The 55,609-nt window shown below is 71.4% G+C and carries 53 protein-coding genes (2 of these 53 cut by a window edge); 28 read left to right on the top strand and 25 right to left on the bottom strand.

Annotation, left to right across the window (positions count from 1 at the left end):
* On the bottom strand, window positions 1-968 hold the 5' portion of the coding sequence (locus ACIA5G_RS17720; protein WP_395924933.1) for an MFS transporter. 520 nt of this gene lie to the left of the window's left edge; the window shows 968 of its 1,488 coding nt (coding positions 1-968); the start codon lies at window positions 966-968; the stop codon falls past the left edge of the window.
* Window positions 969-1,082: 114 nt separating this feature from the next.
* On the opposite strand from ACIA5G_RS17720, the gene ACIA5G_RS17725 reads away from it, so the two are divergent.
* The 10 genes from ACIA5G_RS17725 (at window position 1,083) to ACIA5G_RS17770 (ending at window position 9,046) form a co-directional block, all read left to right on the top strand.
* The gene (locus ACIA5G_RS17725; RefSeq protein WP_395924242.1) at window positions 1,083-1,967 is read left to right on the top strand and encodes a LysR family transcriptional regulator; all 885 of its coding nucleotides are present in this window, start codon (window positions 1,083-1,085) and stop codon (window positions 1,965-1,967) included.
* A gap of 238 nt (window positions 1,968-2,205) precedes the next feature.
* The gene (locus tag ACIA5G_RS17730; RefSeq protein ID WP_395924244.1) at window positions 2,206-2,649 is read left to right on the top strand and encodes a helix-turn-helix transcriptional regulator; all 444 of its coding nucleotides are present in this window, start codon (window positions 2,206-2,208) and stop codon (window positions 2,647-2,649) included.
* Between the two features lie 10 nt (window positions 2,650-2,659).
* Entirely contained in the window at window positions 2,660-3,070 is a 411-nt protein-coding gene (locus ACIA5G_RS17735) for a VOC family protein (protein WP_395924246.1), read from the top strand.
* A 16-nt stretch (window positions 3,071-3,086) separates the two neighbouring features.
* Entirely contained in the window at window positions 3,087-3,347 is a 261-nt protein-coding gene (locus tag ACIA5G_RS17740; RefSeq protein ID WP_395924248.1) for an AraC family transcriptional regulator, read from the top strand.
* A 5-nt stretch (window positions 3,348-3,352) separates the two neighbouring features.
* Window positions 3,353-3,763 (top strand): VOC family protein, encoded by a 411-nt coding sequence (locus ACIA5G_RS17745; RefSeq protein WP_395924250.1) that lies wholly within the window; start codon window positions 3,353-3,355, stop codon window positions 3,761-3,763.
* Between the two features lie 26 nt (window positions 3,764-3,789).
* Complete coding sequence (locus tag ACIA5G_RS17750; RefSeq protein ID WP_395924252.1) at window positions 3,790-6,168, top strand: ATP-binding cassette domain-containing protein; 2,379 nt, start codon at window positions 3,790-3,792, stop codon at window positions 6,166-6,168.
* Between the two features lie 98 nt (window positions 6,169-6,266).
* Window positions 6,267-7,286, top strand: coding sequence for a fatty acid desaturase family protein (locus ACIA5G_RS17755; RefSeq protein WP_395924254.1), 1,020 nt, complete (start codon window positions 6,267-6,269; stop codon window positions 7,284-7,286).
* A gap of 10 nt (window positions 7,287-7,296) precedes the next feature.
* Window positions 7,297-8,361, top strand: a complete 1,065-nt coding sequence (locus ACIA5G_RS17760; protein WP_395924256.1) for an MBL fold metallo-hydrolase — start codon at window positions 7,297-7,299, stop codon at window positions 8,359-8,361.
* Window positions 8,358-8,795 (top strand): hypothetical protein, encoded by a 438-nt coding sequence (locus ACIA5G_RS17765; RefSeq protein WP_395924258.1) that lies wholly within the window; start codon window positions 8,358-8,360, stop codon window positions 8,793-8,795. The genes ACIA5G_RS17760 and ACIA5G_RS17765 overlap by 4 nt, the downstream gene beginning before the upstream one ends.
* Window positions 8,792-9,046 (top strand): Smr/MutS family protein, encoded by a 255-nt coding sequence (locus ACIA5G_RS17770; RefSeq protein WP_360679287.1) that lies wholly within the window; start codon window positions 8,792-8,794, stop codon window positions 9,044-9,046. Before ACIA5G_RS17765 ends, ACIA5G_RS17770 begins: the two co-directional genes overlap by 4 nt.
* Here the strand turns inward: ACIA5G_RS17770 and ACIA5G_RS17775 are convergent, their stop codons facing one another.
* The 7 genes from ACIA5G_RS17775 to ACIA5G_RS17805 form a co-directional block, all read right to left on the bottom strand.
* Entirely contained in the window at window positions 9,047-9,646 is a 600-nt protein-coding gene (locus ACIA5G_RS17775; RefSeq protein ID WP_395924260.1) for a hypothetical protein, read from the bottom strand.
* A 123-nt stretch (window positions 9,647-9,769) separates the two neighbouring features.
* The gene (locus ACIA5G_RS17780; RefSeq protein WP_395924262.1) at window positions 9,770-10,828 is read right to left on the bottom strand and encodes a hypothetical protein; all 1,059 of its coding nucleotides are present in this window, start codon (window positions 10,826-10,828) and stop codon (window positions 9,770-9,772) included.
* A gap of 140 nt (window positions 10,829-10,968) precedes the next feature.
* Window positions 10,969-11,508, bottom strand: a complete 540-nt coding sequence (gene hsaB / locus ACIA5G_RS17785) for a 3-hydroxy-9,10-secoandrosta-1,3,5(10)-triene-9,17-dione monooxygenase reductase subunit (RefSeq protein WP_395924264.1) — start codon at window positions 11,506-11,508, stop codon at window positions 10,969-10,971.
* The gene (hsaC, locus tag ACIA5G_RS17790) at window positions 11,505-12,416 is read right to left on the bottom strand and encodes an iron-dependent extradiol dioxygenase HsaC (protein ID WP_395924266.1); all 912 of its coding nucleotides are present in this window, start codon (window positions 12,414-12,416) and stop codon (window positions 11,505-11,507) included. Before hsaC ends, hsaB begins: the two co-directional genes overlap by 4 nt.
* Window positions 12,416-13,261: a 4,5:9,10-diseco-3-hydroxy-5,9,17-trioxoandrosta-1(10),2-diene-4-oate hydrolase gene (gene hsaD, locus ACIA5G_RS17795; protein ID WP_395924268.1), complete on the bottom strand. Its 846-nt coding sequence runs from the start codon at window positions 13,259-13,261 to the stop codon at window positions 12,416-12,418. Before hsaD ends, hsaC begins: the two co-directional genes overlap by 1 nt.
* Window positions 13,261-14,424 (bottom strand): 3-hydroxy-9,10-secoandrosta-1,3,5(10)-triene-9,17-dione monooxygenase oxygenase subunit, encoded by a 1,164-nt coding sequence (gene hsaA / locus ACIA5G_RS17800; RefSeq protein ID WP_395924270.1) that lies wholly within the window; start codon window positions 14,422-14,424, stop codon window positions 13,261-13,263. Before hsaA ends, hsaD begins: the two co-directional genes overlap by 1 nt.
* Window positions 14,425-14,457: 33 nt before the next feature.
* Window positions 14,458-16,059 carry an FAD-binding protein gene (locus ACIA5G_RS17805; RefSeq protein ID WP_395924272.1) on the bottom strand — a complete coding sequence of 534 codons (1,602 nt, stop codon included), beginning with the start codon at window positions 16,057-16,059 and terminating at the stop codon, window positions 14,458-14,460.
* Window positions 16,060-16,260: 201 nt separating this feature from the next.
* On the opposite strand from ACIA5G_RS17805, the gene kstD reads away from it, so the two are divergent.
* The 6 genes from kstD to ACIA5G_RS17835 are packed head-to-tail and all read left to right on the top strand — an operon-like array spanning window position 16,261 to window position 21,682.
* Window positions 16,261-17,925, top strand: coding sequence for a 3-oxosteroid 1-dehydrogenase (gene kstD, locus ACIA5G_RS17810; protein ID WP_395924274.1), 1,665 nt, complete (start codon window positions 16,261-16,263; stop codon window positions 17,923-17,925).
* The gene (locus tag ACIA5G_RS17815) at window positions 17,922-19,058 is read left to right on the top strand and encodes a Rieske 2Fe-2S domain-containing protein (protein ID WP_395924276.1); all 1,137 of its coding nucleotides are present in this window, start codon (window positions 17,922-17,924) and stop codon (window positions 19,056-19,058) included. Before kstD ends, ACIA5G_RS17815 begins: the two co-directional genes overlap by 4 nt.
* Window positions 19,055-19,312, top strand: a complete 258-nt coding sequence (locus ACIA5G_RS17820) for a hypothetical protein (RefSeq protein ID WP_395924278.1) — start codon at window positions 19,055-19,057, stop codon at window positions 19,310-19,312. The genes ACIA5G_RS17815 and ACIA5G_RS17820 overlap by 4 nt, the downstream gene beginning before the upstream one ends.
* Window positions 19,305-20,336, top strand: coding sequence for a 2Fe-2S iron-sulfur cluster-binding protein (locus ACIA5G_RS17825; protein WP_395924280.1), 1,032 nt, complete (start codon window positions 19,305-19,307; stop codon window positions 20,334-20,336). The genes ACIA5G_RS17820 and ACIA5G_RS17825 overlap by 8 nt, the downstream gene beginning before the upstream one ends.
* Window positions 20,337-20,345: 9 nt before the next feature.
* The gene (locus tag ACIA5G_RS17830; RefSeq protein ID WP_395924282.1) at window positions 20,346-21,191 is read left to right on the top strand and encodes a MaoC/PaaZ C-terminal domain-containing protein; all 846 of its coding nucleotides are present in this window, start codon (window positions 20,346-20,348) and stop codon (window positions 21,189-21,191) included.
* A 32-nt stretch (window positions 21,192-21,223) separates the two neighbouring features.
* Window positions 21,224-21,682 carry a riboflavin kinase gene (locus ACIA5G_RS17835; RefSeq protein WP_395924284.1) on the top strand — a complete coding sequence of 153 codons (459 nt, stop codon included), beginning with the start codon at window positions 21,224-21,226 and terminating at the stop codon, window positions 21,680-21,682.
* 101 nt (window positions 21,683-21,783) lie between these two features.
* On the opposite strand, the gene ACIA5G_RS17840 is transcribed toward ACIA5G_RS17835, so the two are convergent.
* The 7 genes from ACIA5G_RS17840 to ACIA5G_RS17870 all read right to left on the bottom strand — a co-directional run bounded on the left by ACIA5G_RS17840 (window position 21,784) and on the right by ACIA5G_RS17870 (window position 27,326).
* Window positions 21,784-22,332: a DUF5134 domain-containing protein gene (locus ACIA5G_RS17840; RefSeq protein WP_395924286.1), complete on the bottom strand. Its 549-nt coding sequence runs from the start codon at window positions 22,330-22,332 to the stop codon at window positions 21,784-21,786.
* A gap of 2 nt (window positions 22,333-22,334) precedes the next feature.
* Window positions 22,335-22,544 carry a hypothetical protein gene (locus ACIA5G_RS17845; RefSeq protein WP_395924288.1) on the bottom strand — a complete coding sequence of 70 codons (210 nt, stop codon included), beginning with the start codon at window positions 22,542-22,544 and terminating at the stop codon, window positions 22,335-22,337.
* Between the two features lie 109 nt (window positions 22,545-22,653).
* Window positions 22,654-23,826: a lipid-transfer protein gene (locus ACIA5G_RS17850; protein ID WP_395924290.1), complete on the bottom strand. Its 1,173-nt coding sequence runs from the start codon at window positions 23,824-23,826 to the stop codon at window positions 22,654-22,656.
* Window positions 23,823-24,209: a MaoC family dehydratase gene (locus tag ACIA5G_RS17855; protein WP_395924292.1), complete on the bottom strand. Its 387-nt coding sequence runs from the start codon at window positions 24,207-24,209 to the stop codon at window positions 23,823-23,825. The genes ACIA5G_RS17850 and ACIA5G_RS17855 overlap by 4 nt, the downstream gene beginning before the upstream one ends.
* Window positions 24,206-25,120, bottom strand: a complete 915-nt coding sequence (locus ACIA5G_RS17860; protein WP_395924294.1) for a bifunctional MaoC family dehydratase N-terminal/OB-fold nucleic acid binding domain-containing protein — start codon at window positions 25,118-25,120, stop codon at window positions 24,206-24,208. The genes ACIA5G_RS17855 and ACIA5G_RS17860 overlap by 4 nt, the downstream gene beginning before the upstream one ends.
* Entirely contained in the window at window positions 25,117-26,271 is a 1,155-nt protein-coding gene (locus ACIA5G_RS17865) for an acyl-CoA dehydrogenase family protein (RefSeq protein WP_395924296.1), read from the bottom strand. Before ACIA5G_RS17865 ends, ACIA5G_RS17860 begins: the two co-directional genes overlap by 4 nt.
* A 5-nt stretch (window positions 26,272-26,276) precedes the next feature.
* Window positions 26,277-27,326, bottom strand: a complete 1,050-nt coding sequence (locus ACIA5G_RS17870) for an acyl-CoA dehydrogenase family protein (RefSeq protein WP_395924298.1) — start codon at window positions 27,324-27,326, stop codon at window positions 26,277-26,279.
* Between the two features lie 87 nt (window positions 27,327-27,413).
* Between ACIA5G_RS17870 and ACIA5G_RS17875 the strand changes: the two genes are divergently transcribed.
* A complete protein-coding gene (locus ACIA5G_RS17875) occupies window positions 27,414-28,289 on the top strand; it encodes an alpha/beta fold hydrolase (RefSeq protein WP_395924300.1) in 876 nt (291 codons plus the stop codon).
* 13 nt (window positions 28,290-28,302) lie between these two features.
* Window positions 28,303-28,797 carry a nitroreductase family deazaflavin-dependent oxidoreductase gene (locus ACIA5G_RS17880; protein ID WP_395924302.1) on the top strand — a complete coding sequence of 165 codons (495 nt, stop codon included), beginning with the start codon at window positions 28,303-28,305 and terminating at the stop codon, window positions 28,795-28,797.
* Here ACIA5G_RS17880 and ACIA5G_RS17885 read toward each other — a convergent pair.
* Window positions 28,784-30,178 carry a wax ester/triacylglycerol synthase family O-acyltransferase gene (locus ACIA5G_RS17885; protein ID WP_395924304.1) on the bottom strand — a complete coding sequence of 465 codons (1,395 nt, stop codon included), beginning with the start codon at window positions 30,176-30,178 and terminating at the stop codon, window positions 28,784-28,786. The two genes, ACIA5G_RS17880 and ACIA5G_RS17885, sit on opposite strands and share 14 nt — an antisense overlap.
* A gap of 65 nt (window positions 30,179-30,243) precedes the next feature.
* Between ACIA5G_RS17885 and ACIA5G_RS17890 the strand changes: the two genes are divergently transcribed.
* Complete coding sequence (locus ACIA5G_RS17890; RefSeq protein WP_395924306.1) at window positions 30,244-31,479, top strand: alpha/beta hydrolase; 1,236 nt, start codon at window positions 30,244-30,246, stop codon at window positions 31,477-31,479.
* A gap of 386 nt (window positions 31,480-31,865) precedes the next feature.
* On the opposite strand, the gene ACIA5G_RS17895 is transcribed toward ACIA5G_RS17890, so the two are convergent.
* The 3 genes from ACIA5G_RS17895 to ACIA5G_RS17905 all read right to left on the bottom strand — a co-directional run bounded on the left by ACIA5G_RS17895 (window position 31,866) and on the right by ACIA5G_RS17905 (window position 38,389).
* Entirely contained in the window at window positions 31,866-33,026 is a 1,161-nt protein-coding gene (locus ACIA5G_RS17895) for an SWIM zinc finger family protein (protein WP_395924308.1), read from the bottom strand.
* Window positions 33,026-36,040, bottom strand: coding sequence for a DEAD/DEAH box helicase (locus tag ACIA5G_RS17900; RefSeq protein WP_395924310.1), 3,015 nt, complete (start codon window positions 36,038-36,040; stop codon window positions 33,026-33,028). Before ACIA5G_RS17900 ends, ACIA5G_RS17895 begins: the two co-directional genes overlap by 1 nt.
* A gap of 291 nt (window positions 36,041-36,331) precedes the next feature.
* A complete protein-coding gene (locus ACIA5G_RS17905) occupies window positions 36,332-38,389 on the bottom strand; it encodes an acyl-CoA dehydrogenase family protein (protein WP_395924312.1) in 2,058 nt (685 codons plus the stop codon).
* A 140-nt stretch (window positions 38,390-38,529) separates the two neighbouring features.
* Here ACIA5G_RS17905 and kstR point away from each other — a divergent pair, with 140 nt between their 5' ends.
* The gene (gene kstR, locus ACIA5G_RS17910; RefSeq protein WP_395924314.1) at window positions 38,530-39,168 is read left to right on the top strand and encodes a cholesterol catabolism transcriptional regulator KstR; all 639 of its coding nucleotides are present in this window, start codon (window positions 38,530-38,532) and stop codon (window positions 39,166-39,168) included.
* Window positions 39,165-39,860, top strand: coding sequence for a maleylpyruvate isomerase family mycothiol-dependent enzyme (locus tag ACIA5G_RS17915; protein ID WP_395924316.1), 696 nt, complete (start codon window positions 39,165-39,167; stop codon window positions 39,858-39,860). Before kstR ends, ACIA5G_RS17915 begins: the two co-directional genes overlap by 4 nt.
* Here the strand turns inward: ACIA5G_RS17915 and ACIA5G_RS17920 are convergent.
* Window positions 39,814-40,644 (bottom strand): LLM class F420-dependent oxidoreductase, encoded by an 831-nt coding sequence (locus ACIA5G_RS17920; RefSeq protein WP_395924318.1) that lies wholly within the window; start codon window positions 40,642-40,644, stop codon window positions 39,814-39,816. The genes ACIA5G_RS17915 and ACIA5G_RS17920 overlap by 47 nt on opposite strands.
* A gap of 106 nt (window positions 40,645-40,750) precedes the next feature.
* Here ACIA5G_RS17920 and ACIA5G_RS17925 point away from each other — a divergent pair, with 106 nt between their 5' ends.
* Window positions 40,751-41,455 (top strand): class I SAM-dependent methyltransferase, encoded by a 705-nt coding sequence (locus ACIA5G_RS17925; RefSeq protein WP_395924320.1) that lies wholly within the window; start codon window positions 40,751-40,753, stop codon window positions 41,453-41,455.
* Entirely contained in the window at window positions 41,452-42,243 is a 792-nt protein-coding gene (locus tag ACIA5G_RS17930) for a hypothetical protein (protein WP_395924322.1), read from the top strand. Before ACIA5G_RS17925 ends, ACIA5G_RS17930 begins: the two co-directional genes overlap by 4 nt.
* Here the strand turns inward: ACIA5G_RS17930 and icmF are convergent.
* Window positions 42,240-45,473, bottom strand: a complete 3,234-nt coding sequence (gene icmF, locus ACIA5G_RS17935) for a fused isobutyryl-CoA mutase/GTPase IcmF (protein ID WP_395924324.1) — start codon at window positions 45,471-45,473, stop codon at window positions 42,240-42,242. The genes ACIA5G_RS17930 and icmF overlap by 4 nt on opposite strands.
* A gap of 138 nt (window positions 45,474-45,611) precedes the next feature.
* Between icmF and ACIA5G_RS17940 the strand changes: the two genes are divergently transcribed.
* The 3 genes from ACIA5G_RS17940 to ACIA5G_RS17950 are packed head-to-tail and all read left to right on the top strand — an operon-like array spanning window position 45,612 to window position 47,069.
* Window positions 45,612-45,965: an ArsR/SmtB family transcription factor gene (locus ACIA5G_RS17940; protein ID WP_395924326.1), complete on the top strand. Its 354-nt coding sequence runs from the start codon at window positions 45,612-45,614 to the stop codon at window positions 45,963-45,965.
* Window positions 45,958-46,410, top strand: coding sequence for an SRPBCC domain-containing protein (locus tag ACIA5G_RS17945; protein ID WP_395924328.1), 453 nt, complete (start codon window positions 45,958-45,960; stop codon window positions 46,408-46,410). Before ACIA5G_RS17940 ends, ACIA5G_RS17945 begins: the two co-directional genes overlap by 8 nt.
* Complete coding sequence (locus tag ACIA5G_RS17950) at window positions 46,407-47,069, top strand: DUF899 domain-containing protein (protein WP_395924330.1); 663 nt, start codon at window positions 46,407-46,409, stop codon at window positions 47,067-47,069. The genes ACIA5G_RS17945 and ACIA5G_RS17950 overlap by 4 nt, the downstream gene beginning before the upstream one ends.
* A 121-nt stretch (window positions 47,070-47,190) precedes the next feature.
* Here the strand turns inward: ACIA5G_RS17950 and ACIA5G_RS17955 are convergent, their stop codons facing one another.
* Genes ACIA5G_RS17955 through ACIA5G_RS17970 form a run of 4 tightly spaced genes read right to left on the bottom strand, consistent with a single transcriptional unit; the run spans window position 47,191 to window position 53,176 of the window.
* A complete protein-coding gene (locus ACIA5G_RS17955; protein ID WP_155542172.1) occupies window positions 47,191-47,754 on the bottom strand; it encodes an ATP/GTP-binding protein in 564 nt (187 codons plus the stop codon).
* A gap of 28 nt (window positions 47,755-47,782) precedes the next feature.
* Window positions 47,783-48,499, bottom strand: a complete 717-nt coding sequence (locus tag ACIA5G_RS17960; protein ID WP_395924332.1) for a DUF742 domain-containing protein — start codon at window positions 48,497-48,499, stop codon at window positions 47,783-47,785.
* A gap of 7 nt (window positions 48,500-48,506) precedes the next feature.
* A complete protein-coding gene (locus tag ACIA5G_RS17965; protein ID WP_395924334.1) occupies window positions 48,507-48,959 on the bottom strand; it encodes a roadblock/LC7 domain-containing protein in 453 nt (150 codons plus the stop codon).
* Entirely contained in the window at window positions 48,956-53,176 is a 4,221-nt protein-coding gene (locus tag ACIA5G_RS17970) for a nitrate- and nitrite sensing domain-containing protein (RefSeq protein WP_395924935.1), read from the bottom strand. The genes ACIA5G_RS17965 and ACIA5G_RS17970 overlap by 4 nt, the downstream gene beginning before the upstream one ends.
* Window positions 53,177-54,187: 1,011 nt before the next feature.
* Here ACIA5G_RS17970 and ACIA5G_RS17975 point away from each other — a divergent pair.
* Together ACIA5G_RS17975 and ACIA5G_RS17980 are read left to right on the top strand one after the other, a co-directional pair.
* Entirely contained in the window at window positions 54,188-54,625 is a 438-nt protein-coding gene (locus ACIA5G_RS17975) for a DUF485 domain-containing protein (RefSeq protein ID WP_395924937.1), read from the top strand.
* Window positions 54,622-55,609 carry the 5' portion of a cation acetate symporter gene (locus ACIA5G_RS17980; RefSeq protein WP_395924336.1) on the top strand. The gene runs 605 nt beyond the window's last position, so only the first 988 of its 1,593 coding nucleotides appear in the window; its start codon is at window positions 54,622-54,624; its stop codon lies beyond the right edge, outside the window. Before ACIA5G_RS17975 ends, ACIA5G_RS17980 begins: the two co-directional genes overlap by 4 nt.

Here is a 55,609-nt window from a genome sequence, read left to right on the forward strand (position 1 = left end):
AAGGCGAATGCGAGCGCGATGGTGGGGTCGAGGCCGATGCGCCGGGTCAGGAGTGCGACGTGCCGGCCGCCGAGGATGATCGGGACGGTCAGCGGGATGATCCCGAGCCCGGTGCCCAGCACGCCGAACCCCTTGGCGTACTGGAGGAACGACGCGTTGACGTAGAACAGCGCGAACATGCCGAAGAAGATCGCCGTCAGCCCGAGGCAGGCGCTGCGCAGGCCCGCGATCCGGAACAGCCGCGGGTCCAGCAGCGGGTGCGCGGCCCTCAGCTCGACGAACGTCCAGGCCGCGAACAGCACGGCGGCGCCGGCGAACCCGGTCACGACGACCGCGCTCCCCCAGCCCGCCTCCGGGCCCTGGACGATGCCGACCAGCAACGCGACCGAGGCGCCGACGAGCAGCACCGCGGCGAGCGGGTCGATCCGCCGGTCGTGGCGCGACGACACCGGCGCGATCCGGGCCACCAGCGCGGCTCCGGCCAGGGCGGCGGGCACCGCGGCGGCGAACAGCCAGCGCCACGAGCCGCCGGCCAGCACCAGCCCGCCGCCGACGTTGCCGAGCACTCCCCCGATGCCGGTCATCGACGCCCAGGTGGCGATCGTCGCGGGCTTGCGCGCGGCCGGCACGGCGTGCAGCAGGACGGCGAGCGAGTTGGGCAGCACCGCGGCGGCGCCGACGCCGGTGAGCGCGCGGCCGGCGAGCAGCACGACGACGTCCGGCGCCAGCGCCGACACCAGCGCCCCCGCCGCGAACAGCCCCAGCCCGGCCAGCAGCACACCCTTGCGGCCGAACCGGTCACCCGCGGCGCCGCCGGGGATCACCAGGCAGGCGAACACGATCACGTAGGTGTCCACGATCCAGACCAGCGCAGACGCGGACGGGTGCAGGGCGCTCGCGGCCAGCATCGGGACGGCCAGGTTGATCGCCGCGACCATCCCGACGACGAGCACCACGCAGGCGCACATGACCGTGAGCAGGCCGGTCTTCCGATCCTCGATGTCCATGAGCCCGACGGTAAGGACGGCTTGGTGCTCCGCGCCACGCAACTTTGGCAAGAGATCTTTGCGTAGGATGCAACCATGGCGGACCAGCTCGACCTGAACCTCCTGCGTGTGTTCGACGCACTCCTGCAGGAAGGCAGCGTGACCGGGGCGGCCGAGCGCCTCCACCTGTCGATCCCGGCGGCCAGCCGCGCGCTGGGCCGGCTGCGGCGCGCGATGGGCGACCCGATCCTGGTGCGCGCCGGCCGCGGGATGGCGCCCACGCCGTTCGCGCTCCGCACCGCCCCGCGGGTGCGCTCGCTGCTGGACGAAGCGGCAGCCCTGGTCAACAGCGAGTTCTCGCTCGCCGACCTCAAGCGCACGTTCACGATCCGCATCAACGACGGTGTCGCGGCGACCCTGGCGACGGCGGCGGTCGAGGCCGCGGCGGCGGCCGCCCCGGGCGTGACGCTGCGCTTCGTCGCGGAAGGCAGCGAAAGCACGGAGGCGCTTCGCGACGGCTCGGTCGACCTGGACATCGGGGCGGGCGACGTCACGGCGCCGGACATGCGCACGGCGGTGCTGTACCGCGAACGCCTGGTCGGCCTGGTCCGCGCGGACAGCCCGCTGGGCCGGCGCCCGACGCTGGCCCAGCTGTGCCGGCACCCGCACGTCTCGGCGTCCCGCCGAGGACGGGCGCGGGGGCCGCTGGACGACGCGCTCGAGGCAGCGGGCCTGCAGCGGCACGTGGCGGCGGTGGTGCCGACGTTCGCCGTGGCGGCCCTGCTGGTCGCGTCGAGCCGGTACGTGGGGCTCGTGCCGCAGCGGCTGGCCGAGCAGCACGGGCCGGCGCTCGGCGTGCGCTGGTTCCCGGTGCCGGCGGAGCTGCCGGAAATGGACGTCCGGCTGTGCTGGCACGTCCGCCTCGACGCCGACCCGGCACAACGCTGGCTGCGCGACACGATCCGCGACGCGCTCCGCTGACCCCGGCGGCTGCGCCGCGCCGAAGGGCTCCGCTCTGCCCGGACCCCGGACCCCGGGCCCTGGCCTGCGCCGGACCGCAGTGGAGCCCGAGGAGCGCCCCAAGGCGGCCTTCGGTGCGTCCCACGCACCCAAGGCGGCCTTCGGTGCGCAAGACGCAACCAAGGCCGCCTTGGGGCGCTCGGGATCGACCATCGTCCAAGGGCTCCGCCGGTGCCGTCCGGTGTGGCACGATTCAAGCGTGACCAGCACCGCCGCCACGGCGCAGTACCTGCGTGACCTCGCGCTGCTGCGCCGCGTCCGCGACCGGATCGACCGGGAGTACGCCCAGCCCCTCGACGTCGAGGCCCTCGCGCGCGGCGTCAACATGTCCGCCGGGCACCTCAGCCGGCAGTTCCGCCGCGCCTACGGGGAGTCACCGTATTCGTACCTGATGACCCGGCGGATCGAACGCGCGATGGCGCTGCTGCGGAAAGGCGAGCTGAGCGTCACCGAGGTCTGCTTCACCGTCGGCTTCTCGTCGCTGGGCACCTTCAGCACCCGGTTCGCCGAGCTGGTGGGCGTGCCGCCGAGCGTCTACCGCGAGCAGGAGGCCGAGGCGACCGTGGGCATGCCGGCGTGCGTGGCCAAACAGGTCACCAGACCGATCAGGAATCGAGAAGCGCGGCCGCCGGCGCACACATAGTGTGACTGCCATGGACGTCACCATTCACTCGAGCTTCCTCCCCCACAACGACCCGGAAGCCGCGCTCGGCTTCTACCGCGACCTGCTCGGCTTCGAGGTCCGGATGAACGTCAAGTACGGCGAAATGAGCTGGATCACCGTCGGGCCGCCGAACCAGCCCGACACGGCCATCGTGCTGACGCCGGTGGCCGCGACCCCGGGCCTCACCGACGACGAGCGCCGCACCATCAACGAAATGATGGCCAAGGGCACCTACGCCGGGGTCAACCTCGCCACCAAGGACCTCGACGCCCTCTTCGCGAAGCTTCAGGCGGGCAACGCCGAGGTCGTCCAGGAGCCGGTCGAGCAGCCCTACGGCGTCCGCGACTGCTCCTTCCGCGACCCCGCCGGAAACCTGCTCCGCATCCAGGAGCTGCGCTGACCGACGGGAGACGACCATGTGCCTGAGCCTGACGGTCGCCGCCCGGCAGCACCTGGGTGAACTGGTGCTGCTGCGCCGCGTCCGCGACCGGATCGACCGCGAGGAATCCCTGGACGTCGAGGCGCTCGCCCTCGGCCTCGGCCTGACCGCCGGCGACTTCGCCCGCCGGTTCCGGCTCGCCTACGGCCAGTCCCCGCACGGTTACCAGCGGGCCGCCCGAGCGGTCAGGGCGGTCAGGAATCGAGAAGCACCTGCCGTCGCGCCGAAAGTAGCGTGACCGCCATGGACCTCACCATCCACCAGACCTTCCTGCCGCACCTGGACCACGAGGCTTCGCTGGACTTCTACCGCGACACCCTCGGCTTCGAAGTCCGCAACGACGTCGAGTACAACGGCCTGCACTGGCTCACCGTCGGCCCCGCCGGGCAGCCCGACACCTCGATCGTGCTCACCCCGGCGGCCGCGATGCCGGGACTGGACGAGGAAGAACGCCGTACCATCACCGAGATGATGGCCAAGGGCACCTACGCGGCGGTCAACCTGGCCACAAAGGACCTCGACGGCGCCTTCGAACGGGTCCAGGCCGGCGACGCCGAGGTCGTCCAGGAACCGACCGAACAGCCCTACGGGATCCGCGACTGCGCCTTCCGCGACCCCGCCGGCAACCTCGTCCGCATCCAAGAACTGCGCTGACCTCCGCCACCCGACCGGGAGACACGATGACCAAGCCCACGAGGAAGCCCGCGCCGAACGTCGCCGACAGCCACGACCTGATCCGCGTCCACGGCGCGCGCGTGAACAACCTCAAGGACGTCAGCGTCGAGCTGCCGAAGCGGCGGCTGACGGTGTTCACCGGTGTCTCCGGGTCCGGGAAGAGCTCGCTGGTGTTCAGCACGATCGCCGCGGAGTCGCAGCGGCTGATCAACGAGACCTACAGCACCTTCGTGCAGGGGTTCATGCCGACGCTGGCCCGGCCCGACGTCGACGTGCTCGACGGGATCACCACCGCGATCATCGTCGACCAGGAGCGGATGGGCGCCAACCCGCACTCCACGGTCGGCACCGCCACCGACGCCAACGCGATGCTGCGGATCCTCTTCAGCCGGCTCGGGCAGCCGCACATCGGCTCGCCCCAGGCGTTCTCGTTCAACGTCGCCTCGATCAGCGGCGCGGGCGCGGTCACCATCGAGAAGGCCGGCCGGCAGATCAAGGAGCGGCGCAGCTTCAGCATCACCGGCGGCATGTGCCCGCGCTGCGAGGGCCGCGGCAAGGTCAACGACATCGACCTGACCGCGCTGTTCGACGAGGAAAAGTCGCTCAACGAAGGCGCGATCACCATCCCGGGTTACAGCATGGAGGGCTGGTACGGCCGCATCTTCCGCGGCTCCGGCTTCTTCGACCCGGACAAGCCGATCAAGAAGTTCACCAAGAAGCAGTTCAACGACCTGGTGTACAAGGAGCCGACCAAGATCAAGGTCGAGGGCATCAACCTGACCTACTCGGGGCTGGTCCCGGCGATCCAGAAGTCCTTCCTGGCCAAGGACGTCGACTCGATGCAGCCGCACATCCGCGCGTTCGTCGAGCGGGCGGTCACGTTCACCACGTGCCCCGACTGCGAAGGCACCCGGCTGTCCGAAGAGGCCCGGTCGTCGAAGATCGACGGGATCAGCATCGCCGACGCGTGCTCGATGCAGATCAGCGACCTCGCGGCCTGGGTGGGCAAGCTGGCCGAACCGTCGGTCGCGCCGCTGCTGGACGCGCTGAAGCGCACCCTCGACTCGTTCGTCGAGATCGGGCTCGGTTACCTCTCGCTCGAGCGGCCGTCGGGCACGCTCTCGGGCGGGGAAGCCCAGCGCACCAAGATGATCCGCCACCTCGGGTCGTCGCTCACCGACGTCACCTACGTCTTCGACGAGCCGACGATCGGCCTGCACCCGCATGACATCCAGCGCATGAACGAGCTGCTGCTGCAGCTTCGGGACAAGGGCAACACCGTGCTGGTCGTCGAGCACAAACCCGAGGCGATCGCGATCGCCGACCACGTGGTCGACCTCGGGCCGCACGCCGGCGCCGGGGGCGGCGAGGTGGTGTTCGAGGGCACTGTGGACGGTCTGCGGAAGAGCAAGACGCTGACCGGCCGGCACCTGGACGACCGCGCGTCGCTGAAGGAGTCCGTGCGGACGTCGTCGGAGACGCTGGAGATCCGGGGCGCTTCGACGCACAACCTGCAGGACGTCGACGTCGACATCCCGCTCGGGGTGCTGGTGGTCGTGACCGGTGTGGCGGGCTCGGGCAAGAGCTCGCTGATCCACGGCTCGGTCGCCGGCCACGAGGGTGTGGTGGCGATCGACCAGACCGGCATCCGCGGGTCCCGCCGGAGCAACCCGGCGACCTACACCGGCCTGCTCGAGCCGATCCGCAAGGCGTTCGCCAAGGCCAACGGCGTCAAGCCGGCGCTGTTCAGCGCGAACTCCGAAGGCGCCTGCCCCAACTGCAACGGCGCCGGCGTCATCTACACCGACCTGGGCATCATGGCCGGCACCGCCACCCCGTGCGAGGTGTGCGACGGCAAGCGGTTCTCCGCCGACGTGCTGGAGTACACCTTCGGCGGCCGCGACATCAGCGAAGTGCTCGGGATGTCGGTGACCGAAGCCGAGGAGTTCTTCGCCGACGGCGACGCGAAAACCCCGGCGGCGCACAAGATCCTGACCAACCTCGCCGAGGTCGGGCTCGGTTACCTCACCCTCGGCCAGCCGCTGACCACGCTGTCCGGCGGCGAGCGCCAGCGGATCAAGCTGGCGACGCGCATGGCCGAGAAGGGCGGCGTGTACGTCCTCGACGAGCCGACCGCCGGTCTGCACCTCGCCGACGTCGAGCAGCTGCTGGGCCTGCTCGACCGGCTCGTCGACTCGGGCAAGTCGGTGATCGTCATCGAGCACCACCAGGCGGTGATGGCCCACGCGGACTGGATCATCGACCTCGGCCCGGGCGCCGGCCACGACGGCGGCCGGATCGTCTTCGAGGGCACCCCGGCGGAGCTGGTGAAGTCCCGGAAGAAGACGCTGACCGGCAAGTATCTCGCGGAGTACGTCGGCTGACCACGCCCATACCAGCACGACGGGTAGGGCTGGCCCCCGCAAAGGGCCGGGAGCCCACCGCATTCCGGTGACGCCCGCCGCCGCGAAGACTAGGGAGCGTGACCACAGACAATCTCGTGCACACCGGCAGCGACTTCGCCCGGCTGAGCCACCGCGTCTCCGCCGCCGGCCTGATGCAGCGCCGTCCCGGCTACTACACCGCCCGGATCGCCGTCGTGACCGGGCTGTTCGCCGCCGGCTGGGTCGCGTTCGCCTTCCTCGGGAACTCGTGGTGGCAGCTCGCCGTCGCCGCGTTCCTGGCCGTCATGTTCGGGCAGATCGCGCTGCTCTCGCACGACCTCGCGCACAAGCAGGTGTTCCGTCGCCGCCGGCCGACCGAGATCGCCGGGATGCTCGCCGGGAACCTCGGCATCGGGATGAGCTACGGCTGGTGGATGGACAAGCACACGCGCCACCACGCCAATCCGAACCACGAGGAGCTCGACCCCGACGTCGACCCGGACATCCTGGTCTGGTCGAAGGACCAGGCCCGCGCCAGCCGCGGCGTCCCCCGTTTCATCGGGCGGTACCAGGCTTTCCTGTTCTTCCCGCTGCTCACCCTCGAAGGCCTGAATCTGCACTGGTCGGGCATCCGCGCGGTGCGCAAGCCGGGGCTGCGCCGGCGTGGCCTCGAAGCCGCGTTGCTCGCCACGCACTTCGTCCTGTACTTCAGCGCGCTGCTCACCGTGCTGTCCCCTGGCATGGCGCTGCTGTTCTTCGCCGTCCACCAAGGACTTTGGGGTGTCTACATGGGATCGATCTTCGCGCCCAACCACAAGGGCATGCCGACGCTGACCGGGCGCCCGGAGCTCGACTTCCTCCGCAAGCAGGTGCTGACGTCCCGCAACGTCCGCGGCGGCCTGGTGACCGACGTCGCCCTCGGCGGCCTCAACTACCAGATCGAGCACCACCTGTTCCCCAGCATGCCGTCGCCGCATCTGCGGCGGGCGCAGCCGATCGTCCGGGCGTACTGCGCCGAGCTGGGTGTCCCGTACGTGGAGACGAGCCTGGTCGACTCCTACCGGCAGGCACTCACCCACCTGCATGAAGCTGGGGCGCCTCTCAGGAACCGTTCGTAGACTCGGGACCATGAGGAAGACGATCGCGGCCCTGCGGGACCTGCCGGCGGCGCTCGGCGCGAAGGCCACCGGGGCGCGGGCCGAGCGGGTCCGCTCCTCGCCGCAGTTCGACGGCAAGGTGTTCCGCAACGCCGCGCCGCGGCACCCGATGACCGCGGCGTCGATGCGGGACATCTTCCGGCAGATGTTCTTCGGCGAGCACCGCGAACTGCGCAAACCGGGCGGCTCGGTGCCACTGGTCCGATCCGCCCCGGTGGAGACGGCCGAAGGTGTGCACCTGACCTGGTACGGCCACGCGTCCACGCTGGTGGAGCTCGACGGCGCGCGCGTGCTGCTCGACCCGGTGTGGAGCGACCGGGTGTCCCCGGCCGCGTTCGCCGGACCGCGACGGCTGCACGAGCCGCCGGTGCCGCTGTCCGGGCTCGGCCGGGTCGACGCCGTGGTGATTTCGCACGACCACTACGACCACCTGGACCTGGCCACGATCCGGTCGCTGGTGTCTGCCACCGAGGCGCCGTTCCTGGTCCCGCTCGGGGTCGGCGCGCACCTGGAGCGCTGGCACGTCCCGGCCGACCGCATCATCGAGCTCGACTGGCACGAAGAAGCGACAGTGGCAGGCGTCCGGTTCATCGCAACGCCGGCCCAGCACTTCTCCGGCCGCGGCATCACGAACGACGACACGCTGTGGACGTCCTGGGCCTTGCTGGGCCCCACCCACCGGGTGTTCTACAGCGGCGACACCGGCTACTTCGACGGCTTCGCGACGATCGGCGCGGAACACGGCCCGTTCGACGCGGCCCTGATCCAGATCGGCGCGTACGCCCCGCAGTGGCCGGACATCCACATGACCCCGGAGGAAGGCGTCGCGGCAGGCATCGACGTCCGCGCGAAGCTGCTGGTCCCGGTCCACTGGGCGACGTTCCAGCTGGCCATGCACCCGTGGGGCGAGCCGGCCGACCGCGTGTGGCGCGAAGCGAAGGCGGCGGACCTGGCGCTGGCGATCCCCCGCCCGGGCGAGCGCATCAACGTCACCGCGCCCCCGCAGGTCGACGGCTGGTGGCAGGCCCTGTCGTGATCGACGAACACCAGCGGTACGCCCACTACCTGCTGGAGTTCGCCAATGTCACCGACGCCGGCGAGCCGGAACTGGTCCGCGCGGTGCTCACCGACCCGGACCGGGTGATGGCCGAGTCGGCGGTCGTCCGGCACCTCGACCTGCGAGCGGCGGCGCTGCTGGCCGATCCCGGCTTCCCGGTGTGGGCGACCTGGATGGGCTCCCTGGTCGACGACCACCGGTTCCCGGCCCGGCGGCTGCGGGAGTGGGTGTTGCTGCGGGCCTTCGTCCTGGACGAGGATTGGCGCGAAGAGGACCTGACGAGCGCGTCCGACTGGCTCCAGCGCCGCGCGTGCGCCGAACCCGCCGCCCCGGCCGCGCTCGCGGTGCCGGCCGAGCGGGGCCGCACCCGCCGCGTGCGGGCCGCGGCCCTTCGAGCACGGGAGCGTGCGTGAAGCTGAAGCTGGACCTCCACGACATCTACAACCGCGGCGGCGAGATCGACCGAGCTCTCAAGGGGATCATCGACGAGGCCGTCGCCAAGAAGGCGCCGCTCGTCGAGATCATTCCCGGCAAGGGTTCCGGGCAGCTGAAGAAGCACGTTCTGCGGTTCCTCGAGCGCAAGGACATCAAGGCGCTCTACCACCGCATCGAGAAGGACAAGGACAACTTCGGCCGGGTTTTTGTGCACTTCCGGTGGAAGTGATCAGAACCGGCTGTCGTGCCGCGCTTCGGCCCAGGCGCGGTCCCACGCCGCCGAGTGGAGGCGGCTCACCGCGAACCGGCCGATTCCGTAGAGCCCGGCCAGCGCGCCCGTGATCGCGACCCACAGCAGGATCGCCGCGAAGACGCCGTCGGCCGCCGAGGTGGCCGGGGTCAGGGGCTCGGACGCCAGCTCGCCGCGCTGGTCGAGCCACACGGACAGGTGGGTGCCCGCCGGGCTTCCCGCGTCGGCGAGGACGTCGCCGGTGTGGCGGGCGCCGCGGGAATCGAACCAGGCGGCCGGGACCGTCGTCTGGTCGGCCGGGGCGCCGGCGCCGTCGGCGCTGTAGGCCTGGCTGGACGCCGCGGCCAGCGAGACCGCCGTCGCCGGGTGGCGGGTGGTGCGCTCCTGCTCGGCCCGCGCGGTCTGCGCGGCGTAGGTCTCGGAGCCGAACGACCCCGCGAACGGCAGGGCCAGCAGCGCGCCGGCGATCATCAGCAGCAGCAGAGCCGCCTCGACGCGGTCACCGAACCGCGTCAACGGGTTGCGGCCGGGGTGCAACCGGCGCCGGAACCGGGTGATCCGTCCGCTGGGCCCACGCATGCGCGACTCACTCTCCCCACCGAAAGACATCTTCTCGGTAACAGTGTGCGCGCCGGGGCTGGACTTTCTCTCGTGAATGGGATGCGGCCCACCTGTGAAACCCTGCACAACCACCCGGTCGTGCTAACTCGCCGCGATCGCCGACTGCAGGGCGTGAGCGACCTCCGCCCCGTGGACGTCCGGGTGGCCGGGCACGAACCGGTCGGCCAGGAGGTTGTGCGGCACACCCGGACGCCAGTCGTAACGCCCGCCGACCGGCAGCAGCTCCGCGGTGACGGCTTCGGTGGTCCGCCGCGCGCCGTTGCGCGCGATGCTGCCGTGCGGGCCGACCACCAGCATTTCCGCGATCGCGTACGGGACTTCGGCGGCGACGTCGTTGACGGTGTGGGTCACCACGATCGGCCCCGTGACCACACGCTCGCCGAGGACACGACGGAATTCGCCGGGCTGCCCGTCGTCCCAGTCCGCGGAGAAGCCGTACTGCGAGACCATCGCCTGCAGCAGGGTCAGGGTGGCCAGCGAGCCGGCCGGACGGGTGTTCGCCGCCGCCGTCACCAGACGGCCGCCGAAGCCGTGCCCGGCGAGGTGGATCCGCAGGTCCGGCCGCGTGAGCGCGTCGAGCAGCGGGCCCAGGCCGCGCTCCCCCACCGTGCCCGCGCGGGCCTTGAGCTCGTAGTGCACCAGGTAGTCGAGCAGGTGCTCGGCCGCCGGTTTGGCGAGCCGGTCCATGACCGTGCCGCCGGGCATCGAGAACAGCTGGGCCGACGCGTCTTCGCGGTCTTCGGCGCCTCGCGTGGTCACCGAGAGCAACGCCGCCGCGAAGGCCGTGCGCGCGGTCGCGCGGGCGGTCAGCGCCGGCACGAGGTCGGCCGCGGCGTTGATGGTGAGCCGCTCCGCGGGCAGGAGCTCCCGCAGCTGGTCCAATTGCTCCGGAAGGGTGACGGCGGGCGCCTCCGGTGACGGCCATCGCACGCAGGCGAGCGCGATCCTGCGGTCGGGCAAGGTCACCGAGCGCAGCGACTTGGCCAGCGCCGCATACAGCCGGTGACTCCAGCCGTGGCAGAGCACCAGCAGGTCGGTGGCTCCGGCCGCGAGCCGGCCGACCGCGGCACCCTCGTCGCCGGTCAGCCGCCCCGCCCGGTCGAACTCGACCTCGGCGGCCGGGAAACCGGACAGCTCCACGGGGTCCTCCTCGGGCGACGACTCCCCGGGATGTCGCCCGCGCCCCGGCCGCTGTTACCGATCCGGCCAGAAGCAGGCCGCCCCGCGCGGCACGTAACCGTTGCCACGAAGCCATTCGGCCGTGGCTTGAGTACCGACGCTCACAGCCAGTCGTCCGGCCGCGGCCACGGCATCAGCGCCGCGAGGGCGTCCCGCGCCGGCTCGGTCACCGCGTACCGGCCGCGGTGGAACAGCAACGGCCGCGCGTCCGACGGTGTGCCCAGCGCGGTCACCCGGCCGATGACGACGTAGTGGTCACCGGCCTCGTGGACGGCGTCCAGGGTGCAGTCGATCCAGGTGAGCGCGCCGTCCAGCAGCGGCGCCCCGGACGGCGCGGGTGTCCAGCCGACCCGCGCGAACTTGTCCGGACCGCGCGCACCGAACACCGCGCTGACCTCCTGCTGGTCCTCGGCCAGCACGTTGACCGCGAACCGGCCGGCCGCGGCGAGCACCGGCCAGGTGCGCGACGTGCGAGCCGGGCAGAACAGCACGAGCGGCGGGTCGAGCGACAGCGCCGCGAACGACTGGCAGGCGAACCCGGCGAGGGTGTCGCCGTCCCGGCCGGTGACCACGGTGACGCCCGTGCAGAAGTGCCCGAGCACACTGCGGAACTCGGTCTGGTCGACCGCCACCGAGGTCATGCGCCCGGGGGCCGCGCGCCGACCGAGAAGTCGTGGCCCCACAGGGAAACCGCGGTGCTCTCGCGGGCGATCCAGTTTTCGTCGTCGACCTGCCGGCCTTCACAGCCGAACTCGACGTCGAAACCGCCGGGAGTCTTCATGTAGAACGACAGCATCAGGTCGTTGACGTGCCGGCCGAGCGTGGCCGACATCGGCACCTTCCGCCGGATCGCGCGGTCGAGGCACAGCCCGACGTCGTCGGTGTTCTCCACCTCGACCATCAGGTGCACGATCCCGCTCGGCGTCGGCATCGGCAGGAACGCCAGGCTGTGGTGCCGCGGGTTGCAGCCGAAGAAGCGCAGCCACGCGGGCGGCCCGTCGGCGGGCCGCCCGACCATCTGCGGCGGCAGGCGCATCGAGTCGCGCAGCCGGAAGCCCAGGACGTCGCGGTAGAACCGCAACGACGCCTCGTCGTCCTTTGTAGACAAAACGACGTGGCCGAGCCCCTGCTCACCAGTGACGAACTTGTGGCCGTACGGGCTGACGACGCGCCGGTGCTGCAGCGCAACCCCGTGGAACACCTCCTGGGTGTTGCCGGACGGGTCGTCGAAGCTGATCAGCTCGTCGACGCGCCGGTCGGCCAGCTCCTCCGGCGTGCCCTCCTTGTAGGGCACCGAGGCACTGTCCAACCGCGACCGGATCTCGGCGAGCTCGCCGGCGTTCGCGGCCTCCCAGCCGGTGGTCGCCAGCCGGTCCGCGTCGCCGGGCGAGATGACCAGGCGCGCCGGGAAGTCGTCCATCCGCAGGTAGAGCGAATCCGGATCACCGCCCTTGCCTTCGACCATGCCGAGCACCTTGAGCCCGTACTCGCGCCACGCGGCCATGTCGGTGGCCTCGATCCGGAGGTAGCCCAGTGACCGGATGCCCATCAGGAACTCCCGAGGAAGTCGAGGGCCAGCCGGTTGAACTCGTCGAACTTCTCCAGCTGAGCCCAGTGCCCGCAGCCGCCGAAGACGTGCAGCTGCGCGCGCGGAATCGTCTTGAGCGCCACGAGTGCCCCGTCGAGGGGGTTGACGCGGTCCTCGCGGCCCCAGATCAGGAGCACGCGCTGGCGCAGGCGGTGGGCCTCGCGCCAGAGCATGCCTTCTTCGTAGGTGTCGGGCCGGGCGAACGACATGCCCATCGCGCGCATCGCGGCGAGCGACTCGGGCGTGTTGGCCGCGGCGAAGCGGTCGTCGATCAGCTCGTCGGTGATCAGCCCTTGGTCGTGGACCATGATGCGCAGGAACGCTTCCATGCGCTCACGGCTGGGTTTTGCGGCGAACTTCCCGAGGTTCTTGACCCCTTCGGTGGGATCGGGCGCAAAGACGTTGACACTCAGCCCGCCCGGCCCCATCAGGATCAGGCGCCCGGCGCGCTTGCCGTGGTTCAGCGCCAACCGCACGGCCGCCCCGCCACCCAGGGAATTGCCGATGAAGTGTGCGGTCTCGATCTCCAGCGCATCCATCAGGCCGACCACGGCGTCGGCGCTGTGCCGGAAGTACTGCGGGTGCTCGGTCGGCTTGTCGGAGCGCCCGAAGCCGGGCTGGTCGACCGCGATCGTCCGGTAGTGCTTGGCGAACTCCGGCAGGTTGCGCCCGAAGTTGCTCCACGCCGACGCGCCGGGGCCGCCGCCGTGCAGCAGGATCACCGTCTCGGCGTGCTCGGCGCCGGCCTCGTGGTAGTGCAGCTTGAGGTCGCCCGCCTGGACGTACTTTCCTTCCGGACCGGCCATCAGTACATCGCGTTCTCGACGGGGAGCCCGAAGACCCCGGTGCCGTACATGACGTAGGCGCGCTCGGCGTCGTTGGCCGCGTGAACCCGGCCGGCGTGCGCGTCGCGCCAGAAGCGCTGGATCGGCGTGCCACGCTGGATCGCGCGGCCGCCGGAGTTTTCGAAGAGCCGGTCGATCGCGGAGATCGCGCGTTCCGTGCCGCGCACCTGGTCACGCCGGACGCGCAGGCGCAGATCGCTGGGCAGCCGTTCCTCGCGCTTGGCCAGCTCGTACAGCTCGTCGATGTTGCGGGTCAGCTGCAGCCAGGCGGCGTCGATCTCGCTGGCCGCCTCGGCGATCCGCACCTTGGCGAACGGGTCCTCTTTGGACTGCTCACCGGCGTACGCGGCGCGCACGCGCTTGCGCTGGTGCTCGACGTGCGCGTCGTAGGCGCCCTGAGCCATGCCGATGATCGGCGCGGTGATCGTGGACGGGTGCACCGAACCGTACGGCAGCCGGTACAGCGGCCCCGGGTTCACGGCCTGGCCCGGCACCTTGCACTTCGACGTCGCGATGAAGCTCAGCGCGCGGTGCTGCGGGATGAAGACGTCCTCGACGACGATGTCGTTCGAGCCGGTGCCGCGCAGGCCCACGGTGTCCCAGACGTCCACAATGGAGTAGTCGGCGATCGGCAGCAGGTAGGTGCAGAAGTCGACCGGCTTGCCGTCCTTGAACGCCGGCCCGCCGAGCAGCACCCACGTGCAGTGGTCGCAGCCGGAGGAGAAGCTCCACCGGCCCGACAGCCGGTAGCCGCCCTCGACGACCTCCGCCTTGCCCATCGGCGCGTACGACGAGGAGATCCGCACGTCCTCGTCCTCACCCCAGACCTCCTGCTGGGCCTGCGCGTCGAACAGCGCCACGTGCCACGGGTGGACGCCGAGGATGGAGGCGACCCAGCCGGTGGACCCGCACGCGCTCGCAATCAGCTTGACCGCGGTGTAGAAGCTCACCGGGTCGGCTTCGAAACCGCCGTAGGGCTTCGGTTGCAGCAACTTGAAGAACCCGGTCTCCTGCAGGGCCTTGACGGACTCCGCGGGGACGCTCCGCGCGTCCTCGGTGTCCTGGGCCCGTTCCCGCAGGACCGGCAGGAGGTCCCGGACCCCGGCGATCACCTGCTCGCTCATGCGCAGTCCTCTCTCGCGTTCACTCCCGCAAGACTAGAACACGTTCTCGTTTTTGTCGAGAACACCCTGCGCCAGCGCGCTGTTGATCCCCGCCCTGCGGCCGGAAAACACGCAGTCGGCCAGCGAGAGCCCGCTGACGTACGACCTGGAACAGATTCCCACCGCGGTGCGCCCGGCGGCGTACAACCCGGCGATCGGCTCCCCCGCCGCGCTCCGCACCGCGCCGGTGTCCTCGTCGACCAGCAGGCCGCCGAGGGTGAGCATCGGCGTGGGATAGCCCAGGTTGGGCCGCACGGAGATGTCGATGAGCGAGTACGGCGGGTTCTCCAGCCGCCGCGCGAACTCGGCGGGCTTGCCCATCGGGTCGGCGTCGCCGTGGTACGCCTCGACACTCGCGCGCAGGCCCTCGGCGTTGATCCCGGCCTTGCGCGCGACCTCGTCGAGCGTCGTACCGAGCACCCGCCCGCGGCGCAGCAGGTACCGCAGCTGGAGCCATTGGAACCACTGGCTTTGGGCGCGACCGTCCCGGCGCGCTTCCGCCACGATCGGCGCGTCGACGAGCAGCCAGCCCTTGCTCCCGTGCTCCTCGATGAGCTTCTCGCCGACCGCTGCGCCGTACCGGGACTCGTCGATGACCCGCTTCCCCTCGGCGTCGACGATGATCCCGCCGAGGAACGCGCTGGGCGGCGTGACGAACCGCCATGCGGAGATCCGGCCCAGTTCCCCAGTCGCCGCCCCGGCCTCGACCCCGAGCCGGATGCCCGAGCCGTTGTCGGCGGACGTGCCGAGCGGGAGCCCGCCGCGGTAGGCCGGCGCGTGCTCGCGCACCATCTCGCGGTCGGCGATGAACCCGCCCGCGGCGAGCACCACCCCGCGGCGCGCGACTATCCGCAGCTCACGGCCGTGACTGCGTTCGAAGCGCTCGACCCGCCGATGCAGCGACTTGCGCAGCGCGGGCACGTAGATCCCGGGCTTCGCGGCGTACTGCGCGAACCGCTGGTGCCGCGCGCGCACCCACGCGGGCGCGTCCCGCAGCGTGTCGACCACGAGCCCGGTGACGCGGCCTTCGTCGTCACGGACCAGGTTCCGCGCGGTCGTCTGGGTCAGCACCCGGATCCCGCGCTTCGCGACGGCCTCCTTGAGGCGCGTCATCAGCATCTTCCCCGAGGTCCCGGGCCCCTTGACGCGGTGGCCGCGCGGGGCGGGCTTCGCGGCGTCGCGGAAGCCACCGGCCGCCTCGCTGCCGGAGTAGTAGAGGTAGTACTTGTCGCTGGGGTACGACGTCTTGTGCGGGCAGAGGCTGCCTTCGAACGGCACGCCGTTGCCCTCCAGCCAGGTGATCATCTCGCGGCTGCCTTCGCAGAACTGCCGCAATGTCTTCTCGGCGACGACGTCCCCGGCTTCCAGCCGCAGGTAGTGGTACATCGCGTCGACGGAGTCGTCGACGCGAGCGTCGAGCTGCTGGGCGGTGCCACCGCCCGCGTAGACCACGCCTCCGCTGACCGCGCTGGCGCCACCACCGGCAAACCGCTCGACGATGACGACATCGGCGCCCGCATCGGCCGCTTCCAGGGCGGCGCAGGCGCCGGCCGCCCCGAACCCCACGATCACCACGTCCGCGACGAGTTCGTCCATGGGCACCACCCTAGAACTGGAACACGTTCTCGTCTATGGTGAGCTAAAGCGGCTCCCAACTGGATACTTGTCGAGTGGAACACGTTACCGATCTGGCCGAAAAGCAGGCGGACACGGACCGGCGGCGACCCGCTCACCGGCAGCCTTTCCGCCGTGGCTGTCGGCCGGATCGGTAACCATCGATACAGCAGGTGAGGTGGCATGACGGAGCAGTTCGACGTTGTCGTCGTCGGCAGTGGCGCCGCCGGGATGACCGCCGCGCTGGCTGCGGCCCGCAACGGCTTGAGCGTCGTCGTCCTCGAAAAGGCGGCCTGCTTCGGTGGCTCGACCGCCCGCTCCGGCGGCGGGGTCTGGCTGCCGGGCAACCACGCGCTGAAGGCCGCCGGGATCGACGAACCACCCGAGCGGGCACGCGAGTACCTGGCTTCGATCGTCGGTGACGTCGTCCCGGCCGTCCGCCGAAACACGTTCCTCGACCACGGCCCCGAGGTGCTGAAGTTCGTCTGCGACCACACGCCGCTGAAGTTCCGCTGGGTCCGCGACTACAGCGACTACCACCCCGAAGCCCCGGGCGGGCGGCCCGGCGGCCGGTCGGTCGAGCCGGTCGCCTTCGACGGCAAGCTGCTCGGTGACGACCTGGCCCACCTCGAACCGCCGTACAGCGCTCCCCCGCTCGGCGTGCCGATCACCCAGGCGGACTACCGCTGGCTGAGCCTCCTGGCAAGGCACCCCCGCGGTGCCGTCCGGATGCTGTCGCTCGGTGTGCAGTGGCTGGTCGGCCGGGTGCGCGGGCAGCGCCTGATGAGCATGGGGCAAGCGCTTGCGGGCGGGCTGCGGGTGGGCCTGACCAGGGCCGGCGTCGAAGTCCGACTCAACACTCCGATGGTCGACCTGCAGGTCGACGGGGACCGCGTCACCGGGGTCGTCACCGAGCAGGGAGTTGTCGGAGCCCGCCGCGGGGTCATCCTCGCCAGCGGCGGCTTCGAGCAGAACCTCGAGATGCGCGAGAAGTACCAGCGCGCGCCGATCGGCACCGACTGGACCGTCGGCGCGGCCGCCAACACCGGCGACGGCATCACCGCCGGCCTCAAGCTGGGCGCGGCCCTCGACCTGATGGACGACGCCTGGTGGGGCCCGACACTGCCGCTCACCGGCGGCCCGTGGTTCGCGCTGGCCGAGCGATCGCGGCCGCGCTGCATCATGGTCGACGCCCGCGGCGAGCGGTTCGTCAACGAGTCGGCGCCCTACGTCGAGGCCGTGCACGCGATGTACGGCTCCGGCGACGGGCCGGGTGAGCACATCCCGACCTGGCTGGTGTTCGACCAGCGCTACAAGGACCGCTACATGTTCACCGGCGTCGGGCCGCGCCAGCCGCTGCCCGGACGCTGGTTCAAGGCGGGGATCGCGGTGAAGTCGGGCTCGCTGGCCGGACTGGCCGCGAAGATGGACGTCCCGCCGGAAGGCCTCGAAGCGACTGTCGAGCGCTTCAACGGCTTCGCGCGCAAGGGCGTCGACGAAGACTTCCACCGCGGGGTCAGCAAGTACGACCACTACTACGGCGACCCGCGCAACAAGCCCAACCCCAGCCTCGGCCCCCTGGACAAAGCGCCGTACTACGCGGTGAAGATCGTCCCGGGCGACCTGGGCACCAAGGGCGGCCTGCGCACCGACGAACACGCGCAGGTCCTGCGTGAAGACGGCACGGTGGTGCCCGGGCTGTACGCCGCGGGCAACACCAGCGCGGCCGTGATGGGCGGCACGTACGCCGGCCCGGGCGCGACCATCGGCCCAGCCATGGTGTTCGGCTACCTTGCGGCGACGCGGCTGGCGCACGAAGATCAAGGGACCACGGGAGGCGAGCGATGACAGAGGATTCGGTACGCACCATCTACGCGGGTGAGCCACCGGCCCGGTTCGCGCGCGGCTGGCACTGCCTCGGCCTGGCGGAGGACTTCCGCGACGGGAAACCCCACGCGGTCACGGCGTTCGGCACGAAACTCGTCGTGTTCGCCGACTCGAAAGGCGAGCTGAACGTCCTCGACGGCTACTGCCGGCACATGGGCGGCGACCTCACCCAGGGCACCGTCAAAGGTGACGAGGTCGCGTGCCCGTTCCACGACTGGCGCTGGAACGGCAAGGGCAAATGCGTCTCGATCCCCTACGCCAAGCGGGTTCCGCTGCGCGCGCGGACGCGGTCGTGGACGGCGCTGGAGCAGAACGGGCAGCTGCTGGTCTGGCACGACCCCGAGGGCAACCCGCCGGCCGACGAGCTGGCGATCCCGCACATCGAGGCGGCCGACAGTCCCGAGTGGAGCAACTGGACCTGGGACTCGATCTACATCGACGGCTCCAACTGCCGCGAGATCATCGACAACGTCGTCGACATGGCGCACTTCTTCTACATCCACTACGCCTACCCGACGTACTTCAAGAACGTGTTCGAGGGCCACATCGCCACGCAGTACCTCAACACCAAGGGCCGCCCGGACATGGGCATGGCGTCCAACTACGGCGGTGAGGACAACCTGCTGCGGTCGGAGGCGTCGTACTTCGGGCCGTCGTACATGATCAACAAGCTGGTGAACTCGTTCCAGGGTTACGAGATCGAGAGTGTGCTCATCAACTGCCACTACCCGGTGTCGCCCACGGCGTTCGTGCTGCAGTACGGCATGAAGGTCAAGAAGCAGCACGGGCTCACCGACGAGCACGCGGACAAGATCGCGGCGAAGCTGGCGAAGGGCATCGGCGCGGGCTTCTTGCAGGACGTCGAGATCTGGAAGCACAAGACCCAGATCGACAACCCGCTGCTGTGCGAAGAGGACGGTCCGGTCTACCAGCTCCGCCGCTGGTACCAGCAGTTCTACGTCGACGCCGCCGACGTCACCGAGGACATGACCCGGCGGTTCGAGTTCGAAGTGGACACTTCGAAGGCCAACGAGGCGTGGGCGGCCGAGGTGGCGGAGAACCTGGCCCGCCAGAAGACCGAGGCGGAAGTGTGACCACCGCCGAGACCGTCGAGTTCCTCACCGGCGGGCTGCGGCCGCACGAGTGCCGCAGCTGCGGGACGTGCGTGCTGGTGAAGAAGAACAGCATCCAGCACACGAGCATCCAGTGGACGTCTTCGCCGGCGGAAACGTGCCCGGTGTTCGCCGACGCCGACGGGCCGTCCGCGCTGCTCGACACGTGCCCGAAGCTGGCGGACAGCATCGGCGACGCGGTGCGCGAGGGTTCGCTGGCGGTGGCCGATGGGTGAGCGGGTCTACACGCTGACGGTCGCCGACGTCGTCGTCGAGACGCCGGACGCGCGGTCGGTGGTCTTCGAGATCCCCGCGGAGCACACAGCGGCCTTCGAGTACACGGCCGGGCAGTTCCTGACCCTGCGGATCCCCAGTGACCGGACCGGTTCCGTGGCGCGGTGTTATTCGCTGTCGAGCGCGCCGCACGAGAACCGCGTGCAGGTGACGGTCAAGCGGACCGACGGCGGGTACGGCTCGAGCTGGGTCTGCTCCTCGCTTCGCCCGGGGATGACGGTGGAGGTGCTCGCGCCGGCGGGCGTGTTCTGCCCGACGTCGGTGGACGAGGACTTCCTGCTGTTCGCCGGTGGTAGCGGCATCACACCGGTGATGGCGATCCTGAAAACGGCGCTGGAGCAGGGTTCCGGCCGGGTCGTGCTGGTCTACGCGAACCGCGACGAGAACTCGGTGATCTTCGCGGGTGAGCTGGCTTCGCTGGCGAAGCGCTACGGCGACCGGCTGGTGGTCGTGCACTGGCTGGAGAGCGTCCAGGGGCTCCCGGACGTCTCACAGCTGCGCGGGCTGGCTTCGGTGTACACGGCGTACGAAGCGTTTCTCTGCGGTCCGGCGCCGTTCATGGCGGCCGCGCGGGAAGCGCTCGGGCAGCTCGGGGTGCCGCGGGACCGGGTGCACGTCGAGAAGTTCACGTCGCTCACTGGTAACCCGTTCGAAGACGTTGTTGCCGAGGAGGAGCCGGCTTCGGACGAGGCTCCCGCGTCGCTGACGGTGACCTTGGACGGCACGACGCGGTCGATGGCCTGGCCTCGGCAGCGGAAGCTGCTCGACCACCTGCTGGACGCGGGCATGGACGCGCCGTACTCGTGCCGTGAGGGACAATGCAGTGCGTGCGCGTGCCGGGTCGTGTCGGGTGAGGTGAAGATGCTGCACAACGAGGTCCTGGACGCCGAAGACATCGCCGACGGCATCGTGCTGGGCTGCCAGTCGCTGCCGGTCACCGACGACGTCGCGATCAGCTACGAATAGGAGTTCCGCGTGCCCATCGATCCCGCGGTCGCCATCGGCGCCGAGATCGGCGAGGTGAGCTTCGCCTGGACGTCGTCGGACGTGCTGCTGTACCACCTGGCGCTGGGCGCGGGGCCGGACGAGCTGCGGTACACCTACGAGCAGGACCTGGTGGTGCTGCCGACGTTCGCGACGGTCGCGGCCAACCTGCGCGTGTTCGAGCCGCCGGCGCTGTCGTTCCCCGGCGTGGAGATCGACCTGGCGAAGGTGCTGCACGGCAAGCAGGAGATCACCCTGCACCAGCCGATCCCGACGGCGGGCAAGGCGGTGGCCCGGTCGCGGATCGCGGACGTCTTCGACAAGGGGAAGGCGGCGGTGATCGTCCAGGAGGTCGCGGTGACCTCGTCCGCCGGGGATCCACTGTGGACGGCCCGGTCGAGCATCTTCGCCCGCGGTGAAGGCGGTTTCGGCGGCTCGCGGGGCCCGTCGGACAAGATCGAGTGGCCGGCGCGCGAGCCGGACGTCGTCTTGGAGACGCCGACCTTGCCGCAGCAGGCGTTGCTGTACCGACTGTGCGGCGACCGGAACCCGCTGCACGCCGACCCCGCGTTCGCCTCGGCGGCCGGGTTTCCGAAGCCGATCCTGCACGGGCTGTGCACGTACGGGATCGTCGCGCGGGTGCTGGTCAACGAGTTCCTCGACGGTGATCCGGCCCGGGTGGGGTCGTTCGCCACGAAGTTCGCCGGGGTGGTGTTCCCCGGCGAGACACTGCGCACGCGGGTCTGGCGCGAGGCCGGCCGGCTGCTGGTGACGACGTCGGCCGCCGACCGGGACGACGCGCCGGTGCTGGCGGACACGGTGCTGTCCACGATCTGATCTCCCCGCCGGGCGCCCGCTACCGTGGAGGGGTGACTTCGGAATACTTCGTGGTGCGGGGAACGGTCGAGCCGGGCGACCAGCGCGGCCGCGAACTGGGTTTCCCGACGGCCAACATCGCACTGAGTGACCAATCGGGCTCGGTCGGCGACGGAGTGTGGGCAGGCTGGGTCCGCCGAGCCGACGGCACCCACGTCCCGGCCGCGATCTCGGTCGGCCGCCGCCCCACGTACTACGGCGCGGACGGGTACCGCCTGCTGGAGGCCCACCTCCTGGAGTTCAGCGGCGACCTGTACGGCGAGACGCTGGTGGTGTGGCTCGGGTCCCACCTGCGGGAGCAGAAGGCGTACTCCTCGGCGGAGGACCTGATCACGGCGCTGAAGAACGACATCGCGGCGGCAACCCGGTGGACGACGGACCACCCGGCGGCGGGGCTGCCGGAGGTGGAAGAGAGCACGCTGGGAGCGGTTCGGCGCTTCACGGCCGGATAAGGACTACCCGCCAGGCTTCGGATGGCATGAACGACTCGTTCATGTCGTCCGGCGCCATGAACGAGTCGTTGATGCCATCCGGCGCAGCTCGGCCACCGCCGTCACAGGGCCGAGGCCAGCAGCAGGTAGCCCATCCCCGCCCCCATGACCACCCGGCAGATCGCCCGCGAAGCCTGCCCGGACGTCTCGGTGACCGGCTGCGGCCCCCGCAGCGCGAGCACCCCCGTCCACGCGGCGTCGACCACGAAATACCCGGCCGCCGCCACGGCCACCAGCGGCAGCGCCAGCCGGGCCGACGAATCCACCGTGGACATCGTCAACCAGGGCCCGTGCGCCGTTCCGCCGTGGGGCATCGCCGTCACCATGTACAACATCGCCGCCGCCGACAGGGCGTGGTGGGCGCACCCCGCGCCCCGCCACCAGGCGATCGCGAACCAGCCCGCCGTCAGGACCAGCACCGCCTGCCAGCCGGCCGCCGGGATCGGGCCGCCCACCGGGGACAGCATCGCCACCATCGCGACCACCAGCAGCAGCTCGGCCAGGTCGCCGTGCCGGACGCCGGCGCCCAGCCGCGTGTAGTCGAGGCGGATCAGCCGCAGCACGCAGGGCAGCGCCAGCAGGGCGAACGCCGCCGTCAGCGCCCAATCCATCCCTACGAGGCGAACAGTTTGTCGAGCGCGCCTTCCTTGACGTCGGAGACCAGGTCGTGCAGCTGCGCCAGGCTCATCTGGATCCGCGCGCCGAAGTCGTCGGTGATCACCACGCGACGCTCCTCGTCGGCGTCGTGGTCCAGGAACAGCTCCGGGCAGCCGCAGTTGCACTGACCGCAGAAGGTGACGATGTGTTCGAGCGGCTCGCGCATGTCGGCCTCACTGTGCGTCGTGGATGGTGCCACCACCGTGACACCCCGCCCGGCCGCACACCAGCCGTCAATGAGGTGAAGCCCGTTGACCCACAAGGGCGACGACCGGCTACCCGCCGCTCGTCAAGACGAGCCCACTGGTCGGAACGCCGGTGCCCGCGGTGACCAGCACCTTGGCCGCGCCCTCGACCTGGTTGGCCGCCGTGCCCCGGAGCTGCCGGACGCCTTCCGCGATGCCGTTCATCCCGTGGATGTAGGCCTCGCCCAGCTGGCCGCCGTGCGGGTTGAGCGGCAGCGCGCCGTCGAGCTCCAGCGCGCCGTCGGCGATGAAGTCCTTCGCCTCGCCGCGGCCGCAGAACCCGAGCTCCTCCAGCTGCATCAGCACGTACGGGGTGAAGTGGTCGTACAGCACCGCGACGTCCACATCGGACGGTCCGAGCCCGGACTGGCCCCACAGCTGCCGCCCCACGACGCCCATCTCCGGCAGCGCGGCCAGGTCGTCGCGGTAGTAGCTGGTCATCACGTACTGGTCGGGCCCGCTCCCCTGCGCCGCCGCCGCGATCACCGCGGGCGACTGCGCCAGATCGCGGGCCCGTTCGACACTCGTGACGACCAGCGCAACCCCGCCGTCACTCTCCTGGCAGCAGTCGAGCAAGTGCAGCGGCTCGGCCACCCAGCGCGACGACTGGTGCTCCTCGAGGGTGATCGGCCGCCCGTGGAACCACGCGTTCGGGTTGGTCGCGGCGTGCTTGCGGTCGACGACGGCGACCCGGCCGAAGTCCTCGCTCGTCGCGCCGTAGTCGTGGAGGTACCGCTGCGCGACCATGGCCACCGTCGCCGCCGGGGTCGCGATGCCCATCGGGTAGTGGAACGCGTTGTCCACCCCGGACGAGTTGACCTGGCCGGCCGCGGCCGAGGACACCTGGCCGAAGCGCATCCCCGAGCGTTCGTTGAACGCGCGGTAGGCGACCACGACGTCCGCGACACCGGTCGCCACCGCCATCGCGGCCTGCTGCACGGTCGCCGCCGCGGCACCGCCGCCGTAGTGGATGCGGCTGAAGAACTTCAGCTCCGGGATGCCCAGCTCGCGCGCCACCGCGATCTCCGCGTTGCCGTCCATGGTGAACGACACGAGCCCGTCCACATCGGACGGTGAGAGTCCCGCGTCGGCCAGCGCGTGGGAGATGCATTCCGCCGCCAGCCGCAGTTCGCTGCGTCCCGAGTCCTTCGAGAACTCCGTCGCGCCGATCCCGGCGATGGCCGCCTTGCCCGAGAGTGTCATGGCAGGGTCACCTCCACGGTCCCGGCGACGTGCTCACCGAGCGAGTCCACCCCGGACACCGACACGACGACGTCCGGGCCGTCGGCCGAGACGACCCGGCCGGTGAACGTCAGGGTGTCGTAGGCGTAACACGGCACGCCGAGCCGGATCTTGATCGACCGGATCAGCGCCTCCGGCCCGGCCCATTCCGAAACGAACCGCTGCACCAGGCCGGTGTCGGTGAGGATGTTGAGGAAGATGTCCTTCGAGCCACGCTCGACCGCGGAGTCGCGGTCGTGGTGCACGTCCTGGAAGTCGCGGGTGGCCAGGGCCGTGCTGACCACGAACGTCGGGGTCGCCTCGATGGTCAGCGGCGGCAGTTCGGTTCCCTCGGTGACGGTCATCGGGCCACCTTCCACGCGGGCAGCGTCAGGTCGTCGTCGACCCGGACGAACGCCGCCACCACCGGAAGTCCGATGTGGACCTCCGCCGGCGCGGCGTCGAGCAGCTCGGCCATGACGCGGACCCCTTCTTCCAGCTCCACCAGGGCCACGACGAACGGCAGGTCCTTGCCCGGCACGGGCGGGTGGTGGTGCACGACGTACGAGAACACGGTGCCCCGGCCGCTCGCCACGACGTAGTCGGGCTTCGCGTCCAGGTCGCCGTCCGGTGGCATCGGACCGGGCGGGTGACGCAGCGTCTCACCCCAGCGCTGGATCCGCAGTTCGCTTTCCTTGAGGCCGTCCCAGAAGAACTCGGTGTCCTTGCTGATCACCGGCCGCAGCACCGGCGCCGCCGGCGGCTTCGGCGCGGGCGGGCGGAACTTCAGCACCCGGAACATCATCTCGGCAACCGGTTCACCCTCGACGTACCAGGTCATCCGCGTGGTGACGAACCAGCCTTCACCCAGCGCGGTCTTCTTCGGCCCGACCACACTCTCGAGCTTCGTCCGCGCTTCGACCTGTTCACCGGGGCGCAGATAGCGGTGGTAGGTCTGTTCGGAGTTCGTCGCGACGACCGAGGTGAACCCGGCTTCGTCGAGCAGCTCCATCATCAGGCCGAGCGGGTCGTCGGACCCGCGCGGGACGTTCAGCCCGCCCATCGTCCACACCTGCGCCATCGCGGGTGGCGCCACGAGTCCCTTGTGGACGCTCTTCGCGGCGAACTCCGGGTCGGTGTACACCGGGTTCGTGTCGCCGATGGCCTCGGTCCAGTTGTTGACCATGGCCTGGTTGACCGGGTCGCGCGCCAGGCGCGGCGCGCACTCCCCGCGCGCGGCGATCTCTTCGGCGGCTTCGGTGATCTTGTCGGTCATCGTGGCACCCTCGGCAGTCCCAGGCCGATCGACGCGATCAGCTCCCGTTGGATCTCGCTCACCCCGCCGCCGAACGTCAGCACGATGTTGCGTTTCGCCTGCAGGTCAAGCCATTCCGCCAGCTCCGCGGTGTCCGGATCGGCCAGATCGCCGTGGCGTCCGACGAGTTCTTCCATCAGCCGGCCGATCCGCTGGATGACCTCGGAGCTGAACACCTTCGTCGCGGACGCGTCGGCGACGACCACCGGCGCGCTCGCCGCGGAGACGGCGACCTGCCAGTTCAGCAGCTCGTTGACCCGCGTCACCGCGAACGCCTCGGCCAGCACGGACCGCACGTCGGCGAGGTCCAGCAGGCCGTGGGCCGACGCCCAGGCGTGGAGCCGGTCGTACAGGCCGCCGATGCGGCCGGCCGGGCCGAGCATGACACGCTCGTGGTTGAGCTGCGTCGTGATCAGCCGCCAGCCCTCGTTCTCCTTGCCCACCAACCGGTTCACCGGCACCCGGACGTCCGAATAGTACGTCGCGTTGACGTGGTGGGCGCCGTCGCAGGTGATGATCGGCGTCCACGAGTACCCGGGGTCGCTCGTGTCCATGATCAGGATCGAGATGCCCTTGTGCCTCGGCGCGTCGGGCGCGGTCCGCACGGCCAACCAGATGTAGTCCGCGTCGTGGCCGCCGGTGGTGAAGATCTTCTGACCGTTGACGACGTACTCGTCGCCGTCGCGCACCGCCGTCGTGCGCAGCGCCGCGAGGTCGGTGCCGGCCTCCGGTTCGGTGTAGCCGATCGCGAAGTGGATCTCGCCGGCCAGGATCTTGGGCAGGAAGAAGGACTTCTGCTCGTCCGTGCCGTACTGCTGCAGTGTCGGCCCGACCGTCTGCAGGGTCACCGACGGCAGCTGGACGTCGGCGCGCGAAGCCTCGTCGACGAACAGGTGCTGCTCGATCCCGCCGAAGCCCTGCCCGCCGTACTCGACCGGCCAGCCGACACCGAGCCGGCCGTCGCGGCCCATCCGGCGGACGATCTCGCGGAACACCGGCCCGTGCCGTTCGCGCCGCATCGCCTGGCGTTCCTCCGGGCTGATCAGCCCGGCGAAGTACTCGCGCAGCTCGGTGCGTAGTTCTTGTTGCGCCGCGGTCAGTTCGACGTGCATCACGCTCACCCCGCCACTCGTTCGCCGAGCCGGCCGAGCCGGTGCGCGGCGCCGCCGAGCGCCCGGCCGAGATCCTTCACCGCGGACGAATACCGGTGCAGCGGATAGGTTTTGTCCACCCCGACACCGCCGTGGAGGTGGTGGCAGGTCGCCAGCGCGACCGGCGCCTGCTCGGCGAGCCAGTAGGCGGCGACGTCCAGTTCGGCGTCCGCGCCGAGCCCCGAAGCCAGCCGCCACACCGCCGACGTCACGGCGAGGTGCACGGTCCGCGCGGCGACGTAGACGTCGGCGATCTGGCCCGCGACCGCTTGGAAGGTCGCGAGTGGACGGCCGAACTGCGTGCGCTCGCCGACGTGCTTGACGGTCAGCGCCAGCGCGCCGGCCAGGAGGCCGTCCCCCAGCGCGAGGGATCCGGCCAGGGCGAACCGGTGCAGCGCCGCGATCGCGCCGTGGTCCGCGAGCAGGTCGGACTCTTCGACGGCGACGTCGTCGAGCCGCACGGTGCACTCCGGTGTCCCGGCCGAGTTGCGGGCCGGGACGAGCGTGACGCCGTCGGCGTGCGGGTCGACCAGGTAGACGGCGGTGCCGTGCGGGGTGGACACCGGCGTGAGGATCCGGGTGGCTTCCGCGGCGTACGGAACCGCGGTCTTCACCCCGGTGAGCAGCCACTTCCCGTCGCCCGCCCGGGCGGTCGCCGCGGGCTCGGCGGTGAGCGGCGCGGACGGCTCGTGCAGCGCCGCGGTGAGCAGGGCTTCCCCTGCCGCGACCGGCGGCAGGAGCTCCGCGCGTTGCCGGGGTGTGCCGAGGGTTTCCACCGGCAGGACGCCCAGGGCGAGCGCGGCGTAGGCCGGCACCGGCGCGGCGGCGCGGCCGACCTCGGTCAGCACCTGGGCCACTTCGGCCACACCGAGGCCGTCCCCCTCCAGGTCCGGGGGCAGCGCGAGCGCCAGCAGGCCCGCGTCGGTGAGCGCGCGCCAGGGGTCGTCGACCGCGCCGAGCACCTTCGCGGTGAGTGCGGCGATCTCCGTCTGCGTATCGTCAAGGGCGAAGTCCACGCCTGTCCTCCGGATCGGCGCAATACTGAAACCTGTTCTAGTCTTAACCGGAAAAGGCCAGCACGGCAACCCCCGCGGAGGAGTGGGATGGCGGTGACCGACCCGGGCGGCGCCGGGTGGCGCGCGACCCGGCGGCTGATCACCGCGCCCCCGACCGCCGGTGTGCCCGACCCGGTGCCGCTGGAGCTGCCCGGCCGCGGGCGGACCGTGGTGACCGACGTCGGCCCGCGGGACGCGCCCGCGCTCGTTCTGCTGCATTCGGTGGCCTGCACCGGCTTGCTGACCTGGTACCCGGCGCTCACGCGGCTCGCGCGGCACCACCGCGTCGTCGTGTTCGACCAGCGGTGGCACGGCCAGGGTTTCCGCTCGCCGGAGTTCCGGCTGGCCGACTGCGCCGAGGACGTCACCGCCGTCGCCGACGCGCTGGGGGTCGGCGAGTTCGCGATCGCCGGGTACTCGATGGGCGGGCTGGTCGGCCAGCTCGTCGCCCGCGCCGAACCAGAACGTGTTACCGGATTGGTGCTCTGCTCGACCGCGAGCAACTTCGGGCGCGGGCTGCGCCAGCGGGTCGCCCTCGACGTCTTCGGCCGCACGCTGCGGCAGCTTCGCGAGCGCGTGAAGCTGCCGCCGGCGGCCGAAGCACTCCCCCGCGCCCGCCTCGAGGACCACCGGTGGGCGCTGCGGGAGTTCCGGTCGACCACGCCGTGGGAGATCGCGGTCGCGGTCGACGAGATCGGCCGGTTCGACTCGACCCGCTGGCTGCACACGCTGCGGCTGCCCACCGCCGTCGTCGTGACCACGCGGGACCGGTTCATCGCGCCCGACCACCAGCGGTCACTGGCCCGCCGGATCCCCGGCGCGGCGACCTACGAAGTCGCGGCCGGGCACGCGGCCTGCGTGCTGGCCGCCGACCGCTGGGTGCCCGCCCTGCTGGCCGCGGTCGCGTCGGTGCACACCCCTTGAGAAGGAGTTCACGATGGGACGTTTCAGCTTGCCCGAAGAGAAGCCCGGCGGTCTCGACTCGCCCGTGACGGCCAAGGTCATGAAGTACGGGGCGAAGGTCCAGGCGAAGGTCTTCAAGCTGACCGGCGGGCGGGTCGGCAGCACGTGGCGGGTGGGCGCGGGCTTCCGCAAACCCGTGCCGACGCTGCTGCTCGAACACCACGGCCGCAAGTCGGGGCGGCTGTTCACCACCCCGCTGCTGTACCTGCAATCCGGCGAGGACGTCGTGATCGTCGGGTCCCAGGGCGGGCTGCCGAAGCACCCGCAGTGGTATTTCAACCTGCTGGCGCACCCCGAGACCCGGGTCCACCTCAAGGGCCGTCGCGACGTCGCCGTCATGGCCCGGGTGGCCGGGCCGGAGGAGCGCGCCGAACTCTGGCCGCGGCTGGTCGAGTTGTACGCCGACTTCGCGAAGTACCAGGCCTGGACCGACCGGGAGATCCCGGTCGTGGTGCTCAGCCCGCGGTAGGCGCGGCCTTCAGCAGCTCCGCCAGGGCCTCCGGGAGCGCGTCGGCGAGCGGCCAGAGGTCCTTGACCAGCTCCCGCGCGCCGAGCAGGCCGATGTGCACCTTGCCCGCGTTGGACAGCACGGTGACGTTCAGCCCGGCGCCGTGGAAGACCGGGCCGAGCGGGTAGAGGCCGGTGATCCGCGCGCCGAGCAGGTACAGCGGCATCGGCGGGCCGGGCACGTTCGAGACGACCAGGTTGTGCACGACCGGGTGCTTCTCGGCCAGCCGCAGCGCGGAGTACGCGCGCACCGCCATGCCGAACGCCGTCGCGGCGGAGAACTGCGCCCAGTCCTGCAGCATGTCGGCGTCGATGTCGTAGTGGTGGTCCTTCGACAGCCGGTTGGCCTCGGCGAGGAAGAACACCCGCGCGGCCGGGTCGGCCAGGTGCGTCGGCAGCGAGGCGAAGAACGCCGAAACCTTGTTGCTGCCGTGCTCGCGTTCGGTCCGGTCGTGCACCGACACCGGCACGGTCGCGACCAACGGGTCGTCCGGCAGCTCACCGCGCGCGCCGAGGAACTGCCGCAGGGCGCCGGCGACGAGCGCGAGCACCACGTCGTTCACCGTGACCCCGAAGGCGTTCTTCACGTCCTTGACCTCGTCGAGGTCGAGCTGGGCGAACGCGACGCTGCGGTGCCCGGTGATCGTGCCGTTCAGCGACGTCCGCGGCGCGGTGAACGGGACCGGCATCCCCTTGCCGCGCACCGCCCGCCCGAGCCAGCGCGGGACGAGCTCAAGCAGGTCCGGCAGCAGCCGCGCGACCTCCAGCGGCCGCTTGGCGAAGGTCTCGACGCCGGTGCGGAGCAGGTGCAGCGGTGACGGGATCGCGGAGTTGTGGCGCTCCTCGACCTCCGGCATCGGCGCGTCCGGCTCCAGCCCGGCCAGGTAGGTGATCAGGCTGGCGCCGCTCACGCCGTCGACGCTCGCGTGGTGCATCTTCAGCAGCACGGCGATCTGGCCGTCGGCCAGGCCTTCGATGACGTAGAGCTGCCACAGCGGCTGCGCGCGGTCGAGCTGCTGCCCGGCGATGTGCGCGCACAGCTCGGCCAGCTCCGCGCGGTCGCCGGGGGCCGGCACGCCGATGCGGTGCACGTGGTGGTCGAGGTCGAAGTCGTCGTCCTCGATCCACACGGGGTGGCTGAGGTTCCAGAGTGGATTGTGCAGTTTGCGGCGGAATGCCGGGATCACCCCGACCCGTTCTTCCAGCCGCGCCTTGAGCTTCGCGAAGGTGTAGCCGCCGGGCACGGTCGAGCCGTCGAGGGTCATCAGACCGCAGACGTGCAGCACCTGGGACGGCGTCTCGAGGTAGAGGAAGCTCGCGTCGAGGCCGCTCAGTCTCTGCATGACGATCAGCGTAAGCCACTTCCGGCGGGCGGCGCGTCACCCTACTCGCCGGTACCATCACGCTGGTGCAGCCGAATTTCCTGATCCGTCGCGCGGTCCAGCTCGGCCTCACCGCGAACGCGCTCCGCCCGCTGCGGGCCCGGTCCACGACGATCCCGGTGTTCTTCGCCGGGTGGCTGACGGGCGAGCTCGCGCCCCAGCTCCTGACCCTGACGGCAGCGGACTCGCTGGTCCATGCGGCCCGTCACGGTGTCCGCGACCGGTCGACGCAGGCCGGGCTCGCGATGGCCGCCGCGTCCGCCGCCGGGCTCGCCGCGCTGATCCGGACGGGCCACGGCGCCCGCGACGAGATCGAAAAGGCGCTGAAGTCTGCGTTGGGCGAGGACTACGCGGCCGAGCTGGGCCGTTCCGACCTGGGTCTGCCGTGGGGCGAGCTGGCGCTGCCGTTCCGGATGGGCGCACCGGACGTCCGCGTCGACCGCAACATCGCCTACGCCCCGGGCGGCAAGCGCTTCCTGCTGGACGTGTATCGCCCTTCTTCGCCGGTTTCCGGCGCGCCGGTCTTGCTGCAGGTCCACGGCGGCGCGTGGGTGATCGGCAACAAGGAGGAGCAGGGCCGGCCGCTGATGCGCTACCTGGCCCGGCGTGGCTGGGTGTGCGTCGCGATCAACTACCCGCTGTCCCCCACGCATCGCTGGCCCGCACACATCGTCGCGGCGAAGCAGTCGCTGGCATGGATCCGCTCGCAGATCGCTTCGTACGGCGGCGACCCACGGTTTGTGGCGGTGACAGGCGGTTCGGCGGGCGGCCACCTGTCGGCGCTGCTGGCGTTGTCGCAGAACGACCCGGCGCTGCAGCCGGAGTTCGAGGACGCGGACACGAGCGTCCAGGCGTGCGTCCCGCATTACGGGGTGTACGACTTCGCGGCGACTTCCGGGTCCCGCGCCAGTCAGTACCGGTTGGAGAGCTTGATCGCCCGGCGGGTGTTCGCGGCTGATCGTGATCCGGTGAACCACCTGGATGACTACGTTGCCGCTTCGCCGTTGGACCGGATCAGTTCGGAGGCTCCGCCGTTCTTCGTGATCCACGGCCGGGACGATTCACTGGTCCCGGTGCGGGAGGCGCGCGAGTTCGTGCGGCGGCTGCGGGAGAAGTCGCGGCATCCGGTGGCTTACGCGGAGCTGGCGGGGGCGCAGCATGCGTTCGACGTGTTCACTTCGGTGCGGAGTGCGCATGTGGTTCGCGGGGTGGCTCGGTTTCTTGACCACACTTACCACGCCTGGAAGGCGGAGAACGGGTAGTCGCAGGACGCTCGAGCGGCTCGGGCTTGCGCCCGAATGTGGCGTTGGGTGCGCCTGACGCACCCAATGTGGCGTTCGGTGCATCCCACGGAACCAACGCCACATTGGGTCGCTGGGGTCGCGCCGATCTGCCGGGTCCTCGCGCGGTTGCCGGGCCCAACCCGGCGGGGCTTCGGTCAGTAGGCGCGGTCCACTGGGCTTGCCCCCGGTCGGTCGGCCGAGTCCACCGGGCTGCCCGGTCAGTAGGCCAGGTCCAAGGGACTTGCCCCCGGTCGGTGGGCCGGGCCCGCCGGGCTGCCCGGTCCGCAGGCGAGGTCCACCGGCGGCTTCGTCCAGGCTCACCAGGCTTGCCCGATCAGCAGGCCAGATCGACCGGCGTCGTCCGGTCAGTAGGCCAGGTCCACCGGGCTTGCCGAGGGTGGGCCGTCCAGGCGCCACTCCGTGCCTGACCGCACGAACCGGTACCAGCGGGCGTCCCGGCCGTAGCGGAGCTGCAGCTCCCCCTGGGTGAGGCGGTTGCGCCAGGCTCGGGGTGCGCCCGAGAACCCGGCGTCGGCCAGCACGGCCTGGGCTTCCGCCAGAGGGCCGGGGCCGGGCTGCCATGTGTCCCGCAGCGCTGCCAGGCCGCCGCGTCCGGCTTCTCGCCAGGCCTCTGCCCACCGGACGAGGTCGCGCGGTGGCACTCCGGCGGCCGTGGCCAGTGCCGCGATGTCCGCGCCGGAACGTCCCGCCGCGCGGCGGGCGAGGTCTTCCTCGAACGTCAGCTCCGCGGCCGCCACCCCGCTGACCAGCAGGTCTCGGGCCAGGGCCGCCGCGTCGGCGGCGAGGCTGGACAGCGCTGCCGCCGTCCAGCCGGTGCTGGCCGGCGGGTCGAGGTCCAGCACAGCCGGCGAGCCGGCGACCCGTGGCGGCGACGGCAGCTCCGGGATCGCGCCCAGGCGCCGCGTATAGGCGGTTTTCGGGGAGAGCCCCTCGTCCACGGGCTTCGGCAGCTTCGGTTTCTCGCCGCGCGCCGGTGTGCGGCGGGCGCGCAGCTCGGTCAGCACGTCCGTCCGCGGGCGTCCGCGCAGCAGGAACAGCGTGAACGGGTCGCGGTCGACCTCGTCGGCGACCAGGTAGTACACCGCCGCGACGTGCTTGCACGGGTTCGCCGAATCCGGGCACGAACACCGCGGCCGCAGGTCGCCCGGCCCCGGCAGCAGGTCGGCGCCCGCCTCGCGGGCCTGCTCGGCGAGCGCGCCCGGCAGCTCGCCGTCGAGCAGGGCCGCCGCGTGCCCGAGCTGGGTGCCGACCACGCCGAGCAGCGTGTCCCACTCGCCGTCGGTGAAGGTGCGCATGGTGATGGTGACCTGGTACGGCTGCGGACGGCTGCCGCGCACCCGCGCGCTGACCGCCCCGGCGGCGACGTGCAGCTCGCTGACCGTGTCTTTGCGCGCGTACGTCCGCCCGCGGGGCAGCCGGTTCGGGTCGAGCTTCGCGCGCTGCTCCAGCGCGTCGACCCAGGCCCGGCCCCACCAGGTGGTGCCGAAGTTCCGCCGTGGGGCCATCACCCGCTCCCGAGGCGCACCAGGTCGGCGAGCGCGTCGTCGGACAGTTCGGTGATCCAGTCTTCCCCCGCGCCGACGATCGACTCGGCGAGCCCGCGTTTCTTCTCGAGCACCTGCGCGATCCGCTCTTCGAGGGTGCCCTCGGCGATCAGCCGGTGCACCTGGACCGGCCGGTCCTGGCCGATGCGGTACGCGCGGTCGGTGGCCTGGTCCTCCACCGCCGGGTTCCACCAGCGATCGTAGTGGATCACGTGGGTCGCGCGGGTCAGGTTGAGCCCGACGCCGCCGGCCTTCAGCGACAGCAGGAACACCGGGATCTCGCCGGCCTGGAAGCGATCGACCATGTCCTGCCGCTTCGCCGGCGAGCTGTCGCCCGAGAGCAGCTCGGTGGGCAGCCCGCGTTCGGTCAGCCGGCGTTCGAGCAGCCGGCAGAGCTGGACGTACTGGCTGAACACGAGGACGCTCTCGCCCTCGTCGAGGATCACGTCCAGCAGCTCCTCGAACGCCGCGAGCTTGCCGGACCGCCCGGTGAGCGCGCCGTGTGGTTCCTTGAGGAACTGCGCGGGGTGGTTGCAGATCTGCTTGAGCTCGGTGAGCAGCTGCAGCACCTGCCCGCGCCGCTTGATGCCCTGCGTCTCCCGGATTTCGGCCAGGTTCTCCCGCACCACGGCTTCGTAGAGGGTGGTCTGCTCGGCGGTGAGCGGGACGAACCGGTCGGTCTCGGTCTTGGGCGGCAGCTCAGGCGCGATGTCCGGGTCGGACTTGCGGCGCCGCAACAGGAACGGCCGCACGGTGGCGGCCAGCCGTTCGGTGACGGCCTTGTCCCGATCACGCTCGATCGGCCGCGCGACGGTGCGGCGGAAGCGGTCGAGCGGGCCGAGCAGGCCGGGCGTGGTCCAGTCCACAATGGACCACAGCTCGGTGAGCCGGTTCTCGACCGGGGTGCCGGTGAGCGCGACCTTCGCTCGCGCCGGAACCTTGCGAAGTTCCTTCGCGGTGGCCGACAAGGGGTTCTTGACGTGCTGCGCTTCGTCCGCCGCGACGAGGCCCCAGTCCACTTCGGACAGCGTTTCACGGTCACGGCGGAGCACGCCGTAGGTGGCGAGGACCACTTCGTCCGGGGCGAGGTCGTCGAGGTGACGGCCGCCGCCGTGGAACCGGCGGACCGGGATGTGAGGGGCGAAGCGGGCGAACTCGCGCTCCCAGTTGCCCAGGAGGGAGGTCGGACAGAGAACGAGAGTCGGTCCGGCGCCGAGTGGTGCGAGATCGGCGGTGGGGTCGGCCGATGGTTCGGTGGCGGGGACGGCGGCCAACCGCGCGGGATCGGTTGGCAAGCCGCCGAGCGAGGTTCGCTCGGCGGCGAGCGGTGGGAGTTCCGCGGCGGGGTCGGCCGCCGCGGCCGAGCGCGCAGGATCGGTCGGCGGCCCGCCGAGCGATCCCGCACCCGGCCGCGTGGGTTCGCCGGGCAGAACGCCGACCGAGGGCGACCCGACTGGCGCCTGATCCGCCGGGCCGGGCACCGGCAAGGCGAGGCCGCGCCGGTGCAGGTGGAGGGCGATCAGCTGGATCGTCTTACCCAGCCCCATGTCGTCGGCCAGGCACGCACCCAAGCCCAGCCCCGTCATCGTGGCCAGCCAGGCCAAGCCCGCCTGCTGGTACGGCCGCAGCGTCGCCTGCAAACCCGCGGGCACCGGCACCTCCGCGCCCGCCCGGTCGCGAATTCGCTCCGCCAGGCCTCCCAGCACCGGCGGGGCCGCGAACTCCACCCGTTCGCCGTCCAGTTCCAGTTCGCCGGTGAGGGCTGCAGCCAGGGCCTCGCCCGCGTCGAGCTTGCGGGTTCGGCCGCGCACGCGGGCGAGCAGCTGCGGGTCGACGCGGACCCACTGGCCGCGCAGCCTGACCAGGGGCCGCTTCGCTTCGGCGAGGGCCGCGACCTCGGCTTCGGTCAGCTGCTCGCCGCCCAGGCTGAGCTGCCAGCGGAACTCCAGGACGCTCCGCAGCGCGAAGTCAGGCCCGGTGACGCTCGCCGGGGCCTGGGTTGCGCTCGCCTTCGCCTTCACCTCGCCCGCGAACAGCCCCTTCGCCCAGAGCACCTCGATGCCGGCGCCGCCGAGGTCGCGGCTGCCGTCGGTGAGCAGGTCGACCACGTCGTCGTCCGACAGCGGCAGCTCCGCGGGTGCGGCTTCGGCCAGCGCACGGCCGAGGGGCGCCCAGGCTCGCGCGCCACGGCGCAGGCCGAGCAGCAGCTGCGTCTCCACCTGGTCGCCGAGGCGGTTCAGCACCGCGTCCGGCGCGTCCCACAGCGTCGACGCCTCCACCACCAGGCTCGGCTCCGCCATGCTGCGCACCGCCAGCACCCCGGCGAACGAGTCGTCGTCGCGGCCCTCGACCCGCAGCAGCACCTGGACGCCGCGGGGTTCCCGCGCCTCCAGCTCGGCCAGCCAGGCGGCGGCGTCCGGGCCGAGCAGCGCCGGTTCGCGCGCCGCGAACGCGGGGTCACCGGCCCCGACCTGCGCCGCGGGGCTGCGCACCAGCAGGTCGGCGGTCGCGTCCCAGAGCGCACGCACCAGGGAGTCCGGCGAGTGCAGGCGGATGCGTTTCAGCCCGGTCAGCGGCAGCGCGTACGCCTCCGGAGGCAACGCGCCGGCCAGGCCGCGCAGCAGTTCTTCGTCGGCGGCGTCGAGCGGGCCGATCCGCCAGGCCGCCGCCCCGCCCGGCGACGCCGCGGGCCGCAGGCGGCCCCGGGCGACGAGGTTCACCCCGGCGTTGACGGCCGCCGACCACGCCGCGACAGCCGGGCTCGCCCCCTCCCCCACCGCGAGGAGCCGGGGCAGGGCGCGTTCGAGCGGGACGAGCTCGGCGTCGACCTTCGTCCGCGCGAACTTCGCACCCCGGGGCAGCACGAGCTCGATCGTGGTCCCGCCGGCCACGTCGTCGCCCCACAACGCCAGCACGCCTTCCCGCGGCGGGTCCGCGGGAAGGTAGGTGGCCTGGGTGTCTGCGCTGAACTCCACAACCGCAACGCTAGAACACGCCCCCGACAGTTTCGGCCCGGGCGGCACGAACGGTCCTTTCGCGCCGCCCCCGAACCCGCCACGCCCGTGATCCGAACCGGAACTCGCGTGATCGAAACCGGAACTCACGTGATTGGAGCCGGAACTCACGTGATTGAGCGCGTATCTCGCGTGATTGGACGGGCATCACGCGTGATTGGACGGGCATCACGCGTGACTGGGCGGGCATCACGCGTGACTGGGCGGGCATCTCGCGTGATTGGACGGGCATCACACGTGATTGGGCGGGCATCAGTCGCGGGGCAGGCCCAGGAGGCGTTCCGCCGTCAACGAACGCAGCACCTGCGTCGTGCCGCCCGCGATCGACAAGCAGCGGGTCAGGAGAAACTCGTGCTGACGCGCGTCGCCCGCGACGAGCGCGCCGGCACCCGCCAGCTCCAGCGCGAACTCCGCGACCTCCTGCCGGTGCTGCACGCCGAGCAGCTTCCGCACGCTCGACTCCGCACCCGGGTCCTGGCCCTCCAACCGCCGCAACGCCGCCCGCAGGTCCAGCACCGAACCGGCCACCCCGAACGCCACCAGCTCGCCGAGCCGGTCCAGCGCCACCTCGCCCAGCGCCGCGGCGTCCACTGTGGACACCAGATCCTGCACGCTCTCACCGACCGCAGACCCGCTCCCGATGGCCACCCGCTCGTTGGCCAACGTCGTGCGCGCGAGCCGCCAGCCGCCGCCGGGTGCGCCGACGACGTCGTCGTCCGGCACGAACACGTCGTCGAGGAACACCTCGTTGAACACGGCGTCGCCGGTGATCTCCCGCAGCGGCCGCGTGGTGATGCCGTCGGCGCGCATGTCGACCAGGAAGTAGGTGATCCCCTTGTGCTTCGGCGCGTCCGGATCGGTGCGGGCCAGGCAGATCCCCCAGTCGGCTTCGCGGGCGAGTGACGTCCACACCTTCTGCCCGGTCAGCCCCCAGCCGCCGTCGACGCGCCGCGCCGCCGTCCGGAGCGCGGCCAGGTCGGACCCGGCGCCGGGCTCGCTGAACAGCTGGCACCACGTGATCTCACCCCGCAGGGTGGGCCGGGCGAACCGGAGCCGCTGCTCGTCGTCGCCGTGTTCGAGGATCGTCGGCACCGCCCACGCGCCGATCACCAGGTCGGGACGCCGGACCCCGGCGGCCGCCAGCGCGGCGTCGATCCGCAGCTGCTCGGCGGCGTCGGCACCACGCCCGAACGGCGCCGGCCAATGGGGAGTCAGCAAGCCCGCGTCAGCCAGCGCGACGCGTTGGGAAGCCGCAGGCAGCGCGGCTATCCGCGCCACCTCCTCCCGCAACGCCGGATCGTCCCCGACGTCGACTCCGAGCGTGCGTTCGGTCCCGGCGAGAGCCAGCGAAGCCGCCTGCCGCCGCCACCCCGCCGGCCCGCCGAGCCACTGCCGCAGCGCGACGGCCCGGCGCAGGTAGAGGTGTGCGTCGTGCTCCCAGGTGAACCCGATCCCGCCCAGCACCTGGACGCAGTCCTTCGCGTTGGCGACGGCCGCGTCGAGGGCGACGACGGCCGCGCTCGCCACCGACAGCGGGTGCCGCCCGGACGCCGCGTCCCAGGCCAGCGCTTCGGCGGCTTCGGCGCGGCAGAGCATTTCGGCGCACAGGTGCTTGATCGCCTGGAACGCGCCGATCGGCTTGCCGAACTGCTCGCGGACCTTGGCGTACTCGACGGCGACGGTCAGGCACCGCCGGGCCACCCCGGCGGCTTCGGCCGCGGCCAGCGTCGCCGCGAGCTCGGCCACCGGCGGCAGGGTGAGGACCTCGTCGAGGTCGACGCCGCTGAGGCGGACGCGCGCGAGCGGACGCGAGAAGTCGAACGCCGCCAGCGGCTCGATCTCCACTCCAGGCGTCCCGGGGGCGAGCAGGACGTGCCCGCCGTCGACCGGCACCAGCAGCCAGGTTCCGGCGTCGACCCCGGGCACCGGCCCGGAGACGCCGTCGACGAGCTCGTCCAGCAGCACAGCGATCGTCGCCTCACCCTCGGCGAGGGCCGGGAGCAGCTCCTTGGCTTCGGGCACGGAGGCGAGCAGGAGCCCGCCGAGCGCGGTGCCGAGCACCGGTCCCGGAACCAGTTCTTCCGCCGCCGCCGCGAGCCCGGCGGCGAGATCGGCGATACTTCCTTCGGCTCCCCCGGACGCGGCGGGCAGCGCGACGCCGAACAGGCCGAGCCCGGCGAAGCCGGCCGGAATACTTGCGGCAGCACCGGTTTCCGCCGCCCGCACCGCCTCGCGCGGGTGGTGCGCGGCGGACCAGGCGTGGATCGCCTCGGCCAGCGCGGCCTGTTCCTCGGTGAGCGCGACCGGCATGGACCCTCCTCGCGGTACGGGACACTACTCGCGAGTGTAGAACGTGTTACAGTTTTTCGGCCAGTGGGTCATTGGTTGAACGTTTCGCCAGGCGAGGTACGCTACGTCGTGAACTGGAACAAGTTCCGAAGGACGGGGGAATGCCGATGCCCGGCAAAGCCAAGACGCCGGCGAAGGCACGCGGGAACGGCCTGAGCGCGATCGGCGCGGACGAGCTCGGCTCGGCCGCCCAGCGCGACCGCCGCCGCCGGATCATCGACGCAACCCTCGCGCTGGCCTCGAAGGGCGGTTACGACGCCGTCCAGATGCGGGCCGTCGCCGAGAAGGCGGACGTCGCCCTCGGCACGCTGTACCGGTACTTCCCGTCGAAGATCCACCTGCTCGTCTCCGGGCTGGCACGCGAGTTCGAGCGGGCGCAGGAGAAGCTGGAACGCCAGGCCATCCCCGGTGAGACGCCGGCCGAACGGCTGATGTTCGTGCTCGGCCGCAACACCCGGCTCATGCAGCGCGACCCGCACCTGACCGAGGCGATGGTGCGCGCCTTCATGTTCGCCGACACCTCCGCCGCCGCCGAGGTCGAGCAGGTCGGCCTGCTGATGGAGAACATGTTCGCCCAGGCGATGGGCATCTCCGACCCGACCGAGGCCGACCGCGACATCTTCCACGTCGTCGCGGACGTCTGGATGGCGAACCTGGTGGCCTGGGTGACCCGCCGCGCGTCGGCCGCCGACGTCGCGAACCGCCTCGAACTGTCGGTCCACCTGCTGCTGGACAAGTGATCCCGGCGGCCGCGGTCGCCGACGCCCACAGCCGGCTGCACCGCGCGCTGGAGCCGCTGACCGACAACCAGGTCGCCGAGCCGTCACCGCTGCCCGGCTGGACGCGCGGCCACGTGCTGGCCCACGTCACCGACGCCGGGCGCGCGCTGGCCGACCTGGTCGAGAACGCCGTGCGCGGGGTGCTCGTCCCGCTCTACGACCCGAAGACGCACGACCGGGACGGCATCATCGAGGCAACCGCCGGCCGGGCCGCGGAAGAGCACCGGCGGGCCCTGCTCCGGCACTCCGTCCGGCTGGAGGACGCCTGGGCCCGCGTCACGGACTGGGACCAGCACGTCGACTACCGCGACGGCAAGCTGTCCAGCACGGTCTTCGCGCGCTGGCGCGAGGTCTGGATCCACGCCGTGGACCTCCGGCTCGGCATCGGCGTCGCCGACTGGCCCGAAGACTTCTGCGTCCACGCCGTGGACTTCCTCCAGGACCGCCTGCCGCCCGGCGTGACGATCCGCGCCGGCGAACACCGCTGGGGCGCCGGGGACACCGAGGTGAGCGGGTCCGTGCGCGCCCTCGCGGCGTGGCTGTCCGGACGGGACACCGGCGCCGGCTTGGCCGGCGCCCGCCCGGAGCTGGGCCCGTGGCCCGGGGTCAGCGGTGCGCGGCGACCACCTCGGCCAGCTCGTCCAGCGCCTTGAGCGTCTCGGCCTCCGGCAGCGTCTCCAGCAGGAACGTGTAGCGCTCGACGCCCGCCTCGCGGAAGCCGTCGATCACCTTGCCCTTCGTGTCGCCCCCGAACACGGCGAACTCGACGTCCGCGCGTCCTTGGTCGGCGAGCCAGCCGCGGACGCGCTTGGCCTCGTCGAAGTGCGTGTGACCGCGCAGCAGCCAGCCGTCGCCGTAGCGGGCGAGGCGGTTCAGCGCCGCTTCGCTCTCGCCGCCGATGTAGATCGGCGGGTGCGGCTTGTGCACCGGCTTCGGCCAGGCGTAGATCGGGTCGAAGTCGACGTGCTTGCCGTGGAACTCGGCTTTGTCCTTCGTCCAGATCTCCTTGAGCGCGGCCAGCTGCTCGTCGATCAGCGCGCCGCGGGTCTTCGGGTCGGTGCCGTGGTTGCGCATCTCCTCGCGGTTCCAGCCGACGCCGACACCGAACAGCGCACGCCCGTCGGAGATCAGGTCGAGCGAGGCGACCTCTTTCGCGGTGTGGATCAGGTCGCGCTGGATCAGCAGCGCGATGCCGGTGCCGAGCAGCAGTTCGGAGGTCGTGGTGGCCGCGGCGGTGAGCGCCACGAACGGGTCGAGCGTGCGCTTGTACTTCTCCGGCAGCTCACCCCCGCCCGGGTACGGGGTTTCCCGGCTCACGGGGATGTGCGAGTGCTCGGCCAGGAACAGCGAGTCGAAGCCGCGCTCCTCCAGTGCCGCGCCCAGCACGTCCGGGCGGATGCCTTGGTCGGTCACGAACGTCGAGATCCCGAATTTCATATCCACGACTACCCCGGGCCCGGCCGCCGTATTCCCCGGGTTGACAGCCGGCCACCGTGCGTCGCACGATGGAGTTATCTCATCACACGTTGAATAAGGGGTGGACATGACGGACCCGGGCATGAGCGTCGAAGACCTCGACTTCGAGGAGCTGTACCGCGGCGGCACGCCGATGGGCCGGAAGATGCCGTGGGACATCGGCGCGCCGCAGCCCGCGATCGTCGCGCTGGCCGACGCCGGCGAGTTCACCGGCGAGGTGCTCGACATCGGGTGCGGCCTCGGCGACAACTCGGCGTTCCTCGCCTCGCGCGGCCTGCACGTGACCGGCCTGGACGGTGCACCCTCGGCGGTCGAGCAGGCCCGTTCGCGCGCACGGGACGTCACCTTCGCGGTGGCCGACGCGACGAAGCTCGAAGGCTACGAAGGCCGCTTCGACACGGTCCTCGACAGCGCCCTCTACCACTGCCTGAGCGAAGACGAGCGGCACCAGTACGTCGCCGCCCTGACCCGCGCGACGCGCCCGGGCGCCCGGCTGCACCTGTTCGCCTTCTCCCCCGAGGTGCCGGACGCGTTCCCGGCGCCGTACCTGATCACCGAGGCCAACCTGCGGGAGACCGTCGGGAAGGACTGGACGATCGAGCGCCTCCAGCCGACGCTCTACACGACTTCGATGACGCCGGAGGAGCTGAAGCTGAGCGTCCGGACGATGCTGAACGAGGAACCCGCCGGACTGGACCGGCTGGGCACCGACGCCGACGGTCACGTGCTCGTGCCGGTCTGGCAGCTGAAGGCGGTACGTTCGGCCGGGTGATCGTCGAAACGTCGGTGGTCGCGCGCACCGCCGCCGAGCCCTGCGCCGACCGGCTGGTCCTGGGTGAGCACGTGCTCGGCGTCGCCGACGGCGCCACGAAGAAGCCGTGGGACGCGGGGCCGGACGGCGCCACGCTCGCCGAAGCCGTTGCCGGGCACCTGGCCGCCACCGCGGCCGGGTGCCGGGCCCGCGAAGCCACGGACAGCGCGACCGTCCTGGTCCGGGGGTTGCTGGCGGAAGCCGGAGCGAAGCCGGGAGCGGGGTCCGCGGTGTCGTTCTGCGTGCTGCACCGGACGCGCCGCGAGATCTGGCGGGTCGGCGAAGCGCGGGTGCTGTTCGACGGGACGCCGGTGCCGCCCCGGCCGTCGGGTGAGCGGGCCGTGGCCGAGGCGCGGGCCCTCGTGCTGCGCAGCCGGCTCGCCGCCGGCGCCCCCGAGGCCACGCTGCTGGCGGAGGATCCGGGCCGCGAAGCCGTGCAGGAACTGCTGCGCGCGCTGGTCGGGCTGCGCAACCGGCCCGACCCGCGGTACGGCTCCGGCGCGTTGGACGGCCAGGACGTGCCGGACCTGTTCGTCGAGGTTGTGCCGGTGCCCGGTGGCACGAGGGAAGTCGTCGTCACCACCGACGGCTACCCCGAACCCGCGGCGACGCTCGCCGAAGCCGAACGCCTGCTGGCCGAGCGGCTGGCGCGCGACCCGCTGATGATCGAAGACCCACCGGAGACCAAAGGGGTGCGCCCGGCCGCGAACTCGTTCGACGACCGGGCGTACCTGCGCGTGCGGCTCTAGACGTTGCGGCGGTACTGCCCGCCCACCTCGAAGAACGCCTCGGTGATCTGGCCGAGCGAGCAGACCCGCGCCGCGTCCACCAGGACGCCGAACAGGTTCCCGCCGCGCGTGGCCGCTTCACGCAACGTCTTCAGCGCCTGCTGGGCCTCTTCGTGGTGGCGGTGCTGGAAGTCCGCGAGCCGGGCCAGCTGCGACTTCTTCTCGTCCTCCGTCGCCCGCGCCAGCTCGACCTCGACGTCCTCCTCACCCTCGTGCGGGTTGCGGAAGGTGTTGACACCGATGAGTGGCAGCGAGCCGTCGTGCTTCTTGCGCTCGTACAGGATCGACTCGTCCTGGATCTTGCCGCGCTGGTAGCCGGTCTCCATCGCGCCGAGCACGCCGCCGCGCTCGGAGATCCGGTCGAACTCGGTCAGCACGGCCTCCTCGACCAGGTCGGTCAGCTCGTCGATGACGAACGAGCCCTGCAGCGGGTTCTCGTTCTTCGACAGGCCCCACTCCTTGTTGATGATCATCTGGATGGCCATCGCGCGGCGCACCGACGCCTCCGACGGCGTGGTGATCGCCTCGTCGAACGCGTTGGTGTGCAAGGAGTTCGCGTTGTCGTACAACGCGCAGAGCGCCTGCAGCGTGGTGCGGATGTCGTTGAAGCTCATCTCCTGCGCGTGCAGCGACCGCCCGGACGTCTGCACGTGGTACTTGAGCTTCTGCGACCGCTCGTTCGCGCCGTAGCGCTCCTTCATGGCCACGGCCCAGATCCGCCGCGCGACCCGGCCGAGCACCGTGTACTCCGCGTCCATGCCGTTGGAGAAGAAGAAGGACAGGTTCGGCGCGAAGTCGTCGATGGCCATGCCGCGCGCCAGGTACGACTCGACGTAGGTGAAGCCGTTGGACAGCGTGAGCGCCAGCTGCGAGATCGGGTTCGCCCCGGCCTCGGCGATGTGGTAGCCGGAGATCGACACCGAGTAGAAGTTGCGGACGCCGTGCTCGATGAACCACTCCTGGATGTCGGCCATCATCCGGAGGCTGAACTCGGTGGAGAAGATGCAGGTGTTCTGGCCCTGGTCCTCCTTGAGGATGTCGGCCTGGACGGTGCCGCGCACGTTCTTCAGCGCCCACTCGCGCAGCTCGGCGGCCTCGGCGTCGGACGGCTCGCGGCCGTGCTCGGCTTTGAACGCGTCGAGCTTCTGGTCGATCGCGGTGTTGAGGAAGTAGGCCAGGATCGTCGGCGCCGGGCCGTTGATCGTCATCGACACCGATGTGTTCGGCGCGGTCAGGTCGAAGCCGTCGTAGAGGACCTTCATGTCCTCGAGCGTCGCGATGGAGACACCCGCCGTGCCGACCTTGCCGTAGATGTCGGGGCGCGTGTCGGGGTCGTGGCCGTAGAGGGTCACCGAGTCGAACGCGGTCGAGAGCCGCTTCGCCTCCGAGTCGGCCGAGAGCAGCTTGAACCGCCGGTTGGTGCGGAACGCGTCACCTTCGCCGGCGAACATCCGCGCCGGGTCCTCACCCTCGCGCTTGAACGGGAAGACACCCGCGGTGTAGGGGAAGTAGCCCGGCAGGTTCTCGCGGCGCAGGAACGAGAGCAGCTCGCCGGACTCGGCGTAGCACGGCAGGGCGACCCGCGGGATCCGGTTGCCGGACAACGTTTCGCGCCACAGCTGCGTGTGCAGCTCCTTGTCGCGGATCTTGACGACGAGCTCGTCCTGGCGGTATTCCTCGGCCAGCGCGCGGAAGCGCTCGAGGAGCTTTGTCGACTCGCCGTCCACATCGGACCCGGCGGTGGCGAGCAGGCCGTCCAGCGCGTCCGTGGCCGCGTCCACCTTGGCCAGTTCCGCGCGGGCCGTCGCCAGCGCCTCGTGCTTGCGGATCGCCGCGACCTGCTGCCCGGTCTTCGTGTGGTAACCGCGCACGGTCTCGGAAATCTCGGCCAGGTAGCGCGCCCGCGTGCCGGGGATGATCGTGCTCGCGTCGGTCGAGACCTTGCCCTCGACCTTCGGCAGCGTCCCGGCGGAGACGGTCAGCCCGCGCTCGGCGAGCAGGCCCCGCAGGTGCTGGTAGAGCGCGGTGACGCCGTCGTCGTTGAACTTCGCCGCGCTCGTGCCGAACACCGGCATGTCGTCGGGGCCGGAGTCGAACGCCTCCCGGTTGCGCACCAGCTGGCGGGCGACGTCGCGACGCGCGTCGGCGGCGCCGCGGCGCTCGAACTTGTTGATCGCGACGACGTCGGCGAAGTCGAGCATGTCGATCTTCTCCAGCTGCGACGCGGCGCCGAACTCCGGCGTCATCACGTACAGCGACTGGTCCACAAAGTCGACGATCCCGGCGTCACCCTGGCCGATGCCCGGCGTCTCGACGATCACCAGATCGAACCCGGCGGCCTTGCAGGCCAGGATCGACTCGCTCAGCCCGGCCGGGATCTCGCCGGACGTCGTCCGGGTGGCCAGCGAGCGGAAGTACACCGGCGAGCCGTCGAGGCAGTTCATCCGGATGCGGTCGCCGAGCAGCGCCCCGCCGCCCTTGCGCCGCGACGGGTCGACCGCGAGCACCGCGATCCGCAGCTTGTCCTCCTGGTCGAGGCGGAAGCGCCGGATCAGCTCGTCGGTGAGCGACGACTTGCCCGAGCCGCCGGTGCCGGTGATGCCGAGCACCGGCACTTCCCGCGCGCCTGCGGCCTCGGTGATGCCGGCCAGCAGGTCGCCGGGCAGCTGTTCGGCCTGCAGCTGGGTGATGACACGCGAGAGCGCGGCGACGTCACCGGAAAGCACCTTGTCGAGCGCCGGGGCTTCGGCCGCCAGGTCGACGTCGCAGGCCTTGATCATCATGTTGATCATGCCCGGCAGGCCCATCTCGTAGCCGTCTTCGGGCGAGAAGATGCGGGAGACGCCGCGCGAGTGCAGCAGCTCGATCTCCTCGCGCACGATCACCCCGCCCCCGCCGCCGAACACCTTGATGTGGCCGGCGCCGCGCTCGCGCAGCAGCTCGACCAGGTAGGAGAAGTACTCGACGTGCCCGCCCTGGTAGGCAGAGATGGCGACACCCTGGACGTCCTCGGCGATGGCGGCGGTGGCCACCTCGTCGACCGACCGGTTGTGGCCGAGGTGCACAACCTCCGCGCCCTGCGACTGCAGGATCCGCCGCATGATGTTGATCGACGCGTCATGGCCGTCGAAGAGGCTCGACGCCGTGACGAACCGGACGGGGTGCACGGGACGGTACAGCTCACTGCTCATCCCTCCAAAATACTTTGACTTCCTACTATTGGAAACCCGAGGACCAGTGATGCGAATCTCAGGGCGGCCGAGTGAGGAGTTGACAAGCCGCAGTTCAGCACTATGTTTAACGAGTCCCTTAATTAACAAGGTGCTGAAATGACAACTGCTGCCGATCACCTGAGCCGCACGTTCTCGGCTCTCGCCGACCCGACCCGGCGCGCCATCCTCGCCCGGCTGTCGACCGGCGAGGCGACCGTGAACGAGCTCGCCGAACCGTTCCCGATGAGCCTGCCCGCGGTTTCGCGGCACCTGAAGGTGCTGGAGCAGGCCGGGCTGATCACCCGCGGCCGCACCCGCCAGTGGCGGCCCTGCCGGCTGGAGGCGAAACCCCTGGAAGACGTCGCCGACTGGGTCGCGACCTACCGCCGGTTCTGGGACGACGGGTCCGACCGCCTCGAGGAACACCTGCGAACCCTGCAGGCCGCGGCCGAAGGGCCCGAGGATGCCTGACGACCAGCTCACCATCACCCGGGTCTTCGACGCGCCCCGCGAGCTCGTGTTCGGCGCGTGGACCGATCCCGACCGGCTGGCGAGCTGGCTGGGCCCGCACGGCTACACCGGCGCCGCGGTCACCCTCGCGACCCGGCCCGGCGGTGCCTGGCGCGCCTGCATCCGCGCCCCGGACGGCGACGAGCACTGGATGCACGGCGTCTACCGCGAGATCGCCGCCCCCGAGCGGCTCGTGTTCACCTTCACCTGGGACACCGACGGCGACCTGCGTGCCGAGACCCTCGTGACGATCGACTTCGCCGACCGCGACGGCAAGACCGAGATGACCTTCACGCAGCGCGGCTTCCCCACCGCCGCCGACCGCGACGGCCACCACGACGGCTGGACGTCGTGCTTCGAAGACCTGACCGGCTTCATCCGCACCCGAGGAAAGGACGCCCGATGACCGCGACCCGCCACGAGCTGCCCCCGATCGCTTCGCCGGAAGAGTGGCAGGCGGCGCGCGACGCGCTGCTCGCCAAGGAGAAGGCGCACATGAAGGCGGCGGACGACCTCGCCGCCGAGCGCCGCCGGCTGCCGATGGTGCCCTTCACGAAGCCCTACGAATTCGACTCGCCCGAGGGCAAGCAGAGCCTGCTCGACCTGTTCGACGGCCGGCCCCAGCTCGTCGTCTACCACTTCATGCTGTACCCGGGCACCAACGACGCGGTCTGCCCCGGCTGCTCGATGATCGTCGACAACCTGCCGCACCTGGCGCACCTGCACGCGCGGAACGTCACGCTCAAGGTCGTCGCGCCGGCGCCGCTCGCGCAGATCGAGCAGTTCAAGACCCGGATGGGCTGGGACGTGCCCTTCGTGTCCTCGAACGGCACGGAATTCCCCGACGACTGCGGTGTCGGCAGCGCCTTCGGTGTCAGCGTGTTCCTCCGCGACGGCGACCAGGTCTACCGCACGTACTTCACCAGCGGCCGGGGTGGCGAGCAGTTCCTCGTGACGCACCGCTACCTCGATGTCACGCCGCTGGGCCGGCAGGAGGCCTGGGAAAAGGAGAGCCACGGCGACGCCGGCCCGAGCGAGTGGTGGCGCCTGCACGACGAGTACTGATCCGGCCCAGCCCGAAGCCGGCCGCCGAGACGCACACCCTCGACGGGCGGGTCGTGCGGCCGTGCTTCCGGCACGCGCGTGAGCGGCACCGAGCCCGGGGTTTCCCCGGGCCCTGGCGGCGTCAGCGCGACTTGGCCGCCCGCAGCGCGATCCACTGCCGCATCGCGTACTCGACCAGCGTGATCAGCGTCTGCTTCGTCGACTCGCGATCCCGGGCGTCACAACGGACGATCGGGATGTTCGGGTCGATCGACAGCGCCTCACGGACGTCGTTGATGTCGTGCTCGAGCACACCGTCGAACGTGTTGACGCCGACGATGTACGGCAGACCGCGGTCCTCGAAGAAGTCGATCGGCGCGAACGAGTCGGCCAGCCGGCGGGTGTCCGCCAGCACGACCGCGCCGATCGCGCCGCGGACCAGGTCGTCCCACATGAACCAGAACCGCTGCTGCCCGGGCGTGCCGAACAGGTACAGGATCAGGTCCGCGTCCAGCGACACCCGGCCGAAGTCCATCGCGACCGTGGTCGTCGACTTGCCCGGGGTGTGGTCGAGGTTGTCGACGCCGACGCTGGCGTCGGTCATCATCGCCTCGGTGGTGAGCGGCACGATCTCCGACACCGACCCGACGAAGGTCGTCTTCCCCGCTCCGAAACCGCCAGCCACCACGATCTTGGCGGATGTCATGGTCGGGGGCGCGGTGTCCCGCGGTGCCTTAAAGCCGACGGAGTCCACTCAAAACCCTTTCCATCAACACCAGATGTGCCTCGGCGCCGTCATTGCCCGTTATCGTCTTGTGCACCGTGACCAGCCCTGCGTCCGCCGCGTCGCTGATCAGCACCCGGGCCACGCCCAGAGGCACCCGCAGCGCCGAAACGATCTCGGCGACCGAACGCGGGGTCCGGCACTCTTCCATGATCGAGATGCACTCGATCTGCTCCGCGGCCACTTCGGGGAAGCCACCGGTGGCAGCGTAGTCCTTCGCGGAGATCAGTGTCTCCAGCTCCAGGGCATAGTTCGCCCGGGTGCGGCCGCCGGTCAAAGCGTAGGGCCGGACGATCGCCGTCTGATCCTCGGGCACCGGTGGCTGTTCGAACACCGCGGGCATGACGAACTCGCCGCTGGGCGGCCCCGGGTCGAACAGGCCGCCTGGCCTGGGGCTGTCCCCGTCCGTACTGCCGGGTGGCGAGACTAAAGAGGTCACCTGATCTCCTTGGTCGGCCGACGGCGCGAACGCCGGCGGTTCCGCGGCCGCGTGCGCACCGGCCGCCGGGGGTGGCGGGGACTCCTTGCTCTTCTTGCGCTTCCGGCGGGCACGGCCGGAATCCAGGGTGAACCCGTTGAGGACGTCGGCGAACGTGCCGTCGTCCCCTCGCCCGGGGGGCCGCTGCCCCTCGGGTGGTTCGCCGCCGAATCCGGACCCCGTGCTCATCGCGCCATCATCCCACCGGTTCGCCGATCAGCGACCCACCCGATCCCTGGAGCTGGGCGCGCAGCTCCGGGGTCAGGATCTGGCCGACCCGGTCGACGAGCATCGTCATCTCGTAGGCGACCTGGCCGATGTCGCAGTTGGGGGCGGCGAGCACCGCGAGGCAGGATCCGTCGCTGATCGACATCAGCACCATGATCCCCAGCTCCATCTCCACGACGGTCTCGTTGACCGCCCCGGCCTCGAAGCAGCGGGCGGCGCCCTGGGTGAGGCTGACCAGACCGGAGGCGACCGCGGCGAGCTGGTCGGCCCGGTCCAGGGGCAGCCGGTTCGAGGCGCTCAGCAGGAGGCCGTCCGCCGAGACGACCACGGCGTGCGCCACGCCCGGCACCCGCTCCGCGAAGTCGTTGATCAGCCAGCCGAACTGGTTCTGCGTCGGCTGCGCGCTACTCGGCGAGGTCATTCACCCTCCAGTGTCTCGTGGTTGGTCTCGGTCGCCCGCGCGGTGCGGTGGCGTCCGCGCTCGATGCCCTGCTGGAAACTGCGCAGGCGGCCGCGCACGTCGTGTGCGTCACGTTGTGGTCGGGGGGCCGTGGCCCCGGTGGGCGGTCCGGCGCTGCCCGGGAGCAACTGCTCCCCGCGACGGCGCCGGGGCAATCCTGCCGAAGTGAAGGTGGCGGGCGCCGACTGGGACACCGCTTGCACCGCACGCCAGCCGTCGTCGGTGCCGAAGGTCCACTCCGCGGTGGCCTCGACGGCGGAGACTTCTTCGCGCGGTGCTGGGGTTTCCGGTGTCGAGTTCGGTGCGGCCTGGGCCGGTGTGGGTGCCGGAGCCGCGGTCCGCCGGGACGGGAGTGCGGACGGCGGGGTGGCCGGACGGCCCGTGGGGTGCGCTCCCTGTCCGGGCTGGGGCAGTCCGGAAGGCTGCTGTCCGGCCTGGCCGGGTCCGTCGGCTTGCTCGGGTGACTGTTCGGCGGGGGCTTGCTGGCCCGGCTGGAAGGCATTCGCCTGCGATCCGGCCGCCGGTGCCTGCTGCCTCGGCTGCGGCAGGCCGGGCGCCTGCTGGCCCGGCTGACCGGCATTCGGCTGCGCGCCGGGCACCTGCTGGCCCGGCTGGAGGCCGTTCGCCTGCGACCCGGCACCAGGAGACTGCTGCCTCGGCTGCGGCAGACCGGTCGCCTGCTGCCCCGGCTGGGGGGCACTCTCCTGCGACCCGGTTTCTTGCTGCTCCGGCTGGGCAAGCCCATTCGCCTGCGCGGGATTTTGCTGCCCCGGCTGCGGCAAACCATTCGCCTGCTGCCCGGTCCCCGCCTGCGGCGCCGCCGCAGGCGGCCGGCCCGGCTGACCAAGGCCATTCGGCTGGAACGCGGTCGGCTGCGATCCGGCCGAAGAAGCCTGCTGCCCAGCCGCCGCGTGCCCCGCAGGCGGTTGCCCGGGTTGGAACGTGTTCGGCTGCGAACCGGCTCCAGACCCTTGCTGGCCCGCCTTACCGAGGCCATTCGGCTGCTGTGCGGGCAGGAACGCGGTCGGCTGCGATCCGGCCCCAGGCTCTTGGTGGCCAGGCTGACCGAGGCCGTTCAGCTGCTGTCCGGCTCCCGCCGGCGGCGCAGGCTCCTGCTGGCCCGGCTGACCGAGGCCACTCGGCTGCTGCCCGGCCCCCGGCTGGAAAGCGCCCGGCTGCGATCCCGTGGAAGGCTGACCCGGCCGACCCGGCTCGGTCGCCTGCCCCCGCTTCGGCAGGGCGTTCGGCTGCGCGGCCGTGGGCTGCTCCCCCGGCTGGACATTCGCCGGCGAACCAGCCGCGCCGGCCGCCTCCGGGTTGGCCGCGGCCTTGCGGGCCTGCTGGCGGCCTCGGGTCACGCCCTGCTGGAAGCTGCTGAGCCGGCCGCGGACGTCCGCCGGGTCGCGGACCGGGAGCTCCGGGCTGCTCGGGGCGGGCTTGGCGGGGAGCGGCGGGGTTGTCGCGCTGCCCGGCATGAGCTGCTCGCCTCGGCGACGGCGAGGCAAGCCTGCGTCGGTGAAAGCCGTCGGCTCGGCCTGGGTGACCGCCTGGACCGTGCGCCAGTTCTCGTCGCTCGCGAAGTCCCAGCTGCGCGCTTCCTGCGGCTCGGCGGCCGGCTTCTCCGTGGCCTTCTTCTCCGGAGTGGCGGCGGCCGGCTCTTCCTCGGCGGCCGCCGCGGGCTTGTCCTCGCGGAACCACGCCGACAGCATCTCGTCGAAGATCGGCGTCGTCTCCGACGGGTCCGGCGAAGGTGCCGGAGCCGCGGGGGCCGGCGCGGGAGCCGGGGCGGCCGTCGCCTCACGCCACCAGTCGCTGAGCGTGGTTTCGTTGGCGGAGAACAGGTCCTTGCCCGCGGGCAGGTCGCCGGCCCGGGGCGGCTGCTCCGGCTCGGGGATCGGGAGCACCGCCGGCACCGGCGGCAGCGGCGGGCGCTGCGGCGGGGTGTCGTTGTCCTTCGGGATCGGGGCAAACAGGTCCGTCCCCGAGATCTCGAGGTCGGACGGCGGACGGGCAGCCGCCGGGCCATGGCCGTTCGCCAGCCCGGCGAGGTCGCTCGCCGACGGCCACCGCTCCTGCCCCATCGCCGGCTGCGGCGGGACCACCGGCCGCGGGCGGGAGTTGCCGTTGACCGGGCGGCGCGGCAGCCGGTTGCCCGCCGCGGGGCTCGCCGGGTGCTGCTGGGGCGCGCCGATCGGGCCGGTCAGCGGGCCGTCGGTCACCGGCATCACCAGCTCGGCCGGGACCACGACGGTCGCGCGGACGCCGACGATGTCCTTGCCGCCGTGCAGCGACACCCCGATCCGGTGCCGGCTGGCCAGCCGGCCGACGACGAAGAGGCCCATCCGGCGCGAGGTGGCCAGGTCGACCGACCCGGCTTCGGTCAGCCGGGTGTTCGCCTCGCCGACCTCGACCTCGTTCATGCCGATGCCCTTGTCGAGGATGTCGATGTTGAGCGAACCGTCCTCGCCCAGCCTCGACGCCACCGTCACCGAAGTCTCCGGCGCGGAGAACGCGGTCGCGTTGTCCAGCAGCTCGGCGACCAGGCGCATCAGGTCGCTCGCGGCGTACCCGACGACCCGGGCGGGCGGCGGCGGCTGCACCTGGACCCGCTGGTACTGCTCGATCTCCGACACCGCCGCGCGGAGCATGTCGGTGGTGCCCACCGGCTTCCCGGACCGGCGGCCCGGCTCGGCGCCGGAGAGCACCATCAGGTTCTCGTTGTTGCGGCGCATCCGGGTGGCGAGGTGGTCGAGCTGGAACAGCGTCGCCAGCTGGTCGGCGTCCTCTTCGTCCCGCTCGAGCTGCTCGATCAGGTGCAGCTGCCGCTGCACCAGGCTCTGGCTGCGCCGCGACAGGTTGACGAAGACGCTGCCGTAACCGGTCCGCATCGCGGCCTGCTCGGTCGCCAGCCGCAGCGCCTGGTGGTGCACCTTGTCGAAGGCCCGCGCCACTTCGCCGACCTCGTCGTCGGTCTGCACCGGCACCGGCACGACGTCGGTGCCCTGCGCGCGGCCCTCCTGGATGTTGCGGACCGCCTCGGGCAGCGCGGTCTCGGCGACGTCGAGGGCGCTGCGCCGCAGCACCTTCAGCGAGCGCAGCAGCTGGCGGGTGATGAGGAAGACGACCGCGACCGCGAGCACCATGGCGCCGAACAGCAGCACCGCGAGCAGGCCCGCCCCGCTGCTGGCCTCGTCGACCAGCTCCGTCGAGGTGGCCGACGCCGACGCGCCGAGCCGGTCGGCGACCTGGCCGATCTGCGTCCGCATCGCCGAGGACGCGGCGTTCCAGTCGGCCGCGGACAGCGCGCGGAACGCGTCGTCGACGGCGCCGCTCGGCGCGTTCACCACGGACTCGACCATCCGGGCCCGGCTCTGCGCCTCGGGGCCTTCGGCGATCGCCGCGAAGTCGCGCTGCAGCGTGTCGCCCGCCGCGGAGCGGAAGTCCACGAGCCGGTCGGCGAGCCGCAGCTCGGCGGCGCGGAGGGTGGCCAGCTCGCTCGGCGTCAGCGAGGCGCGCGCGATGCCGTAGGAGACCAGCGCCTGGCTCTGCGACACCTGCTCGCCCGCGACCAGGAGCTCGTGCAGTCCGGCGGGTGTGCCGCCGAGGGTGCCGTCACCCGCGCCCGCCGTGGCGGCGGTGTCGAGGGCGATCAGCGCGCCGGTGACCCCGGAGTAGGTGGTGACGGCCTGGGCCGGGCCGAGCTGGCCGCCGTCGACCTGGCGGCGGAGGAAGCCGAGGGTGCTGATCTGCGCGGTGGCCGCACCGGCGGCGCCGGCCACGCCGGGCTCGGCGTCGGCCGCGCGGGCCTGCGCGGTGGTGAAGGGGGCGACCGCGTCGTCGGTGGCCTTGCGGGCCGCGGCCAGCTCGGGGGTGCCGCCGACCGTTCCGTCGGTCAGCATCGCCGCGGTGACCGTGCGTTCCCCTTGCAGGGCGGCGGTGAGCGCGCGGGTCTGGCCGCCGAGCGCGACGAGCCGGTCGAGCCGCTGGTAGTCGTCCGCGCGGGCGACCTGGGCGGCGATCGTCGTGATGCCGAGCACCAGCGCGAGGACGATGGGCACGACGGTGACGGCCGAGAGCTTGACGGGCAGGCTCCAGTCCCGCCACCGCACCAGGGCGCGCCAGGCGTCCTTGCCCTTGGACCGCCGGGGCGCTCGGCCGAGCAACTCCCCCACGGGCACCTGACCTTCTCCTGCAACGGTCACGTGAGTGACTCCCTGTCCGGCGTCATGGATCCGCGTCGGCGGCGCGGCATCGGTGTCCGCGCCGGGCCGCCGGACGGCCGTGCCGCCCGCGCCCTGCTGCTTCCCCGGCGCCCTCGCTCGCCCCCGGCTGCCCTGCCGACCACGCGCCCGCCCCCGGGAAGGCACCCTCCCGGCGTCCCGTGCCCGGGACTCTGCACGTGCACGGCGCAACTTGCGTTCTGCACGGTGGTCGAGATCAACTTTATCGGTGCCAATCGATCGCTGCGGTCAGCTGGGCCAAAGAATCGTACCCCCGCGGCCCTGCCGGTCAATTTCGTTCCCCGTTCGGTCGCTGACCTGCGAAAAGTGCTTTCGGGTCGCAGGATGCCGGACGACATTCTGCCCCGCCGACCCCGAAGAGGGAATTCCGGTTACCGGACGCGCTGCCCGCAGGCGCCTGGCCGTCACCCGATTAGCCCACTCAGGGCAGCAGCATCCCTCAGTCGATCTACACTGCGTACCCCCATCGGGTGGGTCAAGTCTCAAGGTGTGCCCGATGTTGTGGCGTTCCGCGTCGCCATGCCTCGACCTGGTGATTTCTTTCGAGATCCCCCGCTGACCAGTGGATCTTCCCCGCCACGCCCGCACCCGGAGGACCCTCTCCGGCGCTACGACATCTTGATTTCGCTACCCTGAGTGACAGACGATCACTTAGCTCCGGCATGATTAGCTCGTTCGCCGCAGCCTGGGCCGAACGCGACAACGTCGCGTCACAATTCTTCTCATCGTTAGGGTGATCTGCCCGTGATCTTGTAGCGAACGCGTTTTCGACAGTTTCGACAAGAAATCGAATACCTCGCACTCCCGGGCCTTGCACCACCCGGCCGCCTTCGAACTCCGCCGGACGGCCTAGTTACGATGGCCGTTCGCAGTCCGCAAGGGCGGCCCGGCGCCCTGCCCGCAGGCGCCCCGGGGCCCCGCCGCACGGAGGCAATGCCGGAGGCACCCATGTACGACGTCGCGCGCCCCGCGACGGGCAACGCCCTGGAGGAGACCGGCCAGATGCCGGCCCTGTTCACCGGGGACCGCCCGCACGGCGCCCAGCACCGCCCGCCCGTCCCCCGCACCGGGCCCGACTACACCGGGATCCAGGCGAGCCGCGAGTTCGTCTCGCTGCGCCGCCGGTTCCGGGGGTTCGTCTTCCCGATGAGCTTCGCCTTCTTCGCCTGGTACATGACCTACGTGCTGCTCGCCGCCTACGCGCACGACTTCATGAGCCGGAAGGTGTTCGGCCAGGTCAACGTCGGCATCCTGCTCGGCATCGGGCAGTTCGCCAGCACCGCGCTGGTCACCTGGCTCTACCTGCGCTACGCCCGCCGCCACCTCGACCCGCGGGTCGCCGAGCTGCGGGCCCGGGCGGGCCTGCCGGAAGGACCGCGCCGATGACCACGCTCGCCGCCGAAGGCACCCCCGCCAGCAACCCGATCGTCAACACCGCCGTGTTCGCCCTCTTCGTGGCGATCACGCTGTACGTCGTCTACCGGGCCAGCTCCCGGAACTCCTCGACGTCGGACTACTACGCCGCGGGCAGCGCGTTCACCGGCCGCCAGAACGGCATCGCGCTCTCCGGCGACTTCCTGTCGGCGGCGTCGTTCCTCGGCATCGCCGGCGCCATCGCGATCCACGGGTACGACGGGTTCCTCTACTCGATCGGGTTCCTCGTCGCCTGGCTGGTCGACCTGCTGCTGATCGCGGAGCTGCTGCGCAACACCGGCCGGTTCACGATGGGCGACGTGCTGAGCTTCCGGATGAAGCAGCGCCCGGTCCGCGCGGCGGCGGCAACGTCGACGCTGGTGATCTCGTTCTTCTACATGCTGGCGCAGATGGCGGGCGCCGGTGGCCTGGTCGCGCTGCTGCTCAACGTGCACTCCAAGCTCGGCCAGGCGCTGGTGATCGGCGTCGTCGGGCTGATCATGGTGCTGTACGTGCTGGTCGGCGGGATGAAGGGCACCACGTGGGTGCAGATCATCAAGGCGACGATCCTGCTGCTGTGCGGCGTGCTGCTGACCGTGTTCCTGTTCGGCAAGTTCGGCTTCGGGTTCTCGAACCTGCTGTCCTCCGCGGCCGACAACAGCCCGCTCGGCGACAAGCTCCTCGAGCCGGGCGGCTCGTACGGCAAGAACGGCACCACCAAGCTCGACTTCGTGTCGCTGGCGCTGGCCCTGGTGCTCGGCGCGGCGGCGCTGCCGCACGTGCTGATGCGCTTCTACACGGTGCCGAACTCGCGCGAGGCGCGGCGAAGCGTCGTCTGGGCGACGGCGTGCATGTTCGTGTTCTACCTGTGCACGCTGGTGATCGGCTTCGGCGCGGCCGCGCTGGTCGGCGCGGACGAGATCAAGGCCGCACCCGGCGGTGAGAACTCGGCGGCGC

Source organism: Amycolatopsis sp. NPDC051758 (assembly GCF_044453095.1).
Lineage (GTDB): Bacteria > Actinomycetota > Actinomycetes > Mycobacteriales > Pseudonocardiaceae > Amycolatopsis.

Excerpts from the sequence above, each read along its gene's own strand:
- ACIA5G_RS17895 (WP_395924308.1), bottom strand. The coding sequence starts at position 33,026 with ATGGCCCCACGGCGGAACTTCGGCACCACCTGGTGGGGCCGGGCCTGG.
- ACIA5G_RS17905 (WP_395924312.1), bottom strand. The coding sequence starts at position 38,389 with ATGCCGGTCGCGCTCACCGAGGAACAGGCCGCGCTGGCCGAGGCGATC.
- ACIA5G_RS17955 (WP_155542172.1), bottom strand. The coding sequence starts at position 47,754 with ATGACATCCGCCAAGATCGTGGTGGCTGGCGGTTTCGGAGCGGGGAAG.
- ACIA5G_RS17880 (WP_395924302.1), top strand. The coding sequence starts at position 28,303 with ATGGGACGTTTCAGCTTGCCCGAAGAGAAGCCCGGCGGTCTCGACTCG.
- ACIA5G_RS17975 (WP_395924937.1), top strand. The coding sequence starts at position 54,188 with ATGTACGACGTCGCGCGCCCCGCGACGGGCAACGCCCTGGAGGAGACC.
- ACIA5G_RS17740 (WP_395924248.1), top strand. The coding sequence starts at position 3,087 with ATGTGCCTGAGCCTGACGGTCGCCGCCCGGCAGCACCTGGGTGAACTG.
- ACIA5G_RS17845 (WP_395924288.1), bottom strand. The coding sequence starts at position 22,544 with ATGCGCGAGCCGCTCGAACACATCGTCACCTTCTGCGGTCAGTGCAAC.
- ACIA5G_RS17850 (WP_395924290.1), bottom strand. The coding sequence starts at position 23,826 with ATGACACTCTCGGGCAAGGCGGCCATCGCCGGGATCGGCGCGACGGAG.
- ACIA5G_RS17750 (WP_395924252.1), top strand. The coding sequence starts at position 3,790 with ATGACCAAGCCCACGAGGAAGCCCGCGCCGAACGTCGCCGACAGCCAC.
- ACIA5G_RS17745 (WP_395924250.1), top strand. The coding sequence starts at position 3,353 with ATGGACCTCACCATCCACCAGACCTTCCTGCCGCACCTGGACCACGAG.
- hsaC (WP_395924266.1), bottom strand. The coding sequence starts at position 12,416 with ATGGGCATCCGGTCACTGGGCTACCTCCGGATCGAGGCCACCGACATG.
- ACIA5G_RS17945 (WP_395924328.1), top strand. The coding sequence starts at position 45,958 with ATGCCTGACGACCAGCTCACCATCACCCGGGTCTTCGACGCGCCCCGC.
- hsaB (WP_395924264.1), bottom strand. The coding sequence starts at position 11,508 with ATGACCTCGGTGGCGGTCGACCAGACCGAGTTCCGCAGTGTGCTCGGG.
- ACIA5G_RS17840 (WP_395924286.1), bottom strand. The coding sequence starts at position 22,332 with ATGGATTGGGCGCTGACGGCGGCGTTCGCCCTGCTGGCGCTGCCCTGC.
- ACIA5G_RS17940 (WP_395924326.1), top strand. The coding sequence starts at position 45,612 with ATGACAACTGCTGCCGATCACCTGAGCCGCACGTTCTCGGCTCTCGCC.
- ACIA5G_RS17775 (WP_395924260.1), bottom strand. The coding sequence starts at position 9,646 with ATGCGTGGGCCCAGCGGACGGATCACCCGGTTCCGGCGCCGGTTGCAC.
- ACIA5G_RS17885 (WP_395924304.1), bottom strand. The coding sequence starts at position 30,178 with ATGCAGAGACTGAGCGGCCTCGACGCGAGCTTCCTCTACCTCGAGACG.
- ACIA5G_RS17875 (WP_395924300.1), top strand. The coding sequence starts at position 27,414 with ATGGCGGTGACCGACCCGGGCGGCGCCGGGTGGCGCGCGACCCGGCGG.
- ACIA5G_RS17925 (WP_395924320.1), top strand. The coding sequence starts at position 40,751 with ATGACGGACCCGGGCATGAGCGTCGAAGACCTCGACTTCGAGGAGCTG.
- ACIA5G_RS17860 (WP_395924294.1), bottom strand. The coding sequence starts at position 25,120 with ATGACCGACAAGATCACCGAAGCCGCCGAAGAGATCGCCGCGCGCGGG.
- ACIA5G_RS17965 (WP_395924334.1), bottom strand. The coding sequence starts at position 48,959 with ATGACCTCGCCGAGTAGCGCGCAGCCGACGCAGAACCAGTTCGGCTGG.
- ACIA5G_RS17760 (WP_395924256.1), top strand. The coding sequence starts at position 7,297 with ATGAGGAAGACGATCGCGGCCCTGCGGGACCTGCCGGCGGCGCTCGGC.
- kstD (WP_395924274.1), top strand. The coding sequence starts at position 16,261 with ATGACGGAGCAGTTCGACGTTGTCGTCGTCGGCAGTGGCGCCGCCGGG.
- ACIA5G_RS17865 (WP_395924296.1), bottom strand. The coding sequence starts at position 26,271 with ATGCACGTCGAACTGACCGCGGCGCAACAAGAACTACGCACCGAGCTG.
- ACIA5G_RS17855 (WP_395924292.1), bottom strand. The coding sequence starts at position 24,209 with ATGACCGTCACCGAGGGAACCGAACTGCCGCCGCTGACCATCGAGGCG.
- hsaA (WP_395924270.1), bottom strand. The coding sequence starts at position 14,424 with ATGAGCGAGCAGGTGATCGCCGGGGTCCGGGACCTCCTGCCGGTCCTG.
- ACIA5G_RS17815 (WP_395924276.1), top strand. The coding sequence starts at position 17,922 with ATGACAGAGGATTCGGTACGCACCATCTACGCGGGTGAGCCACCGGCC.
- ACIA5G_RS17725 (WP_395924242.1), top strand. The coding sequence starts at position 1,083 with ATGGCGGACCAGCTCGACCTGAACCTCCTGCGTGTGTTCGACGCACTC.
- ACIA5G_RS17825 (WP_395924280.1), top strand. The coding sequence starts at position 19,305 with ATGGGTGAGCGGGTCTACACGCTGACGGTCGCCGACGTCGTCGTCGAG.
- ACIA5G_RS17950 (WP_395924330.1), top strand. The coding sequence starts at position 46,407 with ATGACCGCGACCCGCCACGAGCTGCCCCCGATCGCTTCGCCGGAAGAG.
- hsaD (WP_395924268.1), bottom strand. The coding sequence starts at position 13,261 with ATGGCCGGTCCGGAAGGAAAGTACGTCCAGGCGGGCGACCTCAAGCTG.
- icmF (WP_395924324.1), bottom strand. The coding sequence starts at position 45,473 with ATGAGCAGTGAGCTGTACCGTCCCGTGCACCCCGTCCGGTTCGTCACG.
- ACIA5G_RS17805 (WP_395924272.1), bottom strand. The coding sequence starts at position 16,059 with ATGGACGAACTCGTCGCGGACGTGGTGATCGTGGGGTTCGGGGCGGCC.
- kstR (WP_395924314.1), top strand. The coding sequence starts at position 38,530 with ATGCCGATGCCCGGCAAAGCCAAGACGCCGGCGAAGGCACGCGGGAAC.
- ACIA5G_RS17960 (WP_395924332.1), bottom strand. The coding sequence starts at position 48,499 with ATGAGCACGGGGTCCGGATTCGGCGGCGAACCACCCGAGGGGCAGCGG.
- ACIA5G_RS17920 (WP_395924318.1), bottom strand. The coding sequence starts at position 40,644 with ATGAAATTCGGGATCTCGACGTTCGTGACCGACCAAGGCATCCGCCCG.
- ACIA5G_RS17735 (WP_395924246.1), top strand. The coding sequence starts at position 2,660 with ATGGACGTCACCATTCACTCGAGCTTCCTCCCCCACAACGACCCGGAA.